This window comes from Acidovorax sp., from assembly GCF_022763525.1.
Classification (GTDB): domain Bacteria; phylum Pseudomonadota; class Gammaproteobacteria; order Burkholderiales; family Burkholderiaceae_C; genus Acidovorax.
Genome location: NZ_JALEGG010000105.1, coordinates 1 through 41,294 on the forward strand (window position 1 = coordinate 1; position 41,294 = coordinate 41,294).

Annotated in this window: 51 protein-coding genes; 19 read left to right on the forward strand and 32 right to left on the reverse strand. The window is 64.7% G+C overall.

Annotated elements, in window-relative coordinates; translation table 11 throughout:
- The coding region (locus MRY84_RS08335) for a hypothetical protein (RefSeq protein WP_291505263.1) at nucleotides 1-494 on the forward strand (494 nt) is incomplete at its 5' end.
- Nucleotides 495-653: 159 nt separating this feature from the next.
- Here MRY84_RS08335 and MRY84_RS08340 read toward each other — a convergent pair.
- The 12 genes from MRY84_RS08340 to MRY84_RS08395 form a co-directional block, all read right to left on the reverse strand.
- Nucleotides 654-1,448: a DNA adenine methylase gene (locus tag MRY84_RS08340; RefSeq protein WP_291505264.1), complete on the reverse strand. Its 795-nt coding sequence runs from the start codon at nucleotides 1,446-1,448 to the stop codon at nucleotides 654-656.
- Nucleotides 1,449-1,748: 300 nt separating this feature from the next.
- On the reverse strand, nucleotides 1,749-2,288 hold the full coding sequence (locus MRY84_RS08345; protein ID WP_291505265.1) for a hypothetical protein: 540 nt from the start codon (nucleotides 2,286-2,288) through the stop codon (nucleotides 1,749-1,751).
- Nucleotides 2,289-2,290: 2 nt separating this feature from the next.
- On the reverse strand, nucleotides 2,291-3,247 hold the full coding sequence (locus MRY84_RS08350) for a hypothetical protein (RefSeq protein WP_291505266.1): 957 nt from the start codon (nucleotides 3,245-3,247) through the stop codon (nucleotides 2,291-2,293).
- Between the two features lie 87 nt (nucleotides 3,248-3,334).
- On the reverse strand, nucleotides 3,335-3,556 hold the full coding sequence (locus MRY84_RS08355) for a hypothetical protein (RefSeq protein ID WP_291505267.1): 222 nt from the start codon (nucleotides 3,554-3,556) through the stop codon (nucleotides 3,335-3,337).
- A 4-nt stretch (nucleotides 3,557-3,560) separates the two neighbouring features.
- Nucleotides 3,561-5,465 (reverse strand): hypothetical protein, encoded by a 1,905-nt coding sequence (locus MRY84_RS08360; protein WP_291505268.1) that lies wholly within the window; start codon nucleotides 5,463-5,465, stop codon nucleotides 3,561-3,563.
- A complete protein-coding gene (locus MRY84_RS08365) occupies nucleotides 5,440-5,820 on the reverse strand; it encodes a hypothetical protein (protein WP_291505269.1) in 381 nt (126 codons plus the stop codon). Before MRY84_RS08365 ends, MRY84_RS08360 begins: the two co-directional genes overlap by 26 nt.
- Complete coding sequence (locus MRY84_RS08370; RefSeq protein ID WP_291505270.1) at nucleotides 5,817-6,647, reverse strand: discoidin domain-containing protein; 831 nt, start codon at nucleotides 6,645-6,647, stop codon at nucleotides 5,817-5,819. Before MRY84_RS08370 ends, MRY84_RS08365 begins: the two co-directional genes overlap by 4 nt.
- 4 nt (nucleotides 6,648-6,651) lie before the next feature.
- Entirely contained in the window at nucleotides 6,652-7,842 is a 1,191-nt protein-coding gene (locus MRY84_RS08375) for a hypothetical protein (RefSeq protein WP_291505271.1), read from the reverse strand.
- Nucleotides 7,843-7,872: 30 nt separating this feature from the next.
- On the reverse strand, nucleotides 7,873-9,801 hold the full coding sequence (locus MRY84_RS08380) for a hypothetical protein (protein WP_291505272.1): 1,929 nt from the start codon (nucleotides 9,799-9,801) through the stop codon (nucleotides 7,873-7,875).
- A 13-nt stretch (nucleotides 9,802-9,814) separates the two neighbouring features.
- Nucleotides 9,815-11,503, reverse strand: a complete 1,689-nt coding sequence (locus MRY84_RS08385) for a hypothetical protein (protein WP_291505273.1) — start codon at nucleotides 11,501-11,503, stop codon at nucleotides 9,815-9,817.
- A 3-nt stretch (nucleotides 11,504-11,506) separates the two neighbouring features.
- Nucleotides 11,507-11,917, reverse strand: a complete 411-nt coding sequence (locus MRY84_RS08390) for a hypothetical protein (protein ID WP_291505274.1) — start codon at nucleotides 11,915-11,917, stop codon at nucleotides 11,507-11,509.
- Nucleotides 11,918-11,927: 10 nt separating this feature from the next.
- The gene (locus tag MRY84_RS08395) at nucleotides 11,928-15,884 is read right to left on the reverse strand and encodes a tape measure protein (RefSeq protein WP_291505275.1); all 3,957 of its coding nucleotides are present in this window, start codon (nucleotides 15,882-15,884) and stop codon (nucleotides 11,928-11,930) included.
- On the opposite strand from MRY84_RS08395, the gene MRY84_RS08400 reads away from it, so the two are divergent.
- Nucleotides 15,883-16,077, forward strand: a complete 195-nt coding sequence (locus MRY84_RS08400) for a hypothetical protein (protein ID WP_291505276.1) — start codon at nucleotides 15,883-15,885, stop codon at nucleotides 16,075-16,077. The genes MRY84_RS08395 and MRY84_RS08400 overlap by 2 nt on opposite strands.
- Before the next feature lie 4 nt (nucleotides 16,078-16,081).
- On the opposite strand, the gene MRY84_RS08405 is transcribed toward MRY84_RS08400, so the two are convergent.
- The 18 genes from MRY84_RS08405 to MRY84_RS08490 form a co-directional block, all read right to left on the reverse strand.
- A complete protein-coding gene (locus tag MRY84_RS08405) occupies nucleotides 16,082-16,855 on the reverse strand; it encodes a hypothetical protein (RefSeq protein ID WP_291505277.1) in 774 nt (257 codons plus the stop codon).
- A gap of 61 nt (nucleotides 16,856-16,916) precedes the next feature.
- Entirely contained in the window at nucleotides 16,917-17,378 is a 462-nt protein-coding gene (locus MRY84_RS08410; RefSeq protein WP_291505278.1) for a hypothetical protein, read from the reverse strand.
- Nucleotides 17,375-17,710, reverse strand: coding sequence for a hypothetical protein (locus MRY84_RS08415; RefSeq protein WP_291505279.1), 336 nt, complete (start codon nucleotides 17,708-17,710; stop codon nucleotides 17,375-17,377). The genes MRY84_RS08410 and MRY84_RS08415 overlap by 4 nt, the downstream gene beginning before the upstream one ends.
- Nucleotides 17,711-17,718: 8 nt before the next feature.
- Entirely contained in the window at nucleotides 17,719-18,066 is a 348-nt protein-coding gene (locus tag MRY84_RS08420; protein WP_291505280.1) for a hypothetical protein, read from the reverse strand.
- A gap of 2 nt (nucleotides 18,067-18,068) precedes the next feature.
- A complete protein-coding gene (locus tag MRY84_RS08425; protein WP_291505281.1) occupies nucleotides 18,069-19,007 on the reverse strand; it encodes a major capsid protein in 939 nt (312 codons plus the stop codon).
- 39 nt (nucleotides 19,008-19,046) lie between these two features.
- Nucleotides 19,047-19,418, reverse strand: a complete 372-nt coding sequence (locus tag MRY84_RS08430; RefSeq protein ID WP_291505282.1) for a DUF2190 family protein — start codon at nucleotides 19,416-19,418, stop codon at nucleotides 19,047-19,049.
- A gap of 40 nt (nucleotides 19,419-19,458) precedes the next feature.
- Nucleotides 19,459-20,826 (reverse strand): S49 family peptidase, encoded by a 1,368-nt coding sequence (locus MRY84_RS08435; RefSeq protein ID WP_291505283.1) that lies wholly within the window; start codon nucleotides 20,824-20,826, stop codon nucleotides 19,459-19,461.
- A complete protein-coding gene (locus tag MRY84_RS08440) occupies nucleotides 20,823-21,263 on the reverse strand; it encodes a hypothetical protein (RefSeq protein ID WP_291505284.1) in 441 nt (146 codons plus the stop codon). The genes MRY84_RS08435 and MRY84_RS08440 overlap by 4 nt, the downstream gene beginning before the upstream one ends.
- The gene (locus tag MRY84_RS08445) at nucleotides 21,260-22,885 is read right to left on the reverse strand and encodes a phage portal protein (protein WP_291505285.1); all 1,626 of its coding nucleotides are present in this window, start codon (nucleotides 22,883-22,885) and stop codon (nucleotides 21,260-21,262) included. Before MRY84_RS08445 ends, MRY84_RS08440 begins: the two co-directional genes overlap by 4 nt.
- A gap of 3 nt (nucleotides 22,886-22,888) precedes the next feature.
- Entirely contained in the window at nucleotides 22,889-23,128 is a 240-nt protein-coding gene (locus MRY84_RS08450) for a hypothetical protein (protein WP_291505286.1), read from the reverse strand.
- Nucleotides 23,125-23,871 (reverse strand): hypothetical protein, encoded by a 747-nt coding sequence (locus tag MRY84_RS08455; RefSeq protein WP_291505287.1) that lies wholly within the window; start codon nucleotides 23,869-23,871, stop codon nucleotides 23,125-23,127. The genes MRY84_RS08450 and MRY84_RS08455 overlap by 4 nt, the downstream gene beginning before the upstream one ends.
- Nucleotides 23,872-24,123: 252 nt before the next feature.
- Complete coding sequence (locus MRY84_RS08460; RefSeq protein ID WP_291505288.1) at nucleotides 24,124-24,627, reverse strand: hypothetical protein; 504 nt, start codon at nucleotides 24,625-24,627, stop codon at nucleotides 24,124-24,126.
- Nucleotides 24,624-26,699, reverse strand: a complete 2,076-nt coding sequence (locus tag MRY84_RS08465; protein WP_291505289.1) for a terminase gpA endonuclease subunit — start codon at nucleotides 26,697-26,699, stop codon at nucleotides 24,624-24,626. The genes MRY84_RS08460 and MRY84_RS08465 overlap by 4 nt, the downstream gene beginning before the upstream one ends.
- Nucleotides 26,696-27,961, reverse strand: a complete 1,266-nt coding sequence (locus MRY84_RS08470) for a DNA cytosine methyltransferase (RefSeq protein ID WP_291505290.1) — start codon at nucleotides 27,959-27,961, stop codon at nucleotides 26,696-26,698. Before MRY84_RS08470 ends, MRY84_RS08465 begins: the two co-directional genes overlap by 4 nt.
- Nucleotides 27,962-27,963: 2 nt before the next feature.
- Complete coding sequence (locus MRY84_RS08475) at nucleotides 27,964-28,539, reverse strand: hypothetical protein (protein WP_291505291.1); 576 nt, start codon at nucleotides 28,537-28,539, stop codon at nucleotides 27,964-27,966.
- Between the two features lie 539 nt (nucleotides 28,540-29,078).
- On the reverse strand, nucleotides 29,079-30,782 hold the full coding sequence (locus MRY84_RS08480) for a DUF5906 domain-containing protein (RefSeq protein WP_291505292.1): 1,704 nt from the start codon (nucleotides 30,780-30,782) through the stop codon (nucleotides 29,079-29,081).
- Nucleotides 30,775-31,845: a toprim domain-containing protein gene (locus MRY84_RS08485; RefSeq protein ID WP_291505293.1), complete on the reverse strand. Its 1,071-nt coding sequence runs from the start codon at nucleotides 31,843-31,845 to the stop codon at nucleotides 30,775-30,777. Before MRY84_RS08485 ends, MRY84_RS08480 begins: the two co-directional genes overlap by 8 nt.
- Entirely contained in the window at nucleotides 31,845-32,231 is a 387-nt protein-coding gene (locus MRY84_RS08490; RefSeq protein ID WP_291505294.1) for a hypothetical protein, read from the reverse strand. The genes MRY84_RS08485 and MRY84_RS08490 overlap by 1 nt, the downstream gene beginning before the upstream one ends.
- 281 nt (nucleotides 32,232-32,512) lie before the next feature.
- Here MRY84_RS08490 and MRY84_RS08495 point away from each other — a divergent pair, with 281 nt between their 5' ends.
- On the forward strand, nucleotides 32,513-32,746 hold the full coding sequence (locus MRY84_RS08495) for a hypothetical protein (RefSeq protein WP_291505295.1): 234 nt from the start codon (nucleotides 32,513-32,515) through the stop codon (nucleotides 32,744-32,746).
- A 76-nt stretch (nucleotides 32,747-32,822) separates the two neighbouring features.
- Here the strand turns inward: MRY84_RS08495 and MRY84_RS08500 are convergent, their stop codons facing one another.
- Together MRY84_RS08500 and MRY84_RS08505 are read right to left on the reverse strand one after the other, a co-directional pair.
- On the reverse strand, nucleotides 32,823-33,149 hold the full coding sequence (locus MRY84_RS08500) for a hypothetical protein (protein ID WP_291505296.1): 327 nt from the start codon (nucleotides 33,147-33,149) through the stop codon (nucleotides 32,823-32,825).
- Complete coding sequence (locus MRY84_RS08505; RefSeq protein WP_291505297.1) at nucleotides 33,142-33,366, reverse strand: helix-turn-helix transcriptional regulator; 225 nt, start codon at nucleotides 33,364-33,366, stop codon at nucleotides 33,142-33,144. The genes MRY84_RS08500 and MRY84_RS08505 overlap by 8 nt, the downstream gene beginning before the upstream one ends.
- Before the next feature lie 79 nt (nucleotides 33,367-33,445).
- On the opposite strand from MRY84_RS08505, the gene MRY84_RS08510 reads away from it, so the two are divergent.
- The 16 genes from MRY84_RS08510 to MRY84_RS08585 all read left to right on the forward strand — a co-directional run bounded on the left by MRY84_RS08510 (nucleotide 33,446) and on the right by MRY84_RS08585 (nucleotide 41,260).
- Nucleotides 33,446-34,012: a hypothetical protein gene (locus MRY84_RS08510; protein WP_291505298.1), complete on the forward strand. Its 567-nt coding sequence runs from the start codon at nucleotides 33,446-33,448 to the stop codon at nucleotides 34,010-34,012.
- Nucleotides 34,013-34,034: 22 nt separating this feature from the next.
- On the forward strand, nucleotides 34,035-34,580 hold the full coding sequence (locus MRY84_RS08515) for a hypothetical protein (protein WP_291505299.1): 546 nt from the start codon (nucleotides 34,035-34,037) through the stop codon (nucleotides 34,578-34,580).
- An 80-nt stretch (nucleotides 34,581-34,660) separates the two neighbouring features.
- Nucleotides 34,661-35,158: a hypothetical protein gene (locus tag MRY84_RS08520; protein ID WP_291505300.1), complete on the forward strand. Its 498-nt coding sequence runs from the start codon at nucleotides 34,661-34,663 to the stop codon at nucleotides 35,156-35,158.
- Entirely contained in the window at nucleotides 35,155-35,595 is a 441-nt protein-coding gene (locus MRY84_RS08525) for a hypothetical protein (RefSeq protein WP_291505301.1), read from the forward strand. Before MRY84_RS08520 ends, MRY84_RS08525 begins: the two co-directional genes overlap by 4 nt.
- Nucleotides 35,592-35,819 (forward strand): hypothetical protein, encoded by a 228-nt coding sequence (locus tag MRY84_RS08530; protein ID WP_291505302.1) that lies wholly within the window; start codon nucleotides 35,592-35,594, stop codon nucleotides 35,817-35,819. The genes MRY84_RS08525 and MRY84_RS08530 overlap by 4 nt, the downstream gene beginning before the upstream one ends.
- Nucleotides 35,813-36,049 carry a hypothetical protein gene (locus MRY84_RS08535; RefSeq protein ID WP_291505303.1) on the forward strand — a complete coding sequence of 79 codons (237 nt, stop codon included), beginning with the start codon at nucleotides 35,813-35,815 and terminating at the stop codon, nucleotides 36,047-36,049. The genes MRY84_RS08530 and MRY84_RS08535 overlap by 7 nt, the downstream gene beginning before the upstream one ends.
- The gene (locus MRY84_RS08540) at nucleotides 36,046-36,201 is read left to right on the forward strand and encodes a hypothetical protein (RefSeq protein ID WP_291489273.1); all 156 of its coding nucleotides are present in this window, start codon (nucleotides 36,046-36,048) and stop codon (nucleotides 36,199-36,201) included. Before MRY84_RS08535 ends, MRY84_RS08540 begins: the two co-directional genes overlap by 4 nt.
- Nucleotides 36,202-36,204: 3 nt before the next feature.
- On the forward strand, nucleotides 36,205-36,354 hold the full coding sequence (locus MRY84_RS08545; RefSeq protein WP_291489272.1) for a hypothetical protein: 150 nt from the start codon (nucleotides 36,205-36,207) through the stop codon (nucleotides 36,352-36,354).
- Entirely contained in the window at nucleotides 36,351-36,668 is a 318-nt protein-coding gene (locus MRY84_RS08550; protein ID WP_291505304.1) for a hypothetical protein, read from the forward strand. Before MRY84_RS08545 ends, MRY84_RS08550 begins: the two co-directional genes overlap by 4 nt.
- Nucleotides 36,665-37,012, forward strand: a complete 348-nt coding sequence (locus MRY84_RS08555; RefSeq protein ID WP_291505305.1) for a hypothetical protein — start codon at nucleotides 36,665-36,667, stop codon at nucleotides 37,010-37,012. The genes MRY84_RS08550 and MRY84_RS08555 overlap by 4 nt, the downstream gene beginning before the upstream one ends.
- Entirely contained in the window at nucleotides 37,009-37,335 is a 327-nt protein-coding gene (locus tag MRY84_RS08560) for a hypothetical protein (protein ID WP_291505306.1), read from the forward strand. Before MRY84_RS08555 ends, MRY84_RS08560 begins: the two co-directional genes overlap by 4 nt.
- A 3-nt stretch (nucleotides 37,336-37,338) precedes the next feature.
- Nucleotides 37,339-39,474 (forward strand): ParB/RepB/Spo0J family partition protein, encoded by a 2,136-nt coding sequence (locus tag MRY84_RS08565; protein ID WP_291505307.1) that lies wholly within the window; start codon nucleotides 37,339-37,341, stop codon nucleotides 39,472-39,474.
- The gene (locus MRY84_RS08570) at nucleotides 39,467-39,916 is read left to right on the forward strand and encodes a hypothetical protein (protein WP_291505308.1); all 450 of its coding nucleotides are present in this window, start codon (nucleotides 39,467-39,469) and stop codon (nucleotides 39,914-39,916) included. The genes MRY84_RS08565 and MRY84_RS08570 overlap by 8 nt, the downstream gene beginning before the upstream one ends.
- The gene (locus MRY84_RS08575) at nucleotides 39,916-40,428 is read left to right on the forward strand and encodes a hypothetical protein (protein ID WP_291505309.1); all 513 of its coding nucleotides are present in this window, start codon (nucleotides 39,916-39,918) and stop codon (nucleotides 40,426-40,428) included. The genes MRY84_RS08570 and MRY84_RS08575 overlap by 1 nt, the downstream gene beginning before the upstream one ends.
- Nucleotides 40,425-40,832: an ASCH domain-containing protein gene (locus MRY84_RS08580; protein WP_291505310.1), complete on the forward strand. Its 408-nt coding sequence runs from the start codon at nucleotides 40,425-40,427 to the stop codon at nucleotides 40,830-40,832. Before MRY84_RS08575 ends, MRY84_RS08580 begins: the two co-directional genes overlap by 4 nt.
- Nucleotides 40,829-41,260 carry a hypothetical protein gene (locus MRY84_RS08585; RefSeq protein WP_291505311.1) on the forward strand — a complete coding sequence of 144 codons (432 nt, stop codon included), beginning with the start codon at nucleotides 40,829-40,831 and terminating at the stop codon, nucleotides 41,258-41,260. Before MRY84_RS08580 ends, MRY84_RS08585 begins: the two co-directional genes overlap by 4 nt.
- Nucleotides 41,261-41,294: the final 34 nt, after the last annotated feature.

Here is a 41,294-nt window from a genome sequence, read left to right on the forward strand (position 1 = left end):
ACAGCCTTGCAGCGATTTTTCAAGCACCCGTGCAAATTTCACACAGCTACGGACAAAGTTCGGTACTAGTGGAAGCACTGGGAAGGAGCATGGCAGAAAATAACATTGCCGAACTATGGAAACATGTCCCAGGACACGAGCGCCAGTACACTCCACTAAGCGAGTATCTTTTCAAACTTGTCCAGCCGCAAATTGACGACATTCTATTTATTGGAAAAAATTATGAATCGGCATTTGATACCTTTGAAATATTGTTTGCACTCTCCGTAGCCGATATAAATCTCCTTAAAGAGCGAAACCCATGGGGACCCATAGGAAGATTTGGCTGGAAACGGCGAACTTCTAGCCCATTTAATACCTTGATAGAGGAAGCGAAGGCTGAGGGGGCCGCGTGGGAACCGCTCAAGGCCGGGCTCTTCGGCGGAAACCAAGCTCGTTTTCAACGTGTGGCTACGGAGTACAGCCGACTCCTTGAAAGGTTGCAATGGTACTAGTGGCTTAACGTCAAAGCGGTCAAATCCGGATGATGCCGCTCACTTAAAGGCAAACTCCGGAAACACTCGCTTGGTTGCGCCATCGTTCATGTGGCACTAGTGACGCTCTAGGCCGGCGTGAAGTCAACGGCTGTTGCCGCCTGTCCGCACGGCGCAGGGCTAGAACAGTTGCGCGGGCTCCGCTTCGCGGTCCCAGCTGTAGATGATCAGTTCCATGCGATTCGCACTGTTTCCGCCGCCTCCTACCTGGTATGTGATCGGTACCGCGTCCATCTGGAGATCCGCGAAGCACTCGCGAATAGCAGGATGATCATTGATGCTAAGCACTGCTTTGCCCTTGATTTCGCGCATGAGACGTGCCATCTCTTCGTACTGACTCCATTCGAAGGGCACGCCATAACCCTCGGTTTCCCAGTAGGGGGGGTCCAAGTAAAACAGCGTATGGGCACGGTCGTAGCGCTTGATGCACTCCTGCCAGTCTAGGCGCTCGATATACGCCCCGTGCAGCCGCATGTGGGCGGCGCTGAGGTCTTCCTCGAGGCGCAGGAGGTTGACGGTGGGCGCCGGGGTAGTGGTGGCCGTACCCCAGGTCTGACCCTGTACGCGACCACCAAAAGCCTGGTGCTGTAGGTAGTAGAACCGCGCAGCCCGCTCAATGTCGGTCAGCGTCTCAGGGCGGGTGATCTGCAGCCACTTAAACACCTCGCGGCTGCTGAGCGCCCATTTGAACTGGCGCACGAACTCCTCGAGGTGCCGCTGCACGACACGGTACAGGTTGACCAGCTCGCCGTTGACGTCGTTGATGACCTCGCACTCGGCAGGCTGGCGCAAAAAGTACAGCGCGGCGCCACCGGCAAAGACCTCCACGTAACAAGAATGCGCCGGGAAGCGCGGGATGATGATGTCGGCCAGGCGTCGTTTGCCGCCGATCCACGGGATGATGGGTGTTGCCATGTTGGGCTCCAGGGTATTGATACACTGCCCCGGCCTGTACAGGTGGGCGGGGCCTTGGCTGGGCTCACTGGCGTGTTCAGTGGTCTTGGTGGCCGTCCGGGTGTTCGTAGCACCCAGGCGGTCGCCTCGTTCTTTTTGTTCAGTCGATACGCGGCGGCGGCGCATCGTCATCGCGGAATGCAGCGGATCGGGAGGCTCGCTCCTCGATCTCCCGCTGCCGCTCGCGCAGTTCGTGCCGCAAGCGCTGTTGTTTGCGGCGGCCGGCTTTGCGGCCTTTGGGAGCCGAGCTTGCCGACACGCTCATTCAGTCAGCGCCCGGTCGTTACCGACGACCCGCTTGAGGGTGCGGATCTCGTCGGCATGCTTTTCAGCCGCGCCTGCGAACTCTTCCGCCTGTCGGTCAGCTTCGTCGTATAGCTCCCCGAGGGTGGCGGCTCGATCTCGACAATCGATGATGGCAGCTGCGACGCTTTGGGCTTCTCCCCCACCACAGGCGGCGGCGAACTCTCGGATTTGGTCGCGCAGGCGCTGACCATCAGCAGCGGCAGCAGCCAGAGCAGCAGCCCGGGCACGTTCTTGTTTTGCATGAGCATCGGCGATCTCCTGTTGATTGCGTGCGTGGATTTCGTTTCGACGGAAGGTCGCGCGGGCATCGTCCAGAGCCACACGCATGCGTTCGGTGTTTTCCTGGGCGCGAGAGGCTTTCTCGACTGACAGCGTGCCGCGCGCCTTCTCGGCATCGAGCCGGGCGTCATAGAGCCTGAATCCGAGATAGGCCGACAGCACCAGCAGGGCCAGCGCAAGGGCCTGGAAGCCGTAGGCTTTGATCTTGTCGATCACGCTCAGACCCCCAGCCATTCGGCATACCGCCAGCGCCTGGGTTCCAGCAGCACCGTGGCACGCACGTGGGCGCGGTTAATGTCGAAGGCGCTGGCGCCGTAGCCTTGCCACTTTGTGCGGCTCTTGTTGCTGTGGTGCTCCACGTGCCCGAACCATTGGTCGGGGTCGCACCCTGCCGTCAGTGCGCACAGCTTGCGCTCTTGCTGTACACCCCCCAGTCCGCCGTTGTAGGCGGCGTCACAGAACGCGAGGCGCACCATGTCGTCCCGCAGACCGAGGCGCTCGAAGCGCGTGTGGCAGTCGCGGAGCTTGACCAGCACGGCCCTTACACCGAGATCTGCGCGGGTGTACACGTTGTCCCAGGTCAGTTCCTGCAGGGCCCGTGGGTCCATGGCAACGGTCTCAGCGAGAGCGTCAAAGCGCAAAGCGCCCGACGCGTCCCAGGCCCGTGTGATCTGCCCCAGGCCGGCGCCCTCCTCTCGGCCGGTCTTCAGCCGAGCCGCGGTGCTCCAGCAAGTGCGGTGCGTTAACGCAATGCAGCTCTCTTTCTCGATCAATGCGCCGATGTAGCTGCGCCTGGGCACGGCCGGCCAGTGCCGCTCGATCTCCTGCACCACCAGCGGCGCAAGGGCCTGCGCTGGCGCCGGCACGGGCTGCGCTCGGGCAAAGCCCACAAAAGCCAGCACGAGCACGCCCGATACGAAGCAAAGGCCGAGGAAAGCGAGCCCAGCGCCCACGGGATGCTCCATCGCTTTCAGCCAGGCTTCGCGCCCGTGTGCGTAGTCAAAAAGCGCCTTGCGCGCGCTGTGCGCCAGCGCCACGCAAAGCGCCGTCCACGACAGCCAGATCAACTTGACCACGGGCTCTCGCCAGCCATCTGGCCCGAAGCTGTTCACTGCGATGACCAGCAGCGGCAGCGCAAGCACTGCCCACCAACGCCAGCGTTTCATGGGGTTCATGATTTCTCCAATCAGGTTTGAACGGACAACAAAAAGCCCGCCTGTGTTGCCACGGGCGGGCGCGGATGGGTTGCGGTGGATGTGGCGTTAGATCTCGATCTCGACCACGGGGAGCGCAGGCGCGGTGCTCTCGATCACGCCGTCGCGCACAAACACGCGCTGGCCTGGCGGGGCCTCGCCGCGCACTTGGGCAATGCCCCCGTCCTGCAGCTCTACCGTGGACAGGCCATCAGCGCTGGCGATCACCTCGCCGATCAACAGCGGCGCGTCCGGGAAGATTTCCTTGAAAAGTGCGACGGGGTTTTTCATAGCATCACTCCGGGTGGGTTTCGACGGACAGCACCTGGCGCAGCATGGGCGATGACCACTCCAGGGACGTAGCCCGCACGTAGCCCAGATGCGTGGTCGAGCCGTCCACGTACCGGATCAGCGCGCCCGGCTTGATGACGCCCGTGGTCTCCAGCACCGGCAAGCGCAGGCTGATATGGGCCTGCACTCCGGTGTTGCCCAGCTCGGCAATGCCGCGCTGCCGGGCCGCCTCCATGTCGGTGATAAGCGGGTGCGTGATGCTGGGGGCCACCAGCGTACCGGCAGTGCCCGCGCGCTTGATGCGCCCCTCAATGCCGTCAGCCACGCCGGACACAAACACGCGGTCGTAGGTGGCCTTGCGCAGCCACTCAATGCCCTCAACACTGACGGACGAGCTGGGCAGCTCAAAGGCCGGCGTCAGTCCGCTCCACTCCCACGGCGCCGCTGGATAGCGCGGCAGCGCGATCACCGTCTGCTCGGTGTCGTGCGGCTGGATGTAGCCGCCCGCTGCCCCGGCGATATCGACAAGGGCGGACATGAAAGAGCCCTGGTGCGTCCAGAGGCCCCCGGGAACCAGCCAGTCGGTCATCTGCCAATCCACGTCCCAACCGAAGGGCACGCCGTTGAGCGTGAGCACCTCACCCATGAGCTGGTGCGCCGTGCGTGCCAAGCTGTTGCCATGGTTCAGGGCCGGGGAATATGGCGCATCCAACAGGGCCGTGATGCCGCGACCCTTGACGTTAATAGTCGTCTTGCCAAACCGCCGCTCGCGGCTGTAGCTCTCGGCCAGTAGGCGGTAGGGCGCACCGTTGATGGTGGCGATCACCTGCACAGGCTCGCCACCCGGGCCGGGTGTGATGAGCGGGAGCGCCCTGCCGTGCAGAGCGGCGCTCCATTGCCACGTCCACGAGTCCACATCCAGGGACATCCCGAACGCTGTTGCAGGGATGGGCTCGCCATCAGCGCGTGCCAAGTTGACGTTGTTGATGGTCATGTACACCCTTCGGACTGGAACGATGACGGTTGCTGGCGGTTGGACCTGACCCGGCCGCTGGCACACAAAGACCAGGCGCCCGTCGCCCTGCCATAGGTCTGTGAACACCAGCCGCCCAACGGTGGCGGGGTCGTAGCAAGGCTCCTCGGGCGGATCAACGGGGTCTGATGTGAACCCTGCCGTCGGACGCCGACCCTCCTGCCAACGGGTGCGCAGCACTTGCCGGATGTGCACACCATCGCTCCAACGTGCCACCGCCGCACGCCGCACGGGCGCGCCTGGCTGCCAGTGCGAAACCACCGACGCGCGCAGGCGCAAGGTTTCTTCCCACGACCCGAGCACTGCGCCACGGCGCTGCACGCCTTCCTGCCACGCGAAGCCCGCCGCAGCGCGCACGCGATGACTCTCTTGCCAGCTGGAGACGACGGCGTTGCGCAGCCGAGTCCCCTCTTGCCAAGCGGATGCAATAGCAGCGCGTAGGCGCTCGCTTTGTTGCCACCGGGTATCAACAGCGGCGGCCATGCGCTGGCCCTGCTGCCAGCTTGCAGCGACAGCGGCGCGCACCGGCTGGCCCACCTGCCAGGCCGCAGCATGCCCTGCTGCGATGGGCCGCGCCTCTTGCCAGCAAGTTTGCACCTCGGCTCGCATGCCGCGGCTGACATTGGCATCCCAAGTAAGCTCGATGGTGCCGTCCAGCCCGGGCAACTCTGCGTCAATGCCGAGACAAGTGCCTGCGCGAAGCGTGAGAGTACCGAGACCGGGGAAATCACCGTCGACCGTAAACACCGCATCCGGTATGACCTCCCCACCGCCCTGCTCGCCGAAGACCAAGCGGCCCGAGCCATCAGCAGGGGTGGTGAAGACAAGCTTGCCGTCAATGTCCACATCGTTACCCCAGCAGAGATGGCGACGCAAGGGTGACCACGCCACCCTCGTAAATGATCATGGTGCCGGTACCAGCCAGCTTGAAGGGGCCTGCGCCCGCCTCATCGGTCACAGCACCGCCAGCGATAGCTACGCCCGCGCCGTTGCACCACTCGGCCCAGGTGGGCGTGCCCGTGGCCCCCACCAGATCATTGGTCGCGGCTGGCATCAGCTGAATCCGCCCTTCGGCCGTAATCGTGCCGCAGGGCTGCGCCAGGGTACGAACGGCCAGCAGCGCCCCCCCCTGCTCGCTGTAAAGCTTGATCGTGGAGGCGCCGCCAACGTTCGCCAGGTCAATACTGGCCTGATTGCGCGCTGCCCGGTGAGCTGTCGAGATGGCAATCATGCTGCCTCCACGGCCCGCACCGGGCCTGCGCCCGTGGCCTTGTGGTTCTGGTTGGGGTCGATGCCCACGGCGATGTAGTCAACACCAAGCTCCAGACCTGTGGCCGTGTAGTAGCCCGCTGCATCGCTCCAGCCTTCCCACGCCTTGTAGCCGTCTGCCAAGCGCAGTAGCCACACACGGCCCATCGCGAACGGCGATTCCGGCGAACTGGGCGTGGCCTTAAACATCACACGGTCGGTGATCTGCCCCGTGGAAGAAGCCCGATGTCGAAAGTCCTGGCGAAGCGTCGACAGACGAGGAACCAAGAGCTGCCCCGAGTAGAGCGTCGCTGCGCGACCCTGTGCGTAGCTTGGTAAAGGAAGCAACAGACCCACGCTGGCCGGGTCCACCGAAGCCACTGAGAACTCAAACTCGGTTCCGGCTGAAATACTCCCCGAAGTTAGCGCGATGCCATAGGCGAAGCTGCTGGTCCATGTCGCGCCGCCATCGTCAGACACAGAAACGCGAATGTCGCTGAGGCTGGTCGGGAGGTAGGCGTTTGAACCTGAGCACCTGATGCGTACTGCGCGCACGTCTACAGCAGCCGGGAACGTGTACCAGAGCCTAGCCGGAAAGTCGTTGAATGCGGTGCTCCAGCTCGTGCCCGTATTCTTGTCGAACGCGTTCGCCGCAAGATATGAACTGCTGAAAATGCTGCTCGCTCCAGCAACACCTCCAACCGAAACATCTACTCCGGCCTCATTAATGAATGCAACCTCGGTGAGTTCAATGAAGGTCCCCCCGTTGGACCGTGCGAACGATAGGCGCCAGGATTGATGCGCAGCCATTGGGCTATCTCCACGGCCCAGAGATGTCGATGAATGCTATCCCTGTGGGGGCAGCAGCTAAGACAGACGAGATTCCCACCGCCATCAGCCGGCGCCCTATCCAGTCACCCGACCCTGGCAGCACGTCTCCCGGCGAGCACAGCGAGAGCATGCCGCTGTGGGGCACGTAGGCGACGCCTGGAACAAGTGCCCGGGGGCCGTCCTGATTGACTGTAGTACGGAGATACAGGCGACTGAGCCTTACTTTCCCGTCCACTGGAGAAGGCGCCGAACCCAAGAGCACATCGGCGCCTGACACGCCAGCTGAAGCGCCAGTGAATGGGCTGGCCGACAGGTAAACGGCAGTGCCTAGACCCGAGAAGCCCCGCGCACAAACGGTGAATCCTCCGCTTGAGGATTCCGGACCACCCGACAGCGCGCCGTTGTTGAAAGTGTTGACGCCCACCGGGCAGGACAGGAAGGTGGACCACGGGTCGCCAGAGGGCGAAAGCGCGAGCCCTTCACCAAACCCGCGCACATTTGAGGACCGGTACGCGCTATTCGAAGCGGTGCCAGGCTCTACAGCCCAAAGCATTGCGCGCGAGTCGGCGACGAGCAGATATCGGACCGCCGCAGCACTCGCAACGTTTGATTTGTGAAACGTACCCCCGCCAGGAATCACGGCTGCGGTCGGGAAAGCACCTGAGCCTGTATTGATGTCTGTCATCGACTCGTACCCGACCAAGCGAGCGGTCATGGTTCCCGTGTCGTCCACACGCAGAGTGAAGCCGCTGGACTGCACGTCGCTGCTCTTGTATGCCGCCAGATTGGCCCCCTGGAATGGCTTCGCCCAACTGCCTACCGGCGCGTATTTCACGGTGATGGCCGTCCCCGTGGTAGCAACACCATCCGGCGCGTTGGTTTCAAACGTGATGGAGTTGTTCGTCCGCGAAAGCACACGGGCCTCGCCATTCAATGCTGCGGGGGTCGTAGCGCCCGCGAACAACACGACGGCATGCTCCTCAAAGTAGGTCCCCTCTGGGAAGATCGCTGTCCCCACGCCGCCGCTGATCGAGACACTGGTCGCGGTCGCGGTGCCCCAACCAGTTAGCAAAAAGGCGTCAAGTGCGCCAATGAAAGTGCCCGCGGTGCCGCTGATCTGCGGCGCACCGCGCATGGTGTTGGTGATCCATTTGACTGGGTAGCTGTATGCCATGAAGTGGCTCCTCTTGGATTCAAAATGGGTTTAGTCGAAGCTGCTGCCAGGATCGCGAGCCACGTCGCCCCGCTGCACCAGCCAAGCGCTGTCATCAATGCCTGCCGGTGAGCCCGGCTGTGTGCAACGCACGCAGTCAATCGGCGCCTCAGCGCCAATCGTGTCAATGAAGAGCACATTGCCGCTGACCCAGCCGGACCCCCAGCCTGCCGACGGAACGGTCATGTACGGGGCACCCGCCGCGATGTGCGTAGGTGAGAAATCCGCGTTGATGGTGCCGCTGGCAATTTGACCAAGGTGCTGGCCGATCAAGTCAAACGTCTGGCCGTCAGAGCGGAAGCGCAGCGCCCAACGCTCGGTGATTGCCCCCCGATTGGTCACGACGACGGGGTGCTGCCCGTTTGCAAAGGTGGCGAGTGCCTCCCCCTTGCTGGGGTCCACGCCGTCATACCAGGTGGTGCCATTCCAGCTCGCCTGGTCATAGACCCGGCTCACGCGTGCGAAGCGGTCTCCAAAGCGCAAGGCGGTGGAGAACACGGCTCCCATCGGGAAGGCGTAGCCCACCGGCTGGGTGAGGCGCACCCTGCCGTCGATGCGCACTTCTGCGATCTGGCGGTACACCTCGGTTCGGCCGAGCACCTTCACGCCCCCGGACGGGTAGCCAGTGAGGTCGGTGAACGTGACGGTTCCCGCGTCGAGGTCTGCGGTGTAGCCCGTGAAAATCTCTGCCTGCGTGGTCGCGTCAATGACCTGGGCGAACGACAAGCGCTCAACGCCCAGGCTGTAGACCTGCCCCACAGTAGGCACGAACGCCACGCCGCCGTGCATTACCCCGATGACGCACAGGTCGCCCGGGCGGGCGTACGCCACGCGCCCGTCAGCCGGCAGTGCGGCAGGATCCAAGCCCATCAAGCTGATGTCGACAGGAAGGTAAATGAAGCTCACGGCCGAGTAGCGCAGCGTGGTCGGGTCCACGGGCCAAGGCCGCCAAATCTTGCCCGCCTGCACCGCCCCCACATCGGCCGCGCTGTACCACCACTCGGCCTTGTCGGCGGCGGTCAGGTCAGAGTCGAGCACGAAGTCCCCGAACTGCAGCTCAACACCGCCCCGGCTGAATTCGACCTTGCCCCGCATGTGCGCGCCGGTGATGTTGCCTTGGTTGTCAACGTTGGCGGTCAGCGTATCGCCGCGCAGGTCCACCACAGAGAGCACAAAGCCGCCAGGGCCTGGGCGCAGCGGCGCCATATCGGTGGCGAAGAACAGCGACGCGGTGCTCCACTGCCCCTTTTGCGTCCACAGGCTCAGCAGCTGGAAGTCCGTGGGGCCAGTGCCGCCCACAACCCAATCGGTCATGGTGGCGATGCCGCTGGCGTAGTCCACCCGCCCGCTTGCAATGCCCGCAGATAGGTCGGTGCGGTCCCGGTAGATGACGCCCTCGAAGTCCGAATAGAGCTGGCCCATCCAGCGAAACAGCACCGAGCCCGGCACGATGGAATCCGTCGTGTACGGCGCCAGGTCAATGGCCATGGGAGGCATCTCCAGCGCCTGGCTGCGTGCGGCCGGCGCGCTGGCGCCCACGCGGTAGCGCGCGACGACGCTGGATGCTGCCAGCATCTCTTCGCCTACCGATGCCGTGCTGTACTCACCGCCCTTACGGGCATTGGTGTTGCTGCTTGCCTCTCCGTCAGTGACGGTGCGCTCGAATTCCTTGGCGTCGTCGTAGTCGCTCTTGTATGCCGAGGTGCTACGGTCGAAAGACACCACCTTGAGCGACACCGTCTTGCCGACGTAGTTGACGCTGCCCATGCCGTTGGCAAGCCCGCCAGCACCATCGTCTGTGACCGTGCGCGATGCAACGATGCGCCCGTCCGCAGTGGTTCCGGTTTCCTCGGAGTCTGTCGCCGAGTTGCCGTTCGTCGTCTTGATCGTGAACGGGCGCTGAACGTATCTGATAGCCATCTATTTACTCCTCTCAATCCGACCGGGGCCAGTTCACAACGCCGCCACCGTTGGACGATGGCTCGTAGTACTCAGGCACGCTGCGGATCGTGTAAGTCACGTCCGTTTTCTTGGTTGCGGTGGTGGTGGTGAGCTTGGCCCCGGCTGTGTTGCTGGTGTTGCGCGCGGTCACCCACGAAACAGCCAGGGTTCCGGCAGCTGGTTGCTGGGCGAGCGTGAGGGTGATGAACCCGCCCGCGTCGGGCGCGCCTGGCGCAAGGTTCTCGGTGACCAGGGCGTCCACCTCGCACTCGATCTGCAGCTCGGCGCCGGCATCGGGCATCAGCGTGGGGCGCAGCAGCACACTGCGGCTGGGGTAGTCCACGACGCCCGTGGCAGCCCCTGCGAGGGCGCCTGTGCCGTTGTCGGTCACGGTGCGCAGCACGCCACCGCTGGGGTACTTCACGTTCAGAGAGCCTGGGATGAGCCGGTCGAACTCGCCTTCGCTCTCGATCATGAAAGCGAACTCCGGGGCGCGCACCTGGGCGCCCTGCGCGCTGCGGTCGGTGTACGCCAGACGGGTGCCGTGGGTCAGCGTGATGTCGCTGCCGATATCGGGCAGGAACTTGAGCGTGTAGTTCACGGCGCCCGTGAGGTAGCTGACCGCGCCGCCGCCAGCGCCTACAAGGCGGCCCGTGCCATCGTCGGTGATCGTGTAGCGGGTACCCATCGACCAGTAGTCGATGAACAGCGTGTTAGGCTCGGGCAGCGGGCGAAGCTGGTCCACGTAGATCTGACCCACGTTCTCTTCGCCGATCTTCACGCGCTTGGTGTGCGGCGTGATGCCGACCTCGACCTTGCGCGGCGCCGTCGCCAACGTGATCAGCTGCCGCGCGCTGGGGCGCTGGTCCACCGTCGCGGACTCGGTGCGGCTGTTGGGCACTATCTGCGTTGTGATGCTGTCAACATTGATCCAGCTATCGGCGATCTCCGTGGCGGCCGTCAAGCGGCCCGCGCCGTAGAACATGCCGGTATCGCTGTAGACGGTCTCACGCAGCGCGGTCTTGGTTGACTGGCGCGCATAAGTGCGCGATGGTGGTGAGCCTGGAAAGTCGTACAGGAGCCCGTCGAATAGCTCGCAGGTGGTTACCTGAGCTTCGAAGTCAACAAGCGCATTCCCCACGATCTCGGTGAAGATCCGGGTTTCGGTCGCGGTGGATTTCACCTTGATGCGCTGGCGCCGCTCGCCCGCCTGGCCTTCGAGGTACACCAGCACATAGGTGCGGCCGATGATGGGCGGCTTCATGCCGGGGCGCTGCAGCAGCGTGACGCTGCGCATGGTGACGAAGTGGTTTTCCAACAAGTAGCCCGACCACTCGGTACCGGGCGACATGCCCGCCTCGATGCGCCGGGCGATATCGGCGCGCGTGGCGAACGGGTCTTTAAGCGAGAGCAGCGTCACGCTCACGTTCGGGTCTGCGGGTGGCTGCGCCAAGATGACGTTGGAGCCCAACAGTGCGGCCCGGTCCGTGTTGCGCAGCAGGCCGAAGATCTGATAGATCTCCACGCGGCCCACAGTGCGAGTCTCTTCGGAGATGTCCGGGAAAATCTCGTTCGAACGGCCCGATGTGAGCAACTGGGCCGAGGGCGGCCCGCCGCCTTCGGGCACGTCAGCCATGTTGGCCGAGCGCGCGAGGCGTATATCGCCAGCGAGTAGTGGCATGGGTTACTTCTCCAGAAAATTCAGCTCAAGGCTGCAGTAGTAGTCATCAGGCTCGGGGTCGCTGTAATCGATCACGGGCTCGACTTGCTTGATGGCGTTGCTCTCTTCGGCGGTGCCGTGGTCGAAGATGACGGTGCGCGCCACGCCGTTGTGAGTCAGCGTGAACTGCTGCTCTGGCAATGCGGCCCAGGCGTACAGCGTTTCGAGACCGGACCGCTCAAACCATGCGTAGTCCACGCCGCCCGCCAGCGTGATCAGTCGGCCGCCGACGCGGGGCGTTACGTCGATGAGCAACGCGCCCGTGAGGCTGCGCTCCGTGGCCTGCGATACGGCCGACCAGCGGAATTCGTTGACCCACAGGAGGTCTTCCGGCAGCTCCAGGATGGTGGAGTCTTTTGTGAGGGTGATTGCCATGTGTGTTTGCCTATCGCCCAGAGACGCCGTTGCTGTCAGCAAGCGCGTTCATGAACTTTTCCAGTGCGGCCCGGCCCGTGGGATCGGTGTTCACCACGCCCAGGTTTTGACCGTTGAAATGGAGGTGCACTGGCACGCCGCTGCTGCGCGGTGCGCCACCGCCTTGGCTGCGACGGTCCTCCGTGCGCGCCTCGTCGCGACCAGCTCGGCGGCCCTTGCGTCCATCGGTTCCGGTGCGCGTTTCACCGTCGTCAGGGCTGTCGGCTTTGCGCAGGGTTGCATCCAACTCGCGCTCCACACGCTCCAGCTCGGCGGCGATGTTGCGTTGCTCCAGCAAGCTCTGCTTGCTGCGCATGTTTCCGTAGTTCTTTTGGTAGGCCTGCAGCTGCAGGCGAAGCTCCCACGCCTTGCGTGCCAGCGGGCTGTTCAGGGCTTCTTCACCGTACCGGGCAACGATCTGCTGGTTGATGTCGGTGTCGTTCACGGACGCGTAGCGAATGTCACGCGTATTGCCAACCAGGTCTTTGCCGTTGCCGACCGTGTATTTGTCCTCGTCGCCGTCCAGGCGGTTGCGGTCATGGATGGCCTGCAGTGCTTTGGCATTGGCTGCCGCCTGCGCCGCAGCGCCCGCCATATCGCGGTAGCCACCGGCTGCACCACCCGCCGCACGGCCAACACGGTGCGTAGCCTCCTCTGCATCGCGCATCGAGCGCACGATGGTGCGGCCGCTCTGGTCCACCTCTACTTTGAGCCCTGCTGCGGCTGCCTGTGCCGCGATGTTCGCGTCCACGATGCCCCGGTTCGCTTCTACCGCGCGCTGGATCATTGCGAGAGCGGCAAGCTCTTTGCGGCGCTGCCAGGCGATGTAAGACTCCCCTTCTTGCGCGCCGGCCTGGGCGATCACTGCGTACGCTTCCCGCGCTTCGCTGGCGGTGCGCTGCAGGCTGGCAGTTGACTCCAGGCCCAGGCGCTTCATGGCCTCGGCCACGCTGGTAATGCCCGGGGTGGCCTGATCGAGCGCGACCTTCAGTTCTTCGGCCTTCTGCTTCGCCTGGTCCAAGAGGCCATCGGCAACCTTGTCGCCCAGCGCCCTGCGCACCTGCTCAATACGCGCGCGAACTTCGTCCAGGGCCTTCTGGCTGTCTGCGGTGTTGATCGCCTGCGAGAAGCTGGCGGCGAGGACGCGCCCGGCATCCACGCCTTGGGCCTTTAGGCGATCAAGGCCACCAATGACGACATCGAGGTCGTTCAACGCGCTGCGCGACGCCGCGCCGATGTTGCCCTGCAGCTGAGTGAACTCCAGCCCTGTGCGCTTGACCGCCTCGCGCAGCACGTTGTCCATCATGGCGGACACACGCTCGGATTCGCGGCCTGCCGCAGCGAGGGCGCCCTTGATGCGCTCCTCCAGGTCTTTCAGCACCTGCTCAGATGCGCCGTTGGCAATGGCCTGCTGGAGCTGGTCCTGCAGCTTCTTCGCGTCCTGCGCTGCCGCAGCGAAGGCGTTCCGCGCGAGCACTTCGAACGTGGCAAGGTCTTGCCCGTCCAGCGCCTTCGCCCATGCGGCCTGGAACTCGGTGGCAGTGAGCTTTCCGTCCGCAAGCAGCTTGTCGAGCACGGCGGATGCGGTGCGGATGCCTGGAGAGTTCGAGAGGTCGAAGTCCTTGCCGATCTTGCCCACTGCGTCAGCGGCTGAATCGCCAGAGGTACGGAGCTTGTCGAACTCTGCAATCAGGCCCACGCTCTCTTTGGTCAGATCGGCGGCGCGGTTGCGCGCTTCCAAAAGTTTGTCGTTCTGCAGCTGGAGGGCCAAGGCCTGGGCCTTGCGTGCCTCGGTATCGCGGGCTACTGCCGCTGTGGCCGCACGCTGTTGATCCTCATACCGCTTGAGGGTCTTGCCCGCCTCGGTGAACCCCATGGCCCACTCGAAGACAGATGTGGCGCCGCGCTTGATCTCTCCATTGAAAAGCACCACCGTGGCGATCAAGCCCACCGGCCCGCCGAGCAACGCAGTCACACCGCGAACCGCACCGCCCAGCACACCGAACGCCGCAGACTTGGCGCCTACTGCCGCTGTGTTGGCAACAGCAGCGGCCGTGGCTGCGGTCGTGGCCTTAGTGGCCTGCCCGGTGAACGTGGCGATGGAGGCCCAGGAAGCGGCATTGGCCGTGCGCGCTGCGGTGGATGCGTTTGTTGCCGCGATATTGGCCGCCTGCGCAGCGGTGTTGGCGGCGTGTGCGGCGGCGTTGCCGGCCTGCGCGGTGGTGTTTGCAGCGACGGCGAGCGTGTTCTTCTCGACTGCTGCCGTGGCCGAGAGGGTCTTGAGCGCCCAGGCGCCAAAGTCTGCAGCCAGTCCGGCGATCTTCATGGCCGCCCACAGCTTGCCGGCGGTGCTGAGCGTGGACACCAGCGTGTCCAGATTGGCCGCCAGGGCGTTGATCACCTTGGCCGCGTTGGCGCTGCTGACGAGGCCGTTGTCGGATTGACCCACATACAGGGTCCATTGCGTGGTGAGGTTCTGCAGCGCGCGGCCCACGGTGGGGGGGAGTTTGGAGAACTCGTTCGCCACCACATCGGCTTGGCCGCGAAGGGCCCTCATCACGATCTCGGCAGTCAAGGCGCCCTGCCCTGCCAAGTTGCGCAGCTCTCCGGTCGTGACACCCAGGCCGTTCGCCAGCGCCTGTGCCAGACGGGGCGCCTGTTCCATGACGGAGTTGAACTCCTCGCCACGCAGCACGCCCGATTGCAGGCCTTGAATGAGCTGGGTGATCGCAGCCTTGGCGGAGTCGGCCGACCCCCCGGATAGCTGGATGGCTTGGTTGATCGTCTCAGTGAGGCGCAGCGCGTTGTCTTGCGCGACCTGGGCTGATTGGCCCGCTTCCTTACCGGCCTTGGTCAGCCGGGCAAACAGCGTGCCGGTTTCATCGAGCGCGCTGTTGGTGCGCAGCGCCACCTGCGTGACGCCGTCAAACGCCGCCTGGAACAGCGGCCCTTCGCCCGTCGCAAGTTTCACGCGGGCTTCGAGGTTGCGGAATTCGTCGGCGGTCTCTGCCACCGACTTGGCAAGGCCGCCCACGTAGCTGCCGCCCAGCGCCACCGTTGCCACCTGCTGGATGCGCGCCAGCTGCGTGCTGATGGAGGTCATGCCCTCGCGTAGCGACCTCTGGTTTTGGGCCTGGACCTGGGTGGACTGTGTGGATGCAGAGGCGGCTTGCTGGTAGGCAGGTGCCAGGGCGGCCACTTCCTGCCGCACCTGCGCGACAGCGCTGCGCAGCCCAGCCTCGGCCTGCACCAGGTTGCTGGCGCTAATGCCGACCGCCTGCATGATCTCGCGCGTCTCGGAGAGCGCGCGGCGCTTGTTGCCCAGCTCGGTGCTCAGGCGCACCGAGGAGCCGATAGCCAGGTCGTATTCCTTGCGCAGTGCCGCTTCGGCGTTCTGCGCGCGCTTCGTCTCTTGTTCCGTTGCGCGCAAGGCTGTCTGCTGCGCCCGCACCTCGGCCGTTGCGGCTTTGATGCCCTCTTTCAGCCCGTTGACCGTCGCCCGGTATTCCTCCGACCGGCGAGCTGATCCCTGCGTTTCTTCGCGTACCGCGCGCAGCGCATCGCGCTTGCTCTGCAGGGTGACACGGGCTTGCTCCAGCGCGGCGGCAGCGGCGCGCTCAGCGGCGCTGAGCTGCTGGGTATTGGTCGTCGCCTGCGGCAGTTCGTTGCCGAGGCGGTCCACTTGGGCCGTGGCCTTGGTGAGCGCGGCTTCCAGATCGGCTGTTTCGCGCTTCAGCGCACCGAAGGCCTCGACGGCACGTTGCTTGGACGCCAGCGCTTCCAGCGATTGCGCGGCCGCCAGTGCGCCTTGTTGTAGATCGCCCTCTAGCACGTCGGCGACCCCGCGCAGCGTCTTGGCAAGCGCGTCGGCATCGGGCGCGCCCTTGACGGCGGCTTCGATGTCGTATTTGATCTTGGGACCGGCCATGTTGGAGGATCAGATGAAGGGTTTGGTGTGGTGCATTGCCCTGGCGGGCGCGGGCATTCCGCTGGCCCTGCTGGGCCTGCTGGTGGATTCGGAGCGCCTGATGGCGCTTGGTGGCGGGGCCATCGCCACCGTGGTGGTGGGATGGCCCGTGCTGGTGCTGATGGGTGCCGTACAGACGTCTGGACGGCGTTGACCGATCAGGCCTCGACGTTCGGCATGCGGATGGTGTAAGGCTCGGTCTTGCCTTCAGGAACGTTCAGTTCGCCTTCCAGCTCGATGCCGTTGAAATCATCGGCCAGCCAGTCAAAGCCCTTGTTGGACATGAAGACCGCTTCGTAGGCTTCGACTTCCACGTATTGGCCGTCCACCTGGTTTTCACCTTCAAACAGCACCTGAGCGCGAATTTGCGCTCGGGTGCCGCCACGGACGAGCAGCCCGTTGTAGGCCAAGAAGGTTCCCGTGATGTCCAGCTCCGCATCTGCATCGATGGCCCCTGCACTCAACACCTTGATGCGGCCGTTGGCGTAATCCACGACGTAGTCGGTGTCCTTCTCAAACGCGGTACCACCTGCAGCTGGTGCAACGGCAAAGCCTGTTTCAACGATGTTGCGCTTGCCGATGCTGACCCACTTGTCGAGCTTGGCCACTACGGTTACGTCGGTCAGCGTGCCGGCCCCTTGGGCTTCCTGTGAAAGCGTGCCCTGGTATTGCATTGCCAAAGCCGCAGCGGAAAGCCCAGACAACGTGATGGCGATCTTGGTGGGTTTGGCGATTGCCGCAGAAGCAATGTTCTGGCCGTAGCGACTACGGCTTTTGGACGTCTTCCGCTTCAGTTCGGCATCGGGCGTGATCTCAAACTTGTCGGCTTCAAGCAGGTCGCCGAGGCCCACATATTTTTGAGCGACGAAATCGTAAAGATTCAAGCGTACGCCGCCCGAGCCGAGAATCGCTTTTGCGAGTTCGTTTGCCATGTTCAACTCCTAGAAAAAGAATGGCCCGCATCTGCGGGCCGTTGATTGCGGGTATGTCGGACTAAAGGGGGTCGCGGTAGTCGAGCGTGAAGAGACCCAGCACGAGGCTGCCCCCCACATCGATGTTTTCCAAGCGGTAGCGAACTTCGCCCTCCCGGATGCCCGACTTGGCGATTTCGATCCCGGCCTGGGTGATGGCCGGCATCGAGAGGCTGCGCAGGACACGCTTCACAGCTCGATAGTCCCGATGCGCTGCGCGCCTTGCCTCCACGCTGCGGCTGATGACCCCAATTGAAAAACCATAGGTGCGGTACTGCCGTTGCGAAGGCTGTTCGAGCAGCTTGTCGGTCTGGTCCTCAAAGAAGATGATTCGCTCGCCTTCCGACAGATCGCTTGCGCGAGCTGGGTTGTCGAGGATCTTGGCGCCAGTCAGATCGGCTGCGCTCTTCAACGCGTCAATGACTGCGGCGCCAGCCAGGAATGGGACGCCCTCTGGCAGGGTGTCAGGCTTGAGGGCACTCATGCCGACACGCTGCCCAGCAGCGCCTCCATCTCCGCGCCATCATTCACGCGCTGGGGGTTGTCCAGCACGCGAAACCGGGCACCGGCTGCGACGTTCTGCCCCGGGATCGCATGCACCGCCACCAGCACATCATCGGCGCGCACGTCCTGCGTTGAGGGCATGCGCACCATGCGGGATGCGGCGATGGCGCGGCCATCCAGGGCTTCTTCGTCGAGCACGCCGAAGATCGCCAGCACCTCCACATCAGCGACCAGGGGCCGCTGGCGCGTGAAGGTGGTGGCGAAGTCGGAGCCGTAGAACACGGCGGCCATGTCTTCTTCGAGATCCAGCATGGCGGTAATCAGCCTTGCGTAGAGTCGTTGCCTTGTGCGCTGTCGGCGGCCTTCTGCTCAGCGGCCTTGCGCTCCATCTCGGCCATCTCGGCTTGGTGGCGCTCGGATTCAGCCTTCTTTGCCGCTTCCGCTTCCTCCTGGGCCTTGCGCTCGGCTTCGGCTTTCTCGGCCGCCTTGCGTTCGGCCTCGGCCTTTTCGGCTGCCTTGCGAGCGGCCGCGGACTCCTCCGTGCGAGGCTGGTCGACAGCGCCGTGCGGCAGCGCGTCGGCCTCGGCCTTGGTCAGGTCGATAGAGGCGCCCACGGCATAGCGCTTCCCATCGTGCTTGATGGGGGTGAGTGCTGTGTACCGTGCCATGATCAGGCCGCCGCGTTCTTGAACAGGAAGCCCGCCGTCGCGCCAGGCAGCACAGGCTGATAGGCGTCGGTCACCGGATAAATCCAGCTGTTGGCGTTACGATCTTCGTAGCCTTCTTCCACCATTGGGCGGCCTTCCAGCTGGTAGGTGTACCCGTAGCTTGGGGAACCCATCTCCTGCATGCTGGCCGGGGTGGTGTACGCCAGAATCGCGTCCTTGCCCCAAACGTCCTGAAACTGGTTGCCATCGTGGTAAACCGCTTCGCCTTCGACAATCTGCTGCAGCTCGAACAGGGCTTGCAGCTGCTGGATGGTCGCAGGCGGGCGGTCCGTGGCGGTACTGAGGCGGTCGAGCACCTTGGGGTGGGTACGCACTGCCGTCAGCACCTTGGGGCCAAGCGTGAGCACATTGGGCTTTTCACCGGTCTTGGACCGGATCACTTCCTTCGCGTCCATGATGTCGGTGAAGGGGTCGCTGCTGGCGTGGCTCCATTGGCTGGTGCCGCTCAGGGTCTCCTTGTTGGAAGAGGCGTAGCGCGCATCGTCGCGCGCCAGGTCAGCCGCCATTTTTTCTCGTTCCAACGCCATGGTGTTCTGCACACGGCGCACAGCGCCGCTCGACACGTCAATGCCGGGGCCGTTGCTGGCCTCTTCCTGGATTTCGTTGGGTGCAACACCTTCAAGACGGTGGTCCACGAGCGCATAAGGGTCGCTGGCGTAGCCGAACTGCACACGCTTGGTATTGGCACCAGGCGCGCGAGCGGTGTTCACCAGTTTGAAGTCGTCGGGACCAAAGCTGATGATGCGACCACCGCGCAGGCCGACCGGGATGATGGGAAACAGAACATTGGCAACAGCAGCTTTCGGGCTGCGGTAGCCGCGCGCAATGGCGGTGAGAATGGGGTCAATGACGCGTGCCTGACCGGGGGTTGCTTGTGGCATGTAAATGCTCCTGAAGTTGAGAGGTGGGGGATGCGCCGATCAGGACGCTGCCGACACGAGGCCGGCGCTGGGCACCAGCAGCACCTCGATGAAGGCGCCTTCGCCGGCTGCGGGTTCCATGGCCCGCGCGACGGGCGACTTGCTGCCCACCGTGAGTGGCACCGCACGGCCCGTTGCGTCCACCATCAAGGCGGCGTCCTTCGTGACGGCTGCGCCGGTTTCCACGATGGCGGTGCCCAGCACATCGGTGGGCACCAAGTCGCCTGCGGCGGCTGCGCTGGTGCGGGTTACGCCGAAGGCCGCGCCACCAGCGGCGGGGTAGGAGCCAGCCTGCGTGATGAAGCGGCACGGGTTCAGGGCGCCCGCCGCTGCCACGGTCAGCGTTAGGAGAGAGAGATTTCCAGAAGACATTGCGTTCTCCAAGAGTTGAGGGTTTTGGAGCGGTTACGCGTCAGGACGCGAAGCCGAGTTCCTTGAGGGCGGCCACCAGGTCGATGCCCTTGGTCTTGGCATGAGCCTGGGCTTCGGCGACCTGTTGCTCCTTGGTCTTTGCGCCTTGGTCGGGCGGCGTAGCGCTGGGCTTGGCAGCGGGCGGTGCATCGGCTGCGTGCGCATTGGCTGCGGCAGCGCGCTGCTGCTTTTCAGCGGCGAGCACGGCCATGCTGGCGTCGGCGGCCGTGGTCTTGCCGTCGAATGCCAGGGTGGCAAGCAGCTTCTCGTGGCCTGGCAGGCCTTCACCCACGGCCAAAACGGCCTGGATGCGTTCGCGCTCTTGCGTGGCGCCGAGGGCGGTGAATTCGCCGCGCAGCTGGGCGAAGAGTGGCGCGTGGTCCTGCTCGAAAGACGCACGCGTGATGGGGGTCTTGTTGTCAGCTTCAGGCATGACAGGTTCCTTTTCACGGGGTGGGTGGTTGTCTTTGGGCGCAGCACCGGCGCTTGGGGACGGGAAGGCCGCCACAGCAAAAACCGCCTTGCGGCGGTTTGCGTACTGGGCGGGGTCGGTGGCCATGCTTTCCACCAATGCGTCGAGGGTGAGAACACCGTCCACCAACCCCGCATCAATGGCCTGCTGGCCTCGGAACACACGGCCATCGGCCATACGCTCCAGAACTTTTTCGGACGTGGTGCCACGGAAGGCGGCGACCTGATCCACAAACAGTGAGTAGACGTAGTCCACATCGGCCTGGACGATTGCGCGGGCCTCGTCGCTGAGTGGCTCGTTGGATCTGGACAGGCGCTTGTAGCGGCCCGCGACGATGCTTTCCTCGCGCGTGCTGGCAGCTGGGTTGTAGCTGCGGTCCACGACGATGCCGATGCTGCCGGCCTGCACCACTGGGCCGCTGAGGTACACCGCGTTGGCCGCGCTGCCGATCCAATAGGCGGCGCTGCCTAGGGTGCCATCGCTGTGCGTGATGATGGGCTTGATCGTCGCCATCTCGCGCACGGCCGCTGCCATCTCTGGCGTGCCGATGACGTTACCTCCAGGGCTGTCGATGGCTAACACGATGGAGCGGACCCGCTGGTCAGCCAGCGCGCTCTCCAGCTGCTTGGTCGCCATCTGCGTGCTCAACCCGCCGCTGACTTGCATGAAGAGGTTGGCCTTCGGCGCGATCACGCCCGACATGCGCAGCACCGCCACGCCCCCAGGCTCTACCGTGTAGGCCTGCTGTTCGTTGGCAAGCGGGCGGCCTAGGCGGGCCTCCAGCGCCGCGATATCGATCTTCTCGCCACGCAAGTGGGTGGCGTAGATGGCCTGGATCTCGCGCAGTTTGTCGGGCTCGATGGCCCACACGCCGGTGATCAGTTCAAGGAGGGTCATGGCTTTGGGCCTTCAGGCTGCTTGGGGGTCGGAGCGGACCGCCCGCCGACCACGAACTCAAGGATTGCGAGGCGGTTTTCGTGGCGGTTGTCTGCCGCCTGCAGGGCGCGCAGCTCGCCGAAGGCCCAGCCGACCAGGCCCAGTGACGACATGGCAGCAATGCCGACCAGCTTCCACGTCCAGCTGTGCACCCTCACGTCCGTGGTGATGTGGTCGATGGAGGAGCCGTGCTCGTCCGACAGCTGGAACAGGCGCTTCTGCCCCACATCGAGCGCGGCAAGGCGTTCTTGGTAGACGGCAAGGTTGCCGCTCAGGGTGCTCTGCTGGGTGCTGATGCCCAGGATCAGCCCCTCGATCTTGGAGTGATTGGCAATGAGGGTATCGACGCGATCAGCCAGGATCGCCACCTGTTCTGCAGAAATGGTCTTCTCCGTCATGCCGCGTCCTCGGTGGTGTCGGGCTCAGCGGGCTCTTTTGCGGGCGCGGCTGCCCCCGCCTTCGGCGTTGGCTGCATGCCGTCCTTCTTAAGCCGCTCGTGCTCCATGAGCTTCTGCGTGTAGGTGTCGTTCCAGTCGCTGCCGAACAGCTCCCACTCCGCACGCTCGCGGGTGAGCAGGCGGCCCTCGATGGCGGCCACATACGCGGCTACTTCGTCCTTGGGGTTGATGCTGCCCATGCTGTCGCCGGGCCATGCGGCGCGGGTGTAGGCCCAGCGCAGGATGGGGTCGGCGAAAAAGCCGAGGGCGGGCACGCGGCCGATGGCTACTGCCTCGGCCATCCAGGTCTCGAATACGGGCTGGCAGAAGCTCTGCGACAGCCAGTAGCGCACGCTGCGGAAGTAAACCCATGCATCCAGCAGGGCGGCCTTGCTTGCCGAATAGCTGGCGTTGAACTGCTTGACCAGCAGCTCGTAGGGCAGGCCCAAGGCGATGCCCATCTGCTTGATCACGGCGTCGATGAACGGGCCGAAGTTGGGGTTGGGTCGGCCGGGATTGACGAAGTGCGGCTTTTCGCCGGGCGCCAGTCCCACCACGCTGCCCATGCCCAGCCCCACGTCCTGCTGCTGCGCCACGGCGGGCTGGCCGTCGAAGACGGGGGCAGCATTGCCCGTGGGCGTCTCGATGAATACCGTGAGGTAGGCCGTGATGACTGCGGCCATGATCTCGGCTTCGGTGTAGCGCGAGATCTGCTTGATGCAGTCGATGATGGGCGCGAGGTACGGCAGGCCGCGCGGCATGCCGGGGCGCAGCTTGCGGAAGTGGTGCAACATGCGGCGGCGACCGCTGCTGCCCAGACGTTCCACCCATTGCCCCGCGAAGATGCTGCTGCCCGCTGCGGGCAGGAAGCTGCCGGGATGCTGGTTGTAAACGTGGTACGCCACAGGCGCGCCGCTGGGCGCCAGCTTCACGCCGCCCGCAATGGTGGCTGTGTCGAGCTGGCCCAGGGGGTTGCCCACGCGGTCGGCCTCCAGCACTTGCAGGCGCAGAGCATAGGGCTGGTTAGCAGTGCGGGCGCCATCCGGCAGCAAGGTGAAGCAATCGCCGCTCTCCAGCGTGGAGCGCAGGACCAGGGCCTGCAACTGGTAGAAGTTGAGCTGCTGCTCGATGTCGCAATCGGTGCTGTCGGCCCAAAGGCTGAATTCGCGCTGCACCAGGGCCTTCCACTCGATGGCCTGCTCGGGCGTCCAGCCCAGGGCCTGCAAGGCGGGTTGACAGCTGAGTGCCAAGCCGGTGCCCACCACGCGATCGACATTGGTGTTGATGGCGCCTACTGCAATGGGGGAGGTACGGGCCAGCTCGCGCGATTGGGCGCGCTGTGTGGGCAACTTGCGCAGGGTGTCGCTGCGTGCGTCGCGGGCCACGGCGTTCCAGAACCGTCGCACGATGCCGGGCGCATTGCCACCGCCTGTGCTGTCGTCTGATGCCTGTACAGGCGTGGGGGTCGGTACGGGGTCTGGCAGAGCCGACACTGCCGCGAGCTGCACGCGGGCCTGCACGCGCTTGACCGCCCAGGCTGGCGCTACCGCTGCGATGGCGCGGTCGATGGGATTGGTGCGCATGGCTTAGTACGGGCGCAGAGTGAATACGCGCCGGGTGCGGGGGGTTGCGGAGTTTTCGAGCTTGGCGATCTCGGCATTGCACTCGCGGATGCCGGCCTGCACCTGTTCAAGATCCGCGCGGCGGTTGCGACGGGCGGTGCCGCCCTGGCCTACGGCGTATTCCTGCGATTCAAGGATGCGCTTCTCGGACGCGAGGTAGCCCGCCAGGCGCTCGCGCCACTGTTCGAGGGTGAGTGCGCTCATGCCCAGCTCCCTCCGCGTGACTGGAGCGCGGCCACGGCCTTTCCGAACTCGGGGCGGAAACGATCCAGCGCCACGCGCTGCACCACGCCCGAAAAGTCCAGGCGGCGGCTGTAGTCCGGTGCATCGGTGGTGAAGACGAACAGCGCGCGCAGGCGCTTGCCCTCGCGGCGCCAGATGCCGTCTGGCCGGTTGCCGCCGTTGGGCTTGCCCGCGAACAGATCGTTGGCGAGCTTGCGGCCCCGGCCGGCGCGCTGGCCCTTGGCGCCCACGCCGCCACGGATGTTTTTGAGGGCGCTGAGGATGGTGCGCACTTCCGCGCCCTTGACGTTGCCATTGGCGTCGAGCGAGAGGCCCGCGCCGGGCATAGCGTACTGCGCAGCGCCCAGCACGCCCGCGTAGCGCATGGCGTTCTCCATGCGCTTGTGTCCGCGCACGCCGCCCTCGACCTCGGGCTGCAGGAACTTCTCTTGTGCCACGCCACCAGCGGTGCCCGTGTCCTTGACCATCACCCGGGCACTCAATGTGTCTTTGGTCGCCGGCTCAATGCGCAGCGAGTTGAGGGTGTAGGCCACAGGGCTGGAGAACACCCGGCGCATCTCTGCGGGCAGCTCGGTACGCTGCGCGTATTGCGCGCAGCGCGTGAGCGCTGTGGCTGCGGCATAGGGCACCATACGGACAGGCACGCCGCGCACGTCGGCGGCGATCTCTGCGAGCGTGGGGCCGCTGCGGCGGATGGTCAACATGGGTTTCTGGATCTCCAAAACAAAACCCCCGGCTCCTTGCGGAGGCCGGGGGCGATACCACTTGCGCTTGCTGCGGTGGGGTGTTGGGTGGGCAGGTAGAGGCTTACATGATGGCCTCACAAAGCGTTTGCGGACTTTTGAGACTTACCTGATTTAGTGCGAATTTTGGGCCAAAGTGTCACCTGTTGGCGAGCCCTATTTTGTCACCTCCACAGGTGACAAAATAGGCTTTGACTTTGCAGCACAGACGCTCTAAAGGCGCTGATCTGGAACGAAATGCGGCAGAGCATCACGGGCCGCTTCATTGCCCGCCAGGATGCCATTGGAGGCCATCCGCAAACGGCGCCGGAAGTCACGCAGCACCGTGTAAAAGTGCTTGCGCGAGATCTCCAGCGCATCGGCTGCCCGCTTGATAGGGCGGATGCGGTGAACGTAATACAGCTCGAAAACCCGCTTATCCAGGGCATCGGGCTGGCCGAGATAGGCCAGGTGTAGCGCCATCAATTCCGGGCTATTCACTGCATCGGGGCCGCCAGGCCGGACAGGCTTTGTGTTGCCGCTCATCTGCCCGAGGATGCTCGCGTATTTTGGTGCCGGAGCGTAGAAGCGACGCGTGCTGCACCAGCTGACCCAACGCTCACACAGATCATCGAGGTCACTATCCTGCTGCGTGGTTTCTACTTCCTGATCATCGCCCCGAGGTGCGGGAGCTGCGAGGTTCAGTGCTTCGGTGTCGTAGTGGTCGGTTTGGCTCATGAAATCCCCCTTGAAAGAATGCGGCGCCCTACCGGCTGGGCGCGCTGGATGGTGGGCGCAGGCATGGCAACCGGCGCGGGTGATGTGGGTGGCGCAGCTGCGGCTGGCGCATCGGCTGACAGTACAGACGTCTGTACGGTGGCGGCGGCGGTCACGACGGGCGCTGGCGGCGGCGCGGCGGGCAGCGGAGGCGGCGCAAACAGGTCGGCCGTGGGCGGGATGAGCTTGTCGCGCAGCCGCTGCCAGTCCAGCGCGGACCACTTGTGCAGGCCAAGGCGGTAGGCCACGGCGAGGTTGTACTGAGACAGGTCGAGCGGCTCATTGCGGGCACCGTTCGGTTTGACCCACTCGCGCACGGCGCGCCCCTTAACGTATCGAGTACGTGGTTGCTCCACGACAAGACCCGCGAACCACTCAGCCGGGAGTTTGTCGTGGAAGTGCATCGCTCCCGGACCTTCGATGAGGTGGAAGCGGTTGAACAGGTAGTCCTTGGCAACGTCTGTGCCGACCATCCACCGCTCAACCCCGCCTTGGCGCTTTGTGCCGCCCCAGTCGATGTCCACCTTGCTGGGCGCGCTGCTGATGATGGGACGGTTCGGCCGGGGCGATCCGCCCAGCACTGTGCAGCCCAGGTGCGCCCGGGCAGCGCCGTAGTTGTACACGTCCTGCGTGTGGTGACCGCCCGCGTCGATGCCATCCGCGCTGATCATGATGGCCCGCCCGCTGGCGTGCAGCAGCGGGGTGCGGCGGATTTCGTCCAGCCGCGCCCAGACGCTCTTTGGATCATCGGGCGAGTCGGAAGGCAGTCCGGGGAGCACGATGTAGTCGAGCACCCAATGCTCCATGCCCGGCCCCCAGGCTTCGATCTGGACCTCCAGCCGGGTGTCTTGGGTGTCGGTAGCCATGGTCACCACCAAAGCCTCGTCAGGAATCACGCGCGGCGGGTATGGCTCAGCACGGTCCTGCAGCTGCTTGGCGGTAGTGTTCGCCTCGGTATTCTTGTAGCTCAGACCCAGGCGGGTGTTGTAGAACACCTGCATGCCTTCGTGATCGCCGCGCGCGAGGCGGTCTTTCGCCCGGGCGTACTGTCGGGCCAGCGACAGCCAGGTGATCGCGCCGATGGGCATGTAAAACGCGGACAGGGTGAAGCTGATGGTTTCACCGTCGCCCGTCGATGTTGCCACCCAGCGGGCCTCTCCACCCATGCCGATGTCGGGAAGCATGGTTGTCTTGTGGTGTTCATCGATCTCGAAGAAGCACGCAGGGCATACAAACCATGCCCTGTCCATGTAGCCTGTTTCCGGGTCGCGCTCATAGCGAAAGTTATCCAGCACCAGAGCATGAAGGTGACCACAGTCAGGGCAAGGAACGTGGAATTCCTCCTGCGTGCCCATGGCAAAGAGGTCATCGATTTTGCTGAAACCTTCGGTGCTTGGGCTGCTGGTGTAGAAGAACTTGCAGTCGTTGGCGTACTGCGTGGCCCGGGCCTCTGCCAGCTCAACAGGGTCGCCTTCGTCATCAACGTTCAACTCCAGCCGGTCGATCTCATCCACGTAGATGTACGGTGCGGAGACCTCGGCCAGGTTGGCGGCTGAGCCAGCGGTGTTCATGTACAGGGTGGCATCGCCCAGAAAGTCTTTAGCCTGCACCGTGTTGCGGCTGTCACGGCTCTTGGCCGCTGCCGCACGCTCGCGCAACTCGGGCACGTTGCGGATCATGGTGCTGACCCGGGCTGAGAACCGCTTCACCAGGGTGTCGGTGGGCTCCAGCGCCAGGATGTTGCGCGGCCTGCGGTGCATGAGCGCACCGATCCAGTTCAAGGCGGTCTGCGTCTTGAACATCTGCGAGGCCACCTTCGCCACCACCCGCTTGCACGGGTGCCCTGGCGAAAGCACCTGATGCACGCGCCGAGCGGGCGGGCTCCGGTCGAACCGGAACGGCCCCGGCTGGGGGCCGCTCTTGGGCAGGATCATGAACTCCTCGGCCCATTCGTCCACGCGCAGCTCGGGGTCGGGGCGCGCGGCCTCCATAGCGGCGCGGATGACGAGTTCGTAGCCGTCAACGAGGTTCACTCGCACCCCCTGGCTCGGCGAAGCAGCTCGACAAGTGCCACTGCAGCCTGCAGCGGTACAACTCCATTTCCGACCTGACGCAGCTGGTGAGCGCGGGATTCGTCCACCAGATAGGCCATCCCATCAGCCAGCATGCGAATGCCGGGTTCAACCGCCGGGGCAAGGTCCGGTCGGTGGGTGACAATGCTCGCCCATCGAGGGTCGAGAGGACCGGGTGCGAAAAGTGGTGTTCCACGAAGTTTGGGAGCTGCTCGCCGCCCGTATGCTTGCGGCTCTCCTGGCTTTCCTGGCTGTTCGGCGTCCGGTAGTCGCGGCTCGCCGGGGTTGGCCATAACGCCGCATCCCGGCTCAAATTCCCACCCTGAGTGGACGTCAGATCGGCGCCCGGCCTGCGGCCGTCGTGCGCATTCGGCGTCGGCCACAATCCACCGGACTCGTCCATATTCATCAACTGTCGCGAGTCCGGCGCAATCGGGATCGTCCAGTTGCGAGACTGCGACCCCAGGTCCACCGTCCGCTTCTCGCCAGAACTCGTTTTGCCCCTGGATTCGATCAGTTCGGGTGGAAGGCAGCGACCACCGTTGGGCACATTGGGCGTCATCCACAGCTTTGCTGCCAGCGCTATCGTGGGCCGGCTTGTCGCTCCCTCCGAGGTCGAGCGGTTGATGCGCTCGTGGCCCGTGTCCGGTGTCGGCCACACGCCGCCAAGCGATGCAGAACCATCGGGCGCGCCCATGACCGGCGCCCACATCTGACGCTGAAAGAGTGATCCATTCCGTGTCCCACCCGCGGTCGGCCAGTTCTCCCACGACACGGGCGGCGGCGCGTTCTTCGATAGAGCCTTCGGCTTCGTCCACAGCGGAGGCGGTGGCAGTAGCGATGGCGCTGACGTTCTCCAGAATGAGTCCGAGCGCACCGCAATCGTCAGCGATGTCGAGGATGTCGAAGAAAAGGCCAGAGCGCGCACCATCAAGTCCGGCGCGCCTCCCGGCGATGCTGATGTCCTGGCACGGGAAGCCCGCAATGATGAAATCCACGAGTCCGCGCCACGCTGCGCCGTCGAAGGTGAGCAGGTCAGACCAGACAGGCGCCGGATCAATGGCTCCCGCTTCCATAAGACAGGCAAGCTGCGCGGCTGCAGCGGCTTCCCGCTCCACGTAGCAAACGGTTCGGTGCTCGATGCCGAGAAACTCGAATGCGGCACGGACTCCCTCTCCGAGCATGCCGACTCCGGCGCACAATTCGATGGAATGTAGAGCCACATTCAGCCCTCCTTTGTTGGCAACAGCGCCGCCATCCGGGCCTCAAAGCCCTCCAGCGCCTTGCGGGTTTCTTCAACAATCACGTGCTCGATCTCGCGCGAGTCGCCGAGGCCGATGCAGCGTGGCGCGGCGCGCTGGCCGATGACCATCACGGCATCACGAAAGGAGCGCACCACATCAAAGGTCCCGCGCTGCACCCGGTCGCGCTCGACCAGCAGTCCGGCGTCCTTCAGGTTCGCGCGTACCGCCATCTCGGCGTCGGCCTTCTCGCGCATGGCCCGGTAGTCGGCATAACCAGGCTGAGCTGGACCACCCTGCGCCGCTTCAGGGCTGCTGGCAGTGTTTTCGGCCTCGGGTGCCACTGCACCAGCATCCGCAGCCGCAGGGGCCGCCGTGCGTCCGCTGTCGGCCCGTGCGCGGGTGTTCTGCGCCCACTGGATATCGGCTACTGCCGGGTCGACCTTTCCGTTAATCAGCGTGATGCGCCCCTCGGCCACAGCCTTTGCCACGGCAGACTTCGCTACGCCGCGGCGGCGGGCGTACTCAGCCTGAGTGATCAGCTCCACGCGGGTGTTCACTTTTCGCTCCCGCGTTCACCTGTTCGTTCACTTTTCCCAGCGCCAGCCACTAGCGCCCGCGCGGGGGTCGAATTACCCCGGTGAGGAAGCGCGCCAGGAGTACCTACATGGGGGGGGCGGCTTAGCTTGTAACGCAAGGTCCAAGGCCGAGCGGATCGCGCGGCGGTGAAGCCGGGCGCGCATCGAGCCATGGGCATGACGGCGCAGGACGGCCGGTCAGCGCCAACATCCACCGCCGTGGTCTCGAACACATCAATCGCTTCCATCCCTTTTCCTTTCTTTCTTCAAAGAGAACAAACCTGATTACGCGGTTACGCACGCGCGTAACACCCAAACCCGCGCCACGCCTAGCGAGTTACGCGATTACGCAGTTACGCTGCACACGCACACACATACATGCACGCACACACGCGCCCGCCTGCACGCCTGCGCACATGCACACACGCAGGAGGCGCGTAACCGCGTAATCGCGTAACTACCCGCGCCACGCTTAGCTTTTGGCGTTACGCACTTACATAACCGCGTAACCAAGAAGCCGCTCATTCATCACCTCCATCGGCATCGCCGCCATCGTGGGAGGGGGAGCCCGAGCCATAGCCCACGTACTTGCGCAGCGCCTGGGCGAAGTCGGTCACCGAGCTACTGGCCCACTCGCCCTCGGTCATGGCAACGTCATCCGGTCCTGCGTCAGGCTTGCGCAGCACAGGCTCGCTCACCAGCAACATGCGCGTGGTCTTCTTGGCCTCGCCTGGCTTGACCACATTCATGGCCTTGATGCGCACTGGCCTGCTCTGCCCCTCTGCAAAGCGGGTGAGCGTGGGTGTGAACTGATTGCGCTTGAACGGGTAGCGGTCGCCTGTGCGCTGGCACCACTTGAGGTAGGCCGTATACGCCTGGTCCACCGCGCACGCTTGATAGGGCAGGTCCAGCTCGCCGCTAGCCCACTCTGCCCAGAACTGCTCAGGGCTCTTGCGGTTGATCTCGATCAGCGCCTCTTTGGCCGCCGTCATGGGTGCCGGTGAATAGGGGTGGAAGCCGTCAAGCGGGTAGGTCAGCAGGAAGTGATAGAACGCCTCTGCCCCCCCGTTGTCCCGCCACTCGCCCAGCTTGCGGTAGTACTCCGGGTCTTTGGCCCGGGGCGTGTACACCACCAGATACCGCCGGTCGCTGTTGTCCAGGGCCAGGGGCTGCAGCTCGTTTGAGAGGAACACGATGTTCATCTGGTTCTTCTCTTCCCGACGAGCCAGGTTCTTCGGGTTGATCTGCACCGTGGGCGAAGTGATCAGCGCCTTCAGCCGGTTCTTGTTGTGCACCAGCTCCGCGCGGCTGGAAACCTCATCCCCCACCACAAACATCTTGCAGCTTCGCCAGTCGTTGAACTTGTCCTCCAGCTCATCCTGGCCGACCAGGGCGCCGTACTTCCCGTAGATCGCCACCATGATGTCGAACAGAAAGTTCTTACCGGCGCCCTCATCCCCGTGCATCACCACGGCCGTGCGCAGCTTCGCGCCAGGGTGCTGCAGCGGGTAGGCCAGCCAGCACAGCAGCCAGTGCATGATTTCGTCGCACTCGGCTTCGTGCTCCGCCGCCCGGCTGGTCAGGTAGCGCACCAGCTCAAGGATGGGGTCCACGTTGCCTTCCTTGGGCACCATGGCCATGCCGTCGTACAGATTGACCGTCGTCTCCGGGTCGCACGTCATCGTGGGGTCAAACACCACGTCATCTAGCCGCACCGTGCGGCGCCGCTCGCTCGACTTCCACATGCGCACCATGTCCGCGCCGTGGGCGTGGCCCATGTTGGCGATCTTCATCTGCAGGCGCTCACTGCCGTCCCACACCGTGTCCGTGCCGTAGATCAGCACGAAGTGCTCGCACAGGTGGTTGAACTTGCCCCAGTCGATGGTCTTTTCTTTCTTGCGCCCCTGTACCGGCTTGTCGCCAGCGGCATCGTCGGCAGGCGGCTCAGAAGACTCCCCGGCGTCACCACCCCCATCCCCCGACATGAGCGCAGCTGCGCTACTTTGGGGGAGGGGGGGCGGGGCCGAGCTGGGGCCGCCGTCTACATCCGTTGATGTAGCCCCGCCGCCCTGCCCCCGGCCCGCGCCGAAGTCCACGCGAACGACAGAACTATCGTGCGGCGCTGGCGCGCCGATGGCATCGAAGGCATGCGCGTCTTCGCGCGCATGCGGCGCGGGCTCCACCGCCCCGCCCTGTGGCCCGCTGCCTGGCGTCGTTTCAGCCATAGCGCCTCGCCATCATCGTGACGACGCCAGACAGCTGCTTGCGCACGGCATCAAGGCCCTCGCGCGCCTGCAGGTCGTTGAAGTCGGTGTCCTTATCGCCCCGCGTGGCCGGCTTGAAAATCGGCCAAACAAGGTCACAGCCCTCCACCTTTCGGGCGATCGCTCGTGCAGCCGTGCGGCCGGGGTTCGTCAGATCGCCCGAAACAGGGTCGCAGGTCTTCCAATCGTCGTCGGCCAGGATCAAGATGCGGGTGACCGGGTACAGCTTGCGCAGCAGCGGCACCACGTGCGCCAGGTTGCCCGCGTCCAAGGCCACAAACACCGGGTACACGCCGTCGACGGCCTCACGCGCCGTCAGGCCCGTGGCATAGCCCTCCACCACAAGCAGCAGCGGCGTGGTGTCGGCGTTGATGTCACCCAGGCGCAAGCAGCACCCCGGCTTGTCCATTCCCCGCTGGTAAATCTTGGCCCCATCGGGCCTGATGAACTGCAGAGCGCGCAGCGCCTCCTCTCGCGGCAAGTCGTACCGCAGCAGCGGCACCAGCACCGTGCCCTCGGGCAAGTGCACCCGCGTGTCATCCTCCCCCGGCTCTCCCGGCCAGCGCAGCACAAACGGCGCAGCCAGGTAGCGGCACGCCTCGCCCTGCACGCCTTTCCGCTCCAGATAGGGCGAGCGTCCATCCTTCACGCCCCGGCGCCACACATCGATGGCCTCTGCCATCGCATTGGCGATCTCGGCCCGGCGCTCGGCCGCAGCCTTGGCGCGCTGCGCCCGCAGCTCCTCAGCCCGGCGCGCGCGCTCTTCGGGGGAGAGGGGCGCCCACTCCACATCCACCTTCTGGCTGGCCCCGCCATGGCGGTACGTGCCAAACGTGCCCACCACATAGGTGCCGCCGCCCTTGTCCTGGTCGCGGCGGAAGAGATAGAGCTTGTACCAGTCCTTGCCACCCTTGCCGCACGTCACGCTCTTCGGCGTGTCCAGCTTGAGGGGCAAGTCCTTGCCCTCGCGCAGCTCAATGCCGAACTGCGCCATCTGAAAGAGCACCTGCTGATAGTTGTCCATCAACGCGGTCCCATGCCCTTGATGCGCTCCAGGCGCTCCACCAGCGATACGGCCCGATCCATGGCCGACTCCACCTGGCGCACCAATACCGCCGCCTCGGTCTCAGGGTCTACCGGCACCGGAACGCTGTAGCCAGCCTCCTGCATGTAGTAGCCCGCCAGGCCGTGGAATCCCACCCCCCGCGCCCACTTCATCAGCAGTAGGAGCTGTGATGGCGTCAGCCGCTCTGCCCGGGTTGCGTTCAAGCAGTCAAGCAACGTGCGGTGCGCTGCCTCGGGGGTCTTGTCGGGCCAAAACTGCTGACCAACTTTCTTGGCGCCACCCAGGGCCTTTACCGCGTCACGCGCGGCATCCAGCTCATCTTCGTATAGCAACGGTTCATTCACAGCAGACCACCTTTGGACTGTGCCGCCCACTGCGTTCCGAACGATTCCGAATCATTCGGAACCGTTCGGAATGCCTTTTCTGGGCAAAAAAAAGAGACTTCAGTGCATGGCCCCATGCACTGAAATCACCATGAAGAAAAAGCCCGCCAGCCGTGCAACCCAAGGAGGGAGAGAGGAAGGAACGGAGAGCACGGCCACCGCTGCAAGCGGCCACGTGGCGGAAAATGACTCGGGGGCCTCGAACGCCCACGAATCGAAAACACAAACCCTGGAAGGAACACATGAGCGACGCCAGCAGCAACACCCTGCCCCTCGATGCCGAAACAGTGAACGCCATCGTCAACGCCCTCGGCGCCCTGGTGTTCGCCACCGTGCGGCAGCTGCCAGCAGACAAGCAAGCAGCCTTTGCCAAAGACCTCGCGCGCTTGGCACAAAACGAGGAGCGGCAGGGCCAAACGGCGACAGAAACGATCCTGCTGGACATGCACCGCGCCGCAGTGGCTGCGGCCAGCTGATCGCCGGGCTCGAAACAACGAACCGCTTGGAAGCAACCCAAGCGGTGAACTGGGATTCGAGGGAGTCAGCCATGGCTCAGCCTTCCCCGGCCGAGCCATCAGTCCTACCACTCAGGCGCTGGGCGCACCACTCTTGCCAGCGCGCCTCCAACTGGTGCTCCTCCAGCAGTGCGCCGGCATCTGGCTCCAGGCCGAGGGTGCGCAGGATCATGACGCCTTCGGGCGTGGACCCCACCAGGTCATACAGCTCGACCGCAGCGGCAAGCAGTGCCCGCTCTTCTGGCCGGCGTGTCACGGTGAACACCGTGGCACTGAAATGCTTGCGGTTGCGCAGCGTGGTGCCCGCGGCTTCTGCCCAGCGCTCGGCCATTTCGAGCAAAGCCAGGGTGAAGGGCTCATGCATGGGGCACCTCCGCTTCGACGGCCGGTGCGTCCGTCTCCGGCGCACCGACCCCTTGGCCGAGCAGCTGCAGCCTAATCGCCGCGTCTGCCGCCTTGGGCGCCTTGCCGGCTTCCCATTTGGCAATGGTGGGCTGCGACACCCCCACCTCCCTTGCGATGGCGGCCTGAGACATGCCCGCTTTGCGCAGACGCCTAACGGTGGAGGTGGTTTGGCTCATGATGGCGCCGATCCTATTACAAAAGTAATAGGACGGCAATTACATTGCGAGTTATTCGGTGCGGCATAGTCAGAACACCATGAAAGGCCGCGAACTCCTCAAGCTGTTGCTGAAAAAGCACTCCCTATCGGGCAATGGCTTGGTCACTGCGCTGGGCGGCAAAATCAAACAGCCCACGCTGCACAAGTTCCTCGAACTGGACACGCGAGAGTCGCGACGGTCCACCCTCCAACCTGTCGCCGATTACTTCAAGATCCCCGTCGAGGCGTTTTACGACGAGTTCCTTGCCGACAAGATCGCCTATCAGCGCGGCTTGGTGGAAGCCGACGAACTCGGCAGTGAAGTGAGGGCGGCGGTAGTCAGTGAAGCGCGGGAAGCCTCACCGCCAATCCCCTTTCCTCCTCCACCGCCCACCCAGCCCAACCTGCGCGACGCCATGCGCAAACTGCGCGATGTGCTGGCCCAGGAAACTCCGGGCGTGCGCCGATCTGTTGTCGCCCTCATGAGCGACCTTGCTGACAGGGCGGAAGACACCACTTTCAGCGACCAGATGATCGAGCGCATCATGGGCGCACTAGGGCACCGGGGAAACGAAAAGGCGCCGTTATCTATCCCTTCCCAAACGCTCAGTGGCGCAGGAAAATGACTCCCGAGGGGGAGCGTACCGAATGAACGTCACAGCACAGTTTCTTAGCACGGGCATCGCCGCAGCGTTGGTCGCGGCCGCAAGTCCGGCATGGTCAATCAATAAATGCGTCGGAGCCGACGGTAAAGTGTCTTTTCAAGAGCAGGCCTGCCCCGGCAAGGGTGGCGCGATTGAAGTAAGACCTGCCAGCGGCATGGCGCCCGCACCCGTTCAGCAGCCAGCCCCACAAGGCGGCCCGGCCGCTCCCGCCGCAGCCGCATCGCAAGCCGCCAAGAAAGAAGGCGTGTTCGGCGAGACATATCGGCGCAAGCTCGACCTTGAAACTCACCTCATCAGCAGCACCCGCGCGGAGTTGAACGGGCACCTTCAGAGCTGCGACGCACAGCAACGCGCATTGGCCGCCAAAAAAGGCCAAGCCCGCAATAACCTCGCCGGCGCGACCTGGGAGCAGTCGATCTCCGCAGAAATGCAAGCTGCCGCAACAACCTGCGACACCAAGGCCCGCGATCTTCGGTCGCGCCTAGAGGGATATGAGAAGGAACTGCGGGAACTGAAGGCCAGCAAGTAGCCAAATTATTCCTAAAGTATTGACTTAGTAATTACTTTTGGAATAATTCCTCCACGCCCACCCCGGGCGATGGAGGTTTCATGTCATTCCCAGCCACGGCCTGCCACCCCCAGGCCAAGCCCAGAGCGCAGGCCACGCAGCCGCCTGTAGCCCGCCAATACCCCGCCCACTACCAGGCCCACGGCCGCCTGTTCCGCGCCGTCGTCTCGCTGCCCGACGCGATGTGCGAGCCCGACCGCCCGCCGCAGGAACGCTGGGTTTTCTTCGACTGCCCCACCGCTGCCCAGCCAGGTGCGCGGCTGGAAGCCCTACTCTCCCTTGCCTGGAACATCGACACCATCGGCTGGGCTGATCGCGGCTTCATCTACAACGTCGCCGAGGCCAGCCAGCTGATCGCCCAAGGCGACGCCGACGACGACACCGCCCTGTTCGAGTGCGAATGGGGTGGCGGCGAAGGCACCAAGCACGTGTCTCCGCACGATGTGGACTTCTTTTGCACGCCGCGCGTGCGTGCCCGGCTCGAAACGGCCCTGCTGCATGCACACGTCGGCCCAGCGCTGAAAGGCGGTGCTGCATGAGCGCCGCTGTCCATCACATCCTGCGCCAAATGCAGCGCGATGCCCGCTTGGCGTGGCTCATCGGGCCAGGGAGCCGCACCTACGAGCTGTTGACCGAAGAGGCAGCAACCTCGAATGGACTCGACGTTGCAGAGCTGCGCCAGCAACACGAAAGCACTCTCAAGTTCGAGCCCTGGCCGAGCGATCTAGAAGTTGAGATTGATCCACAGGCAATCCTGCTCCCACCTCCCACTCCATCGCCCGGCCACTGGATGCCCGATGGGGCCTATCTCTCCGACAGCTACTACTTGGCGCGCCACCACGCGGGCGTCCTTGCGCCCTACTGGCTTGGATATGAATCCCGTACAGCCGCCCTCGGGGCCGAACGGTGGAATAGCTCCTTTCGCTACTACGTGCCCGACGACTTCGGCGCACTGGTGGAGGTGCGCCCATCATGAGCACGCCACGCCTCTCGCCCGCCATGCGCAACATGCTGCGCAACGCGATCGACGGCAAGCGCATCGGCCAGGGCCTTTCTGGTGGCCCGCACAAGATCGATGCCACCCGCCGCGCACTGGAAGCCCGTGGCCTTCTCGACACTGATCTGAAGCCCACCGAAGCGGGCCGGTCCGTCTTCGCGCCCAAGCACGCTGCCATCCATCAGGAGGCATCCCCATGCTGACCAGCCGCCTCACCACCCGCGACGGCCGCACCCTCACGCTGGTGCACTGCACAGGCCACGTGCATGCGATCGCACCAAGCACCGGCGAGGGCGACCGCCGCTTCTTCGCCGTGAAGATCGACGGCAAGCGCTACGAAGACCACCAGGCCACCACCCAGCAGGCCGCAATGCAGCGCGCTTTCATGCGCGTGCCCACGGCCCGCTCTGTCGTCGTGAGGTCGCCGCGATGAGCCGCCCGCCCATCACCATCGACGGGCCGCACCACAGCCGCCGTGCTCTGCGCTGCGCCCGGTTGCGTGTGGCCGCCCTGGCGGTACTGGCAGCCTTGCTGCTCGCCGCGCCACACATCGCCGGCCTGCTGGCGCAGTCGTTGGAGGGCTAAGGCATGTGGCACCGCCTCCTCTTCGCCGCCTACTACCTGCGCGCCCTGCCCGGCGTGGACTGCCGCCACGCAGTTGCAGCGGCCCTTGCCCGCGCGGACGTGCGCCTGCACCAGCTGCGCCGGCAGCAACGCAACGCCCGGAGCAAGCCATGACGGCCGCCATGCACCTGCGCGTGCGCGGCGTCGTCAGCAGCTGCGAAAAGCGCACCACCACGCAGGGCGTGCCGCTGCTGGTGGTGCACATGCAAGACAAGGCCAGCGGCCAAGAGGTGCGTGCCAGCCACGCTTACCCAGACTCCAGCGCCGCCAGCCACTACGCAGCCAGCAACCTCGCCCGCCGCTTGGTCGGCCAGGTGGCCGAGCTGGACGCCACCAATCCCCGTTTCCGTGCCAGCCGCCTCGACTGCGACGCCGCGCACATCAGCCTGCCTTACCAAACCCCATCCACCCGAAAGGATCTGGAATGACCCGCAAGACCACAGTCACATTCACATTCAGCGCCGATTCCCATGGCAACGTGACGCTGTCCACCGACCTCGCCAAGCCTTCGCCCGGTGCCCCCGCCAACGCAGCGCAAATGGTGGCGCTGGAGTTACTCACCCACTGCCAGCACCAGGGCCTCAGCGTCAACCACGGCATCCAGGCCGTGCCCGCGCTGGCTCTGGCGCACGACATCACGCAAGCCGAAGGCTACGCCTACGCCGTGCCCGAATCCCTCTGGCGTGCGGCAATCGACGTGGTCAACCGCAGCCAGCACCACACGGGCACGGACCAGCTCACTCCTGCGGACTTTCGGGGAGTAGCAGCATGAGCCGGCGCACCTTCTCCAAGGCTGCCGACAGCATCACGCTCAGCAAGCCCAACCTCACCAGCGTGCACATCCAGCAGCCGCGCCCTGCGCCGCTGCGCTCGACAGGCCTCCAGCCCGTCAAAACCACGCCAGCGCCAGCGGGCTCTGCGCAGCCGATTTCCCAAGCGCCCGTCATCCCCGACGCCCCCGTGCGCAACAGCACCTTGCGCGGCGGCGAGCCATACACCTGCCCCGAGCTGCGCACAACGCCCTACCGCGCTGGATCAACAGACGCCTTCCGCCTGCCCAGCCGCACCAGCTTCCGCAACCCACAGCCCGCCTGAACCATGGCCACCAAAGACCCACTCATCGGCCGCGAGGCCCGCGTCAACGACGACGCCACCACCCTCAAGGGCGGCAAAACACACCCACAGGCTGGCATGCAAGGCCGCATCGTCGGCAAGACCCCCGGCGGCCGGCAGTATCAGCTGCAGTGCGGAGACGCGCTGATCAACCTGCCCATGGCCGACTTCACACTGCTGGGCACCCCCGATGCCCCAGCGGATGAAACCACGCTGCCGCTGGCGTCCCTGGTACGCAGCAAGACCAACCGGCAGATCGTGGAAGACGACGCCCTGCTGGAGATGGCCGCCACCATGAAGCTCTACGGCGTGCTGCAGCCGCTGCTGGTACGCCGCCTGCCCGCTGAGCGCCTGCAGGACACGTTTGAGGACGAAGCCACACGCCACGCCACACACGAAATCATTGCGGGCGAACGTCGCTTTGCCGCCGCACGCATCGCAGGCCTACGACAGGTGCCCGTGCTCATGAAGGACGCCGACAACACCACCGCCGTCGTCATGCAGCTCATCGAGAACCTGCACCGCGAAGACCTCAACCCCCTGGACGAAGCCCACGGCATCCAGCTGCTGGTGGAAGACTTCGAGCTGAGCCGGGAGGCCGTGGCAGACGCGCTCAAGAAGAGCCGCAGCCACGTGTTCGAGAGCCTGCGCCTGCTCAACCTGTGCCCCGAGGCCACCGCTGCCATCAAGGCCGGCACGCTCAAGCGCAGCATCGCCCTATTGGTCGCCCAGCGCCCCACGCCAGCCCTGCAGGTCGAGTACACCAAGAAGGTGCTCACGGGCGGCCCCGAGGGCGGCCCCATGAGCTACCGCAGCGCCAAGGATCTTGCCCAGCGCAACTACATGACGGACCTCACGCGCGCCCCATTCGCGCTCGACAACGCCCAGCTGCTGCCCAAGGTAGGCGCCTGCACCCAGTGCCCCAAGCGCACCGGCAACAACCCTGAACTGTGGGACAAGGCGGGTACAGACGTCTGTACAGACACCGCCTGCTTTGCCGACAAGAAGGAAGCGCACTACGACGCCCTCAAGGCCGATGCCCACGCCAAAGGCCGCCAGATCATCACCGGCCGCGAAGCCCGCGAGCTGATGCCCACCGAAGGCGCCACCCCCAAGGGCTACATCCTGCTGGACAAGCCCAAGAAGGGCAGCACCGAGCCAATGCGCGAGGTGCTGGGCCAGGAAGTGCCACAGGGCAAGGTGGTGCTGATCGAGACGCCCACGGGCGGCGTGGTGGAGGCCGTGCCAGTGCGCGCGGCTGGCGAGGCGCTGCAGGCCAAGGGGGCCGCGGGCAAGGCCGAGAAGAAGGCCCCCACGCGCACCAAGCAAGAGCTGGAGGATGAATACCAGCAACGCTGGCGCAGCGCCGCCGTGCGCGCCACTATCGAGGGCTTGCGGGTGGATGCGGAGCCCGAATCCTTAGACCACCTGCCCGAGCAGGCCGCCTACCGCGTGATCCTCACCCTGGCGCGCGAGACAGACGACTCCGCCCTGCGCGCCATCTTCCAGCTGCCGGCGCACTTCGACGATGACGCACTAGAAGCCGCTGTGCGCAGCGCCGCGCAGGAGGCCCCGCGAGTGCAGAACATGGTGCTGCTCATGCTCGCCGCCGCGTTCGACTGGGAGCGGCTTTACAACCGCCCCGCAGACGAAGCGCTGCACCTCGAAGCGGTCGCGCCGCTTGCCAAGGTCGATATCGGCGCCATCAAGCGCGAGGTGCAGCAGGCCATGAACGCCGAAGCCGTCGAGCGCGCAGCCGAGGCCGACGCCGAGACAGCAGCCCCCGCCGACAAGGCCAAGCCCACCATCAAGCCCAAGGGCAAAGCCAAGGCCGCCGTGGACGGCACCGGCAAGGCTAGCCAGGCCGAGGTGATGGCGGGCATTGCCCAGGCCATGAGCGCAGCCCAGCCACCCGCCAGCAACAACTTTGAGCCAGGCCAGGATGTGCGCGTGCGCATCGACCTCAAGAACGCCAAGGGCAAGCTGATGCTCACCAAGGGCGCCAAGGGTGTCATCACCAGCAAGGCGGGCGACCGCGCCTGGATGCTCAACGTGCCAGATCTGCCGGGCGCCAACGGCCTGATCGCGGACTACACCGAACTGGAGGCTGTCGATGCGTGATCTTGAAGAGCTGAACTTGCTCAACCAATTGATCGAACTCGGCGCCAAGGCTGCGCACGCACACGCCCAGTCGAATAGCGATGACGGCCATAAGGGCACAGCCGCATACGTGCAGTGGCAAGAGCTGCGGGCCGAAATGGGGGAGCTAATTCGGACGGCTTACGCGCCCGAGGCATACAGCGTGCCGGAGGATGCCACGTCGAGATGGGCGGCGCCAAAGTACGACTCGCAGCAAAGAGAGTGGTGCATCGCCTATGAAGCAGAAACTGGCTTCGATCCGATGATGGATGACTACGAGGCGGGGCTTCAAACGTTCGCAGAGGCTGCTGTGGCCTCATTGCGCTGGTACGAGGATCACACAAGTGACGCACACCTGCGAATAAGCAGCAAAACGATACCCGGCGGCAGTTACGACGCAGCCCGCAAAAGAGGCGGTGCGTAATGGCTCTCCCCCGCTACCGCATCCCCCAACGCCGCCAGCCCGCGCCGGTCAACACCATGCGCAAGGCCCTGCAGCGCGCGACGCGCCTCACCGAGTCCGAGATCCGCGAGACCATGGCCGCCGTCCACCACTGCGCCACCCGCGTGCGTGAGGGCGTCGCCACCGAGCTGCAGGTGCAAACCCTGCGCACCACCATGCTCATCGCGCTGGAGATCGAGCGCCTGGGCTACGTGCGCGGCATGGCCGGCCACATCGAGGCCGCGCTGGTCGCCATCAAGTCCGTGCTCGATCGCGGCGGCGAGACGGGCCAATGGCGCCCCACCCCGCTGCGCTACTACGAGCTGGACGCCATCACCTGCATGGTTGACCTGCACGACCACCAGCTGCGCCAGCTTTCTTTCGCAGAGCTGCACACCGCCACCAAGCGCGTCATCGCCCACATGCAAAGCCAGGGCGGCGGCGAGCTGGTGAACGCAACCCCCGCCGATATCGGCATGGAGGCAACCGCATGATCCCCGCCCTCAGTATCCGCCAGCCGTGGGCCTGGCTCATCGTCAACGGTTTCAAAGACATCGAGAACCGCGACTGGCCCACCAACTTCCGGGGCCGCCTGCTGGTGCACGCGGGCCAAACCATGGCCCGCCGCTACTACGACGAGACCGTGGGCGAGCTGCGGCTCAGCGGCCTTTGCCCGCCCGACCTGCCGCCCTATGAAGCACTGGAGCGCGGCGGCTTGGTGGGCTGGACGCGCATCGTGGACTGCGTCACCACGCACCCCTCGCCGTGGAAGATGGAGAACCCGTTCGGCGTGCCGATCTACGGTTTCGTACTGCGCGACAGCCGCCCTATCCCCTTCGTGCCGTTCAAGGGTCGGCTCAACTTCTTCAACGTGCCGGAAGAGGCGGTTGAATCATGAGCGAAAACTCCAAGATCAAGGGGCCCCGCTGTACGGGCAAGAGCAACGGTCCCGACAACTGCGATTGCATCAATACGTGTGGCGACGACCCCTGGCTCAAAGATGGTCGCAGCACCCCGTGCATCGAACTGCGCACCAAGCTCCTAGGCGAGGCCATGGACCGCCACAGCGGCGGGGCCGCATGGATTTTTTCGGTTCCTCCGCTTCACGCCAGCCGCGTCAAGCTCATTGAGGCGGTCGCTGGACTTGTCCCGGAGCCAAGGCGCGAGTCCCCGCTGCACAACGGATTTCATGTTTGGCTGGAGAGTTGGGACTTCCAGGCGTGCTGCTGGCGCTTGATCGTTGGTTCGATCAGCAGCGGCTTCCGAACACGTGAAGCCGCCCACGCACATGCCAGCCATCTCTGGGAAATGGAGCGCCTCAAATGAAACGCGGCCTCACCCAACAAGAAGCCATGGCCTA

Bases quoted from the DNA above. Each gene is read 5' to 3' on its own strand.
- MRY84_RS08425 (WP_291505281.1), bottom strand. From the start codon at position 19,007: ATGCCACAAGCAACCCCCGGTCAGGCACGCGTCATTGACCCCATTCTC.
- MRY84_RS08575 (WP_291505309.1), top strand. From the start codon at position 39,916: ATGGCTCTCCCCCGCTACCGCATCCCCCAACGCCGCCAGCCCGCGCCG.
- MRY84_RS08385 (WP_291505273.1), bottom strand. From the start codon at position 11,503: ATGCCACTACTCGCTGGCGATATACGCCTCGCGCGCTCGGCCAACATG.
- MRY84_RS08570 (WP_291505308.1), top strand. From the start codon at position 39,467: ATGCGTGATCTTGAAGAGCTGAACTTGCTCAACCAATTGATCGAACTC.
- MRY84_RS08530 (WP_291505302.1), top strand. From the start codon at position 35,592: ATGAGCACGCCACGCCTCTCGCCCGCCATGCGCAACATGCTGCGCAAC.
- MRY84_RS08435 (WP_291505283.1), bottom strand. From the start codon at position 20,826: ATGACCCTCCTTGAACTGATCACCGGCGTGTGGGCCATCGAGCCCGAC.
- MRY84_RS08450 (WP_291505286.1), bottom strand. From the start codon at position 23,128: ATGAGCGCACTCACCCTCGAACAGTGGCGCGAGCGCCTGGCGGGCTAC.
- MRY84_RS08365 (WP_291505269.1), bottom strand. From the start codon at position 5,820: ATGATTGCCATCTCGACAGCTCACCGGGCAGCGCGCAATCAGGCCAGT.
- MRY84_RS08400 (WP_291505276.1), top strand. From the start codon at position 15,883: ATGTTGGAGGATCAGATGAAGGGTTTGGTGTGGTGCATTGCCCTGGCG.
- MRY84_RS08520 (WP_291505300.1), top strand. From the start codon at position 34,661: ATGTCATTCCCAGCCACGGCCTGCCACCCCCAGGCCAAGCCCAGAGCG.
- MRY84_RS08525 (WP_291505301.1), top strand. From the start codon at position 35,155: ATGAGCGCCGCTGTCCATCACATCCTGCGCCAAATGCAGCGCGATGCC.
- MRY84_RS08560 (WP_291505306.1), top strand. From the start codon at position 37,009: ATGAGCCGGCGCACCTTCTCCAAGGCTGCCGACAGCATCACGCTCAGC.
- MRY84_RS08515 (WP_291505299.1), top strand. From the start codon at position 34,035: ATGAACGTCACAGCACAGTTTCTTAGCACGGGCATCGCCGCAGCGTTG.
- MRY84_RS08460 (WP_291505288.1), bottom strand. From the start codon at position 24,627: ATGAGCCAAACCGACCACTACGACACCGAAGCACTGAACCTCGCAGCT.
- MRY84_RS08355 (WP_291505267.1), bottom strand. From the start codon at position 3,556: ATGAAAAACCCCGTCGCACTTTTCAAGGAAATCTTCCCGGACGCGCCG.
- MRY84_RS08415 (WP_291505279.1), bottom strand. From the start codon at position 17,710: ATGCTGGATCTCGAAGAAGACATGGCCGCCGTGTTCTACGGCTCCGAC.
- MRY84_RS08550 (WP_291505304.1), top strand. From the start codon at position 36,351: ATGACGGCCGCCATGCACCTGCGCGTGCGCGGCGTCGTCAGCAGCTGC.
- MRY84_RS08565 (WP_291505307.1), top strand. From the start codon at position 37,339: ATGGCCACCAAAGACCCACTCATCGGCCGCGAGGCCCGCGTCAACGAC.
- MRY84_RS08495 (WP_291505295.1), top strand. From the start codon at position 32,513: ATGAGCGACGCCAGCAGCAACACCCTGCCCCTCGATGCCGAAACAGTG.
- MRY84_RS08410 (WP_291505278.1), bottom strand. From the start codon at position 17,378: ATGAGTGCCCTCAAGCCTGACACCCTGCCAGAGGGCGTCCCATTCCTG.
- MRY84_RS08340 (WP_291505264.1), bottom strand. From the start codon at position 1,448: ATGGCAACACCCATCATCCCGTGGATCGGCGGCAAACGACGCCTGGCC.
- MRY84_RS08440 (WP_291505284.1), bottom strand. From the start codon at position 21,263: ATGACGGAGAAGACCATTTCTGCAGAACAGGTGGCGATCCTGGCTGAT.
- MRY84_RS08405 (WP_291505277.1), bottom strand. From the start codon at position 16,855: ATGGCAAACGAACTCGCAAAAGCGATTCTCGGCTCGGGCGGCGTACGC.
- MRY84_RS08350 (WP_291505266.1), bottom strand. From the start codon at position 3,247: ATGAACCCCATGAAACGCTGGCGTTGGTGGGCAGTGCTTGCGCTGCCG.
- MRY84_RS08555 (WP_291505305.1), top strand. From the start codon at position 36,665: ATGACCCGCAAGACCACAGTCACATTCACATTCAGCGCCGATTCCCAT.
- MRY84_RS08370 (WP_291505270.1), bottom strand. From the start codon at position 6,647: ATGGCTGCGCATCAATCCTGGCGCCTATCGTTCGCACGGTCCAACGGG.
- MRY84_RS08380 (WP_291505272.1), bottom strand. From the start codon at position 9,801: ATGGCTATCAGATACGTTCAGCGCCCGTTCACGATCAAGACGACGAAC.
- MRY84_RS08375 (WP_291505271.1), bottom strand. From the start codon at position 7,842: ATGGCATACAGCTACCCAGTCAAATGGATCACCAACACCATGCGCGGT.
- MRY84_RS08445 (WP_291505285.1), bottom strand. From the start codon at position 22,885: ATGCGCACCAATCCCATCGACCGCGCCATCGCAGCGGTAGCGCCAGCC.
- MRY84_RS08390 (WP_291505274.1), bottom strand. From the start codon at position 11,917: ATGGCAATCACCCTCACAAAAGACTCCACCATCCTGGAGCTGCCGGAA.
- MRY84_RS08500 (WP_291505296.1), bottom strand. From the start codon at position 33,149: ATGCATGAGCCCTTCACCCTGGCTTTGCTCGAAATGGCCGAGCGCTGG.
- MRY84_RS08585 (WP_291505311.1), top strand. From the start codon at position 40,829: ATGAGCGAAAACTCCAAGATCAAGGGGCCCCGCTGTACGGGCAAGAGC.
- MRY84_RS08420 (WP_291505280.1), bottom strand. From the start codon at position 18,066: ATGGCACGGTACACAGCACTCACCCCCATCAAGCACGATGGGAAGCGC.
- MRY84_RS08485 (WP_291505293.1), bottom strand. From the start codon at position 31,845: ATGGACAACTATCAGCAGGTGCTCTTTCAGATGGCGCAGTTCGGCATT.
- MRY84_RS08480 (WP_291505292.1), bottom strand. From the start codon at position 30,782: ATGGCTGAAACGACGCCAGGCAGCGGGCCACAGGGCGGGGCGGTGGAG.
- MRY84_RS08535 (WP_291505303.1), top strand. From the start codon at position 35,813: ATGCTGACCAGCCGCCTCACCACCCGCGACGGCCGCACCCTCACGCTG.
- MRY84_RS08505 (WP_291505297.1), bottom strand. From the start codon at position 33,366: ATGAGCCAAACCACCTCCACCGTTAGGCGTCTGCGCAAAGCGGGCATG.
- MRY84_RS08545 (WP_291489272.1), top strand. From the start codon at position 36,205: ATGTGGCACCGCCTCCTCTTCGCCGCCTACTACCTGCGCGCCCTGCCC.
- MRY84_RS08455 (WP_291505287.1), bottom strand. From the start codon at position 23,871: ATGTTGACCATCCGCCGCAGCGGCCCCACGCTCGCAGAGATCGCCGCC.
- MRY84_RS08430 (WP_291505282.1), bottom strand. From the start codon at position 19,418: ATGTCTTCTGGAAATCTCTCTCTCCTAACGCTGACCGTGGCAGCGGCG.
- MRY84_RS08510 (WP_291505298.1), top strand. From the start codon at position 33,446: ATGAAAGGCCGCGAACTCCTCAAGCTGTTGCTGAAAAAGCACTCCCTA.
- MRY84_RS08540 (WP_291489273.1), top strand. From the start codon at position 36,046: ATGAGCCGCCCGCCCATCACCATCGACGGGCCGCACCACAGCCGCCGT.
- MRY84_RS08580 (WP_291505310.1), top strand. From the start codon at position 40,425: ATGATCCCCGCCCTCAGTATCCGCCAGCCGTGGGCCTGGCTCATCGTC.
- MRY84_RS08395 (WP_291505275.1), bottom strand. From the start codon at position 15,884: ATGGCCGGTCCCAAGATCAAATACGACATCGAAGCCGCCGTCAAGGGC.